At 37.5% G+C, this 57,671-nt stretch carries 49 protein-coding genes, 5 tRNA genes and 1 other RNA gene (1 of these 55 running past the window's edge); 28 read left to right on the plus strand and 27 right to left on the minus strand.

The annotated features are described in order from the left end of the window. Positions 1–100: 100 nt before the first annotated feature. The 6 genes from dnaA (at position 101) to SFB89_RS00030 (ending at position 8,004) form a co-directional block, all read left to right on the plus strand. Complete coding sequence (gene dnaA / locus SFB89_RS00005; RefSeq protein WP_331774912.1) at positions 101–1,429, plus strand: chromosomal replication initiator protein DnaA; 1,329 nt, start codon at positions 101–103, stop codon at positions 1,427–1,429. A 147-nt stretch (positions 1,430–1,576) separates the two neighbouring features. Continuing rightward, a complete protein-coding gene (dnaN, locus tag SFB89_RS00010) occupies positions 1,577–2,644 on the plus strand; it encodes a DNA polymerase III subunit beta (RefSeq protein WP_331774913.1) in 1,068 nt (355 codons plus the stop codon). A 35-nt stretch (positions 2,645–2,679) separates the two neighbouring features. Then, the gene (gyrB, locus tag SFB89_RS00015) at positions 2,680–4,989 is read left to right on the plus strand and encodes a DNA topoisomerase (ATP-hydrolyzing) subunit B (RefSeq protein ID WP_331774914.1); all 2,310 of its coding nucleotides are present in this window, start codon (positions 2,680–2,682) and stop codon (positions 4,987–4,989) included. Next, positions 4,989–6,422 (plus strand): bifunctional diguanylate cyclase/phosphodiesterase, encoded by a 1,434-nt coding sequence (locus tag SFB89_RS00020; protein WP_331774915.1) that lies wholly within the window; start codon positions 4,989–4,991, stop codon positions 6,420–6,422. Before gyrB ends, SFB89_RS00020 begins: the two co-directional genes overlap by 1 nt. After that, positions 6,406–6,795, plus strand: coding sequence for a preQ(1) synthase (queF, locus tag SFB89_RS00025; protein WP_331774916.1), 390 nt, complete (start codon positions 6,406–6,408; stop codon positions 6,793–6,795). The genes SFB89_RS00020 and queF overlap by 17 nt, the downstream gene beginning before the upstream one ends. A 3-nt stretch (positions 6,796–6,798) precedes the next feature. After that, positions 6,799–8,004: an HD domain-containing protein gene (locus SFB89_RS00030; protein WP_331774917.1), complete on the plus strand. Its 1,206-nt coding sequence runs from the start codon at positions 6,799–6,801 to the stop codon at positions 8,002–8,004. Between the two features lie 13 nt (positions 8,005–8,017). On the opposite strand, the gene ffs is transcribed toward SFB89_RS00030, so the two are convergent. Next, positions 8,018–8,115, minus strand: an RNA gene (gene ffs, locus SFB89_RS00035) — signal recognition particle sRNA small type. A gap of 87 nt (positions 8,116–8,202) precedes the next feature. On the opposite strand from ffs, the gene SFB89_RS00040 reads away from it, so the two are divergent. The 3 genes from SFB89_RS00040 to SFB89_RS00050 all read left to right on the plus strand — a co-directional run bounded on the left by SFB89_RS00040 (position 8,203) and on the right by SFB89_RS00050 (position 10,906). Continuing rightward, positions 8,203–9,789: an aspartate:alanine exchanger family transporter gene (locus tag SFB89_RS00040; protein ID WP_331774918.1), complete on the plus strand. Its 1,587-nt coding sequence runs from the start codon at positions 8,203–8,205 to the stop codon at positions 9,787–9,789. Positions 9,790–9,831: 42 nt separating this feature from the next. Further along, a complete protein-coding gene (locus SFB89_RS00045) occupies positions 9,832–10,308 on the plus strand; it encodes a cysteine permease (protein WP_331774919.1) in 477 nt (158 codons plus the stop codon). A 184-nt stretch (positions 10,309–10,492) separates the two neighbouring features. Next, positions 10,493–10,906: a Fur family transcriptional regulator gene (locus tag SFB89_RS00050; protein ID WP_331774920.1), complete on the plus strand. Its 414-nt coding sequence runs from the start codon at positions 10,493–10,495 to the stop codon at positions 10,904–10,906. A 27-nt stretch (positions 10,907–10,933) separates the two neighbouring features. Here SFB89_RS00050 and SFB89_RS00055 read toward each other — a convergent pair whose 3' ends face one another. From SFB89_RS00055 to SFB89_RS00065, 3 genes are all read right to left on the minus strand, one after another. Next, complete coding sequence (locus SFB89_RS00055) at positions 10,934–12,277, minus strand: anaerobic C4-dicarboxylate transporter (protein WP_331774921.1); 1,344 nt, start codon at positions 12,275–12,277, stop codon at positions 10,934–10,936. A 138-nt stretch (positions 12,278–12,415) separates the two neighbouring features. Next, positions 12,416–13,066 (minus strand): response regulator transcription factor, encoded by a 651-nt coding sequence (locus SFB89_RS00060; protein ID WP_331774922.1) that lies wholly within the window; start codon positions 13,064–13,066, stop codon positions 12,416–12,418. Continuing rightward, a complete protein-coding gene (locus tag SFB89_RS00065) occupies positions 13,063–15,246 on the minus strand; it encodes a sensor histidine kinase (RefSeq protein ID WP_331774923.1) in 2,184 nt (727 codons plus the stop codon). The genes SFB89_RS00060 and SFB89_RS00065 overlap by 4 nt, the downstream gene beginning before the upstream one ends. A gap of 101 nt (positions 15,247–15,347) precedes the next feature. Between SFB89_RS00065 and SFB89_RS00070 the strand changes: the two genes are divergently transcribed. From SFB89_RS00070 to SFB89_RS00085, 4 genes are all read left to right on the plus strand, one after another. Then, positions 15,348–15,435, plus strand: a tRNA-Ser gene (locus SFB89_RS00070). An 87-nt stretch (positions 15,436–15,522) separates the two neighbouring features. After that, the gene (locus tag SFB89_RS00075; protein ID WP_331774924.1) at positions 15,523–17,346 is read left to right on the plus strand and encodes a mechanosensitive ion channel family protein; all 1,824 of its coding nucleotides are present in this window, start codon (positions 15,523–15,525) and stop codon (positions 17,344–17,346) included. Positions 17,347–17,403: 57 nt separating this feature from the next. Continuing rightward, positions 17,404–18,027 carry a MarC family protein gene (locus SFB89_RS00080; protein ID WP_331774925.1) on the plus strand — a complete coding sequence of 208 codons (624 nt, stop codon included), beginning with the start codon at positions 17,404–17,406 and terminating at the stop codon, positions 18,025–18,027. A 106-nt stretch (positions 18,028–18,133) separates the two neighbouring features. Further along, on the plus strand, positions 18,134–18,385 hold the full coding sequence (locus tag SFB89_RS00085; protein ID WP_331774926.1) for a hypothetical protein: 252 nt from the start codon (positions 18,134–18,136) through the stop codon (positions 18,383–18,385). A gap of 76 nt (positions 18,386–18,461) precedes the next feature. Here SFB89_RS00085 and SFB89_RS00090 read toward each other — a convergent pair whose 3' ends face one another. Both SFB89_RS00090 and SFB89_RS00095 read right to left on the minus strand, forming a co-directional pair. Beyond that, the gene (locus tag SFB89_RS00090) at positions 18,462–19,130 is read right to left on the minus strand and encodes a lipid-binding SYLF domain-containing protein (protein WP_331774927.1); all 669 of its coding nucleotides are present in this window, start codon (positions 19,128–19,130) and stop codon (positions 18,462–18,464) included. 77 nt (positions 19,131–19,207) lie between these two features. Continuing rightward, entirely contained in the window at positions 19,208–20,047 is an 840-nt protein-coding gene (locus SFB89_RS00095) for a DUF4392 domain-containing protein (RefSeq protein WP_331774928.1), read from the minus strand. A gap of 96 nt (positions 20,048–20,143) precedes the next feature. Between SFB89_RS00095 and SFB89_RS00100 the strand changes: the two genes are divergently transcribed. Continuing rightward, complete coding sequence (locus SFB89_RS00100) at positions 20,144–20,911, plus strand: putative hydro-lyase (RefSeq protein ID WP_331774929.1); 768 nt, start codon at positions 20,144–20,146, stop codon at positions 20,909–20,911. A 40-nt stretch (positions 20,912–20,951) separates the two neighbouring features. On the opposite strand, the gene SFB89_RS00105 is transcribed toward SFB89_RS00100, so the two are convergent. Further along, positions 20,952–21,377 (minus strand): desulfoferrodoxin family protein, encoded by a 426-nt coding sequence (locus tag SFB89_RS00105; protein WP_331774930.1) that lies wholly within the window; start codon positions 21,375–21,377, stop codon positions 20,952–20,954. A gap of 141 nt (positions 21,378–21,518) precedes the next feature. Between SFB89_RS00105 and SFB89_RS00110 the strand changes: the two genes are divergently transcribed. The 8 genes from SFB89_RS00110 to SFB89_RS00145 all read left to right on the plus strand — a co-directional run bounded on the left by SFB89_RS00110 (position 21,519) and on the right by SFB89_RS00145 (position 31,502). Continuing rightward, on the plus strand, positions 21,519–22,307 hold the full coding sequence (locus tag SFB89_RS00110; RefSeq protein WP_331774931.1) for an HAD-IIB family hydrolase: 789 nt from the start codon (positions 21,519–21,521) through the stop codon (positions 22,305–22,307). Then, a complete protein-coding gene (locus SFB89_RS00115; protein ID WP_331774932.1) occupies positions 22,297–23,592 on the plus strand; it encodes a glycerate kinase type-2 family protein in 1,296 nt (431 codons plus the stop codon). The genes SFB89_RS00110 and SFB89_RS00115 overlap by 11 nt, the downstream gene beginning before the upstream one ends. A gap of 16 nt (positions 23,593–23,608) precedes the next feature. Next, positions 23,609–24,820, plus strand: coding sequence for a glycosyl transferase (locus SFB89_RS00120; protein WP_331774933.1), 1,212 nt, complete (start codon positions 23,609–23,611; stop codon positions 24,818–24,820). Next, entirely contained in the window at positions 24,817–26,541 is a 1,725-nt protein-coding gene (locus SFB89_RS00125; protein WP_331774934.1) for a sugar phosphorylase, read from the plus strand. Before SFB89_RS00120 ends, SFB89_RS00125 begins: the two co-directional genes overlap by 4 nt. A 34-nt stretch (positions 26,542–26,575) precedes the next feature. Then, positions 26,576–27,406 carry a UTP--glucose-1-phosphate uridylyltransferase GalU gene (galU, locus tag SFB89_RS00130; RefSeq protein WP_331774935.1) on the plus strand — a complete coding sequence of 277 codons (831 nt, stop codon included), beginning with the start codon at positions 26,576–26,578 and terminating at the stop codon, positions 27,404–27,406. Positions 27,407–27,536: 130 nt separating this feature from the next. Next, positions 27,537–28,229: a response regulator transcription factor gene (locus tag SFB89_RS00135; protein WP_331774936.1), complete on the plus strand. Its 693-nt coding sequence runs from the start codon at positions 27,537–27,539 to the stop codon at positions 28,227–28,229. Further along, positions 28,216–29,853, plus strand: coding sequence for an ABC transporter substrate-binding protein (locus SFB89_RS00140; RefSeq protein ID WP_331774937.1), 1,638 nt, complete (start codon positions 28,216–28,218; stop codon positions 29,851–29,853). Before SFB89_RS00135 ends, SFB89_RS00140 begins: the two co-directional genes overlap by 14 nt. Next, positions 29,850–31,502: an ATP-binding protein gene (locus SFB89_RS00145; RefSeq protein ID WP_331774938.1), complete on the plus strand. Its 1,653-nt coding sequence runs from the start codon at positions 29,850–29,852 to the stop codon at positions 31,500–31,502. The genes SFB89_RS00140 and SFB89_RS00145 overlap by 4 nt, the downstream gene beginning before the upstream one ends. A 29-nt stretch (positions 31,503–31,531) precedes the next feature. Here the strand turns inward: SFB89_RS00145 and torA are convergent, their stop codons facing one another. The 7 genes from torA to SFB89_RS00180 all read right to left on the minus strand — a co-directional run bounded on the left by torA (position 31,532) and on the right by SFB89_RS00180 (position 36,271). After that, positions 31,532–33,994, minus strand: a complete 2,463-nt coding sequence (gene torA, locus SFB89_RS00150; RefSeq protein ID WP_331774939.1) for a trimethylamine-N-oxide reductase TorA — start codon at positions 33,992–33,994, stop codon at positions 31,532–31,534. 10 nt (positions 33,995–34,004) lie between these two features. Then, the gene (locus SFB89_RS00155; protein ID WP_331774940.1) at positions 34,005–34,583 is read right to left on the minus strand and encodes a hypothetical protein; all 579 of its coding nucleotides are present in this window, start codon (positions 34,581–34,583) and stop codon (positions 34,005–34,007) included. 116 nt (positions 34,584–34,699) lie between these two features. After that, entirely contained in the window at positions 34,700–35,632 is a 933-nt protein-coding gene (locus tag SFB89_RS00160) for a GGDEF domain-containing protein (RefSeq protein ID WP_331774941.1), read from the minus strand. Between the two features lie 153 nt (positions 35,633–35,785). Continuing rightward, positions 35,786–35,875 (minus strand) — tRNA-Ser (locus SFB89_RS00165). A gap of 94 nt (positions 35,876–35,969) precedes the next feature. Further along, positions 35,970–36,044: transfer RNA gene (locus tag SFB89_RS00170), tRNA-Cys, on the minus strand. 31 nt (positions 36,045–36,075) lie between these two features. Then, positions 36,076–36,162: transfer RNA gene (locus SFB89_RS00175), tRNA-Leu, on the minus strand. Positions 36,163–36,196: 34 nt separating this feature from the next. Beyond that, positions 36,197–36,271: transfer RNA gene (locus SFB89_RS00180), tRNA-Gly, on the minus strand. 127 nt (positions 36,272–36,398) lie between these two features. Here SFB89_RS00180 and ilvD point away from each other — a divergent pair. Then, entirely contained in the window at positions 36,399–38,078 is a 1,680-nt protein-coding gene (ilvD, locus tag SFB89_RS00185; RefSeq protein ID WP_331774942.1) for a dihydroxy-acid dehydratase, read from the plus strand. Beyond that, the gene (locus tag SFB89_RS00190) at positions 38,078–38,719 is read left to right on the plus strand and encodes a MarC family protein (protein WP_331774943.1); all 642 of its coding nucleotides are present in this window, start codon (positions 38,078–38,080) and stop codon (positions 38,717–38,719) included. The genes ilvD and SFB89_RS00190 overlap by 1 nt, the downstream gene beginning before the upstream one ends. A gap of 419 nt (positions 38,720–39,138) precedes the next feature. Here the strand turns inward: SFB89_RS00190 and SFB89_RS00195 are convergent, their stop codons facing one another. Then, positions 39,139–40,428 (minus strand): L-cysteine desulfidase family protein, encoded by a 1,290-nt coding sequence (locus tag SFB89_RS00195; protein ID WP_331774944.1) that lies wholly within the window; start codon positions 40,426–40,428, stop codon positions 39,139–39,141. 121 nt (positions 40,429–40,549) lie between these two features. Here SFB89_RS00195 and SFB89_RS00200 point away from each other — a divergent pair, with 121 nt between their 5' ends. Next, positions 40,550–42,193 carry a CTP synthase gene (locus tag SFB89_RS00200; RefSeq protein WP_331774945.1) on the plus strand — a complete coding sequence of 548 codons (1,644 nt, stop codon included), beginning with the start codon at positions 40,550–40,552 and terminating at the stop codon, positions 42,191–42,193. Beyond that, entirely contained in the window at positions 42,186–43,757 is a 1,572-nt protein-coding gene (gene recJ, locus SFB89_RS00205) for a single-stranded-DNA-specific exonuclease RecJ (protein WP_443082179.1), read from the plus strand. Before SFB89_RS00200 ends, recJ begins: the two co-directional genes overlap by 8 nt. A gap of 5 nt (positions 43,758–43,762) precedes the next feature. On the opposite strand, the gene SFB89_RS00210 is transcribed toward recJ, so the two are convergent. From SFB89_RS00210 to purB, 8 genes are all read right to left on the minus strand, one after another. Then, positions 43,763–44,410 carry a protein-L-isoaspartate(D-aspartate) O-methyltransferase gene (locus SFB89_RS00210; protein WP_331774947.1) on the minus strand — a complete coding sequence of 216 codons (648 nt, stop codon included), beginning with the start codon at positions 44,408–44,410 and terminating at the stop codon, positions 43,763–43,765. Positions 44,411–44,412: 2 nt separating this feature from the next. Next, positions 44,413–45,144: a carbon-nitrogen hydrolase family protein gene (locus SFB89_RS00215; RefSeq protein ID WP_331776022.1), complete on the minus strand. Its 732-nt coding sequence runs from the start codon at positions 45,142–45,144 to the stop codon at positions 44,413–44,415. Beyond that, complete coding sequence (locus SFB89_RS00220) at positions 45,134–46,156, minus strand: ribonucleotide-diphosphate reductase subunit beta (RefSeq protein WP_331774948.1); 1,023 nt, start codon at positions 46,154–46,156, stop codon at positions 45,134–45,136. The genes SFB89_RS00215 and SFB89_RS00220 overlap by 11 nt, the downstream gene beginning before the upstream one ends. Positions 46,157–46,196: 40 nt before the next feature. Next, a complete protein-coding gene (locus tag SFB89_RS00225; RefSeq protein WP_331774949.1) occupies positions 46,197–46,889 on the minus strand; it encodes an anaerobic ribonucleoside-triphosphate reductase activating protein in 693 nt (230 codons plus the stop codon). Beyond that, positions 46,867–47,031 (minus strand): hypothetical protein, encoded by a 165-nt coding sequence (locus SFB89_RS00230; RefSeq protein ID WP_331774950.1) that lies wholly within the window; start codon positions 47,029–47,031, stop codon positions 46,867–46,869. The genes SFB89_RS00225 and SFB89_RS00230 overlap by 23 nt, the downstream gene beginning before the upstream one ends. After that, complete coding sequence (locus SFB89_RS00235) at positions 47,024–49,129, minus strand: ribonucleoside triphosphate reductase (RefSeq protein ID WP_331774951.1); 2,106 nt, start codon at positions 49,127–49,129, stop codon at positions 47,024–47,026. The genes SFB89_RS00230 and SFB89_RS00235 overlap by 8 nt, the downstream gene beginning before the upstream one ends. Before the next feature lie 382 nt (positions 49,130–49,511). Then, positions 49,512–51,878: a ribonucleoside-diphosphate reductase subunit alpha gene (locus SFB89_RS00240; protein WP_331774952.1), complete on the minus strand. Its 2,367-nt coding sequence runs from the start codon at positions 51,876–51,878 to the stop codon at positions 49,512–49,514. 17 nt (positions 51,879–51,895) lie between these two features. Continuing rightward, positions 51,896–53,224 (minus strand): adenylosuccinate lyase, encoded by a 1,329-nt coding sequence (gene purB, locus SFB89_RS00245; protein WP_331774953.1) that lies wholly within the window; start codon positions 53,222–53,224, stop codon positions 51,896–51,898. Positions 53,225–53,382: 158 nt separating this feature from the next. Between purB and SFB89_RS00250 the strand changes: the two genes are divergently transcribed. Both SFB89_RS00250 and SFB89_RS00255 read left to right on the plus strand, forming a co-directional pair. After that, the gene (locus tag SFB89_RS00250) at positions 53,383–54,279 is read left to right on the plus strand and encodes an RluA family pseudouridine synthase (protein WP_331774954.1); all 897 of its coding nucleotides are present in this window, start codon (positions 53,383–53,385) and stop codon (positions 54,277–54,279) included. Further along, positions 54,272–54,883 carry a fumarylacetoacetate hydrolase family protein gene (locus SFB89_RS00255; protein WP_331774955.1) on the plus strand — a complete coding sequence of 204 codons (612 nt, stop codon included), beginning with the start codon at positions 54,272–54,274 and terminating at the stop codon, positions 54,881–54,883. Before SFB89_RS00250 ends, SFB89_RS00255 begins: the two co-directional genes overlap by 8 nt. Before the next feature lie 125 nt (positions 54,884–55,008). Here SFB89_RS00255 and rlmN read toward each other — a convergent pair whose 3' ends face one another. The 4 genes in view from rlmN to SFB89_RS00275 are tightly spaced (at most 39 nt apart) and all read right to left on the minus strand, a layout consistent with a single transcriptional unit that may run on beyond the window. Further along, entirely contained in the window at positions 55,009–56,085 is a 1,077-nt protein-coding gene (gene rlmN, locus SFB89_RS00260) for a 23S rRNA (adenine(2503)-C(2))-methyltransferase RlmN (protein ID WP_331774956.1), read from the minus strand. Then, positions 56,078–56,638, minus strand: a complete 561-nt coding sequence (locus SFB89_RS00265) for a phosphorylase family protein (protein ID WP_331774957.1) — start codon at positions 56,636–56,638, stop codon at positions 56,078–56,080. Before SFB89_RS00265 ends, rlmN begins: the two co-directional genes overlap by 8 nt. Continuing rightward, entirely contained in the window at positions 56,635–57,429 is a 795-nt protein-coding gene (gene hisF, locus SFB89_RS00270; protein WP_331774958.1) for an imidazole glycerol phosphate synthase subunit HisF, read from the minus strand. The genes SFB89_RS00265 and hisF overlap by 4 nt, the downstream gene beginning before the upstream one ends. A 39-nt stretch (positions 57,430–57,468) precedes the next feature. Continuing rightward, on the minus strand, positions 57,469–57,671 hold the final stretch of the coding sequence (locus tag SFB89_RS00275; protein WP_331774959.1) for a methylated-DNA--[protein]-cysteine S-methyltransferase. It continues 289 nt past the right edge of the window; 203 of the gene's 492 nt are visible here — the last part of the coding sequence; the start codon falls outside the window, past its right edge; its stop codon occupies positions 57,469–57,471.

Here is a 57,671-nt window from a genome sequence, read left to right on the forward strand (position 1 = left end):
AAAATAACTATTTTATATCATGAACACGCTTAACATATAACTAATAAAATTTTAGATAAAATAGTAAGTATTTAAATGCAATTATGTATAAGGGGATTTTTTGTTAGCAGATAGTGTTATTAGACTTTTAAAAGATGAAATATCTGAACAAGAATACGAAAGATATATAAAACAACTCACTTTTAATGAAAAAGAATCCCATTCTGATCAAAAAATTTTTGAAGTACCCAATATTTTGTTACTCAATTGGATTAAGACCAAATATTCTCAAAAAATCGCACACTTATTTGAAGTCAAAACAGGCAAAAAGCCAGAAATCAAGATTATTGTTAAAAACAAAATTGAGCGTACTCCCAAATCCAAAAGCAAAAACATTTTGATTGAATCCAATAAACTCGTGACCAATACTATTTTGAACCCATCGTATACATTTGAGAGTTTTGTAGTGGGTAGCTCCAATCAATATGCTTATTCTATAGCAAAATCAGTAGCAAAAAAACCAGGAGTCATGTACAATCCGGTTTTTATTTATGGGCCGACAGGATTGGGTAAAACCCATCTTATTCACGCCATCGGAAATTATTCACAACTCAATGGCAAAAGTGTGATTTATGCCACCATTGAACAATTTATGAATGATTTTACTTATAATCTCAAAAATCAAACCATGGATCGCTTTCGTGAAAAATATCGAAGTTGTGATATATTGTTGATTGATGATACTCAATTTTTATCCAATAAAATTCAAACACAAGAAGAATTTTTTCATACCTTTAATGAATTGCATGCCTCTGGCAAACAAATTGTACTCACCTCAGATAAACCTCCTAAGATGATTAATGGCTTAGAAGAGCGCTTGAAAAGTCGATTTGAATGGGGTTCAATCGCTGATATTGGCTTGCCTGAGCTTGAAACAAAAATTGCTATTATTAAGAAAAAATGCGAATTAGACGGTATTGATCTTAATAATGAAATTGCCAATTATATTGCTGTCAATATGGGTGATAATATTCGAGAAATCGAAGGAGCAATTATCAATCTCAATGCGTATGCCACATTGATGCGCCAAGAGATTACATTAGAGTTTGCAAAAAATGTCATGAAAGCACAAATTAAAGAGAAAAAAAATAATATTACATTAGAAGACATTATTACAACCATAGCCAAAGAGCTCAATATCAAGCCTAGTGACATCAAATCTAAAAAAAGAAATAAAAATATTGTAGAAGCCAGAAGAATTGGAATCTATTTAGCAAGAACATTAACACCAAATTCCATGCCATCGCTGGCATCATACTTTGGTATGAAAGATCACACGGCTGTATCACATAATATGAAAAAGATTAATGAAATAATAGAAACGAACGAAACATTTAGACTAAGAGTAGAGGAATTAAAAAATAAAATTTTAGGAAAAAAAGTAGATTGATGATTTAAATGTGAAAATTTGTGAATAATCAAAATAAATTATTCACAGAGTAAATATCGAATTTTCGGTATTTGCTTTAACTTTTCACACTTTCAACCGAAGCTACTATTACTTCTATATTTATTTAATATAATAAAAGGAGATTGAATGAAAGTTTCAATAAATAAAGGCGTATTGGAAACAATACTTATCAATATTCAACCGTATTTAGAGAAAAAAGATTTAAGTCAAATTACATCCCATCTTCTTATTACAAATATAGAAGACGAGCTCATCATCAAATCAACAGATTTTGATATTGGTTTGAGTTACAATACTAAAAATGTAAAAATCATAGATTATGGTGATGCCACCGCCAATGGTAAAAAACTTCTTGATATCATTAAAATTTTAAAAGATGATGAAGTGACCTTAGAGACAATCAATGATTATCTCTATATTAAACAACGTAATTCTAAATTTAAACTCCCAATGTTTAATCCTAATGAATTTCCTTCATTTCCTGAAATTAGTAATAAACCAAAATTTAATATTGACAGTAGTTCGTTTGTTAGAGGTATTAAAAAAATCTCAGCAGCCATTGATAATAATAATCCAAAGTTAGAACTCAATGGAGCATTAATCAACATCAAAAATGGTTTTACCAATCTTGTTTCAACAGATACTAAAAGATTGGCCGTTGTGAAATTGGAAAATAATATAGAAGATGAATTTTCAATGATTATTCCTAAAAAAGCCATTGTAGAGATGCAAAAAGTCTTTTCAGAAGCCATTGAGATTTTTTATGATGAAAATACTTTAATTGCAAAATCATCGCATTTTCAATTTTTTACGAAACTCATCAATGGAAAATTTCCAGATTATGAGCGTATTATCCCAAAAGATAAAAAATTCAGACTGCTTTTGAGCCGATCTAAAATTATTGATTCAATCAAACAAGTTTCGATTATTTCTAATGAAGTTAAAATCACATTTAAAAAAGACAAAATTGTATTTGAGAGTTTAAATGATGAAAATATTGAAGCAAAAACAGAAATCGAATATGATACAGGATTGGATGAGGATATCTATCTGGCTATCAACAGTCGCTATCTATTAGATTTTTTATCCAATATTGAAAACAATGATTTTACCTTAGGATTTAATGACAGTTCTCTTCCGTTTACATTAGAAGATGAGAATTTTATAACCATTGTGATGCCTATCATCATTTAATAAAAAGTGTATCTGTTTAAAAAGGAGTTAATTGTATGAGTAATTATGGTGCAGATAATATAAAAGTTTTAAAAGGTCTCGAAGCTGTTCGAAAAAGACCAGGGATGTATATCGGTGATACGAATATCAATGGATTACATCACCTTATTTATGAAGTCGTTGATAACTCTATTGATGAATCCATGGCAGGATATTGTGATACGATTAATGTCGAGATTACCAATTATGGCTCAGCTATCATTTCTGATAATGGTAGGGGTATTCCTGTGGAGATGCATCCGACAGAAAAAATATCTGCCGCAACTGTTGTTTTAACCGTCTTGCATGCAGGGGGTAAATTTGACAAAGATACCTATAAAGTCAGTGGGGGACTTCATGGTGTGGGTGTTTCGGTTGTTAATGCACTCTCCTCAAAACTGATTGCAACCATTTGTAGAGATGGCAAAGAGTATCGACAAGAATTTGCTACGGGTATTCCTCAAAATAGTTTAGAAGTGGTTAAAAACACAAGAAAACGAGGAACAACCATAGAATTTTGGCCAGATCCTGATATCTTTGAAACGACCGATTTTGTTTATGAAACTTTGGCAAAACGATTTAAAGAGATTGCGTATCTTAATCCTAAAATAAAAATACAATTTAAAGACAATCGAGATGGTAAAAATGAAACCTTTCATTTTGAAGGGGGTATTAAACAATTTGTAGAAGATCTCAATAAAAAAGATCAAATATCTGCTCCATTTTATTTTAACAATACCACAGATGATGTTGAAGTCGATATCTCACTCTTATATAATACGGGTTATACTGAAACCCTACTCTCTTTTGTTAATAATATCAAAACTCCAGAAGGCGGAACTCATGAGAGTGGTTTTCGTGCGGGACTCACACGGGCGATTGTTAATTATATCAATGCCAATGCTAATGTGAGAGAAAAAGATATCAAAATTACCGGAGATGATGTTCGTGAGGGATTGATTGCTGTGGTGAGTGTCAAAGTACCAGAGCCTCAATTTGAAGGACAAACCAAAGGAAAATTAGGAAATACCTATGTGAAACCAATTGTTCAAAAAATGACTTTTGAAAATTTGGTGAAATATTTTGAAGAAAATCCAATTGAAGCCAAAGCTGTCATGGACAAAGCATTGTCAGCTGCTAGAGGAAGAGAAGCGGCTAAAAAAGCACGGGATTTAACGCGTCGAAAAGACTCTATGAATATCGGAACACTTCCGGGTAAATTGGCAGATTGTCAAAGTAAAGATGCGACGATTAGTGAATTGTATCTTGTCGAAGGGGATAGTGCTGGCGGTAGTGCTAAACAAGGACGAGATCGTGTTTTTCAAGCGATTTTACCACTCAAAGGTAAGATTTTAAATGTTGAAAAAAGTAGATTGGATAAAATTTTAAAATCAGATGAAATTAAGAACATGATTACCGCACTAGGATGTGGTATCGGTGAAGAATTCAATGAAGAAAAACTCCGCTATCACAAACTCATTATCATGACCGATGCGGATGTGGATGGTAGTCATATTCAAACGCTATTATTGACATTTTTATTCAGATTTTTAAAACCGGTTGTTGAAAAAGGTTATGTTTATTTAGCGCAACCACCATTGTATCGATATAAAAAAGGTAAAAAAGAGATTTATCTCAAAGATGATGCAGAACTCAATGCGCTGTTGATTTCAAGTGGAATCGAGAGTGTTCATTTTGAAGGTATTGGCACGAATGATTTGATTGATTATTTCAAAATTATTGCCGCATATCGAAACATACTCAAAGAGTTGGAAAAACGCTATTCTGTTATTGAAGTGATTCGATTTTTGATTGAAAATCCTGATATTATTTCATTAGACAATCAGGCCATGTATGTAAAAATAGAAGCATTTATTACGAGTATTGGTTATAATATTTTGAATAAAATCATTGATGAAGAGACCATCCATCTCTATATTCAAACCAAAGATGGATTGGAAGAGTTACTTTTAAATGATGATTTTTTTACAAATCCACTCTATGAAGAAGCGCTTTATATTCAAACAAAGATTAAAGAAAAAGAATTGAATCTTGAAGGACAAGATCCGGTTGATGTCTTAAATAATATTGAAAAATTTGCTAAAAAAGGTGCTTATATTCAACGTTACAAAGGTTTAGGTGAAATGAATCCTGAACAACTTTGGGAAACAACGATGAATCCAGAAAACCGAAGATTGTTGAAAGTAAATATTGAAGATATGGAACTTGCAAGCGACACTTTTACACTCTTTATGGGAGATGAAGTGGAACCTAGACGAAAATATATTCAAGATCATGCGAAAGATGTCAAACATCTGGATGTTTAATGTTATATTCTGAATCAAAAGAGAGAGGAAATCGATTTGCTATTGCTTTAAAAATCACATTTCCTTTCTTGATTTTGATTTTATATATTATCCTTACTTTACAATTTATAAATAATATCATGATGCTGGTATTATTGACATTTTTAGTGCCCATTTATACGTATTATATTTTTTATCTGATTTATAATGGATTTAAAACAACGCTTATCGATCAGACAACGAAGACCTTTAATCGAAAAGAGATTATCTCACTCATAGAAAAAGAGATTCATCGAAAAAAAAAATCGACGATTATTCTCATTTCTTTAGAAAATATTTTTGATATCAATGAGCGATACGGTGTGGCCAATACTGATAGTATTCTCTCAAATTTTGCAACACGACTGAACCAATTTTTAGAAAATTATAATTTTAAAAAGACACCAATCGGTCGATATGGCGGTGGAAATTTTTTATTGATTGTGAGACACAATAAAAAAGAGCTAAAACATTTTTTGATGATGTTTTCAAAAGAACTGAAGAATGTCGGTATTAAAGATATTGAAGTAAAAATTGTTTTTTCTTTGATTGATTCACATTATGATACAAAAATAGAAAATATTATTAAAAAACTTTTTTCTCTCATTGATGAAGAGAAAGAAGAGGATTTAAAAATACCCAATATTAAACCCAATGAGTTTGAAAATATTATATTTAATGCTATTAAAAGTGAAAAATTCTTTTTAAAATATCAACCGAGTATCAATCTTCAAAATCAAAAAATAGAAATTTATGAAGTTTCTGCCAAAATTTATTCAAAAGATTATGGATTATTGTCCACGCAACAAGCAAAGAAAGCAATCAGTTTTGGGGGATTTGAAAAAATATTTGATAAGAAGATTTTACACTATTTTGTTAATGAAATCAAAGATTTTCATGTCAAAGATGTCCTTTTTAGTTTAAATATTTCTCCTGTATCATTACGAGATAATGATTTTAGAATCTATCTTAAGGATTTATTATATGATCAAAAAATAGATCCCAAATCTATCATTTTAAATATTAATGAAAAAAATACTTATGAGGATATCAAACGATTTAATGAAATTTTGTTACAATATAAAAAATCAGGTTTTTTGATTGCACTTGATCATTTTGGTGGCAACAATTGTTCTATTGAATATCTCAAAAATTTACCGATTGATATCGTGAAGTTTGATATTGAGTATACTAAATATATAGACAATATAACCTACAAAATGATTTTAAAAAATTTGTTAGAATTGTGCGAACAATTAGATATAAAGACGATGATAAAATTCATAGATCGAGAAGATTTATATCATAATTTTGCAGCAATGAATCCAACATATATCGAGGGATTTTATGTTTCAAAACCTAAAAACCTGAATCAAATTATAGAAAAAAGAGGTATCAATGATGAAATACGGTGAAAAAGAGATTAAAGAGTTTGATGTTGAAAAAGATTTAGAAATATGGCCCAATAAAAACAAAAAAAATTATGTGATTAAATTAACATTACCAGAGTTTGTCTGTCTGTGCCCACGAAGTGGTTATCCAGATTTTGCGACGATTTATGTCGAATATATTCCACAAGATTATGTGGTGGAACTCAAAGCAATCAAGTTATATATTAACAGCTTCATGACACGAAATATTTCTCATGAAGACAGTGCCAATGAAATTTATGATACTTTGTATTCAAAACTCCAACCAAAATGGCTTAAAGTCTTTGCTGATTTTAATCCAAGAGGTAATGTCCATACGACGATTGAAATCGATTCGGACACTGTTAAAAAAGGATAGTTTATGATAAGTCCGGAACTGGTAGAGCACCTTTTCGCCGCCGCTTCAATACAACGATGGAATGATTATCCTAGGATGGTTAATTTAGTTGAGTTGGATAAACAAGCGCACAAATTTATTATCGCTTACATGATGGCCAATATCGAAGAAGATATTAACAAAGTCCATCTAATAGAAGCAGGAATTTTTGAATTTTTACGGCGTGTGGTGGTCACAGATATCAGACCGGATGTTTTTAGAAAAGCACTCCAACTCAAAGAAAAAGAGATCAACGCGTGGATCCTTTCAAAACTTTCAAATTCGCTTATTGATATTGAAAATGGTGAATTTCTCAAAAGATTTGAACGTTATCTTGATGACCCTATGATGTATAAAAAAGAGCGGTTTTTACTCAAGGCAGCGTCATATTTATCAACAAAATGGGAATTTTCTATCGTTTATCAAACCAGTCAATTTCTCAGTGGTATCGAAAAAGTCAAAGAAGCGGTGGAAGAAGAGATTGAGGATTATTATGAATTGGTAAGTGTGAGAAAAATCTCTTTGAATAAAAAAATTTCCAAAATTATCGATCTTAGCGGTCGACTCAGATTTCAAAAAAGATGGGCACAGACGCCTCGTGTTCCCGAAACTTCTGTCTTAGGGCATATGCTGATTGTCGCAACGCTGAGTTATTTTTATTCGTTGCATATTGGGGCCTGTGATAAAAGAATCGAAAACAATTTTTTCTGCGCACTCTTTCATGATCTCCCCGAAGCACTCACTCGCGATATTATCTCCCCGGTAAAATATTCTGTTAATGGCTTGGATGATATTATTAGTGAATACGAAATCAAAGTGATGGAAGATGAAATATTTCCGTATATTCCTTCAAAATTTTTAAAAGAGTTCCAATATGTATTGGGTTTGTATGATGGCAAAAAAAATGAATTTTTAGATAAAATCATACAAGAAGGAGAGATTCAAGTCGTTGAAGACCTCAAATCCTATAATGAAGATCAATATTCGCCTATCGATGGCAAAGCGCTTAAAAATTGTGATAGGATTTCTGCTTTTATAGAAGCAACGCTCTCAATATCACATGGGGTCAAGTCAAAAGAGTTGACACAAGGTAAAGAGTATATTGCCAAAAAACTACAAGAAAATCTTCGTGAAGGTGATGTTGATTTTTATCATTTAGCAAAAGAGATAGAAATATTTTTGGAGAGTTAATCAAAAGAAAAACCCTCTTTCAGATTACTGCGGCACACATCTAAAAAAAGTGCTCTGCTGCGTTCCCGCCCTGAAGCATTGCTCTTAGTAAATATTGCACAGGTCTAAAAGAGAGCGGATAGTATTATATCTAAACATACTTAAAATAATTTTTAAAGGTTTGAGAGTGTATAATTCGCAAAAAAAGGCAAAAACGGTATGATTGATAGTGAAATTTTTTATCTTTTTTCCATTATTTCTATCGGTTATATATTGGGAAATATCAAGATAAGAGGGTTTTCGCTTGATATTACCGCGATGCTCTTAGTTGCCTTGATTGCCGGTCATTTTGGGATGGTGATTTCTGATAATTTTAAATTATTTGGATTGGCTATCTTTATCTATGCCGTGGGACTTCAATCTGGTCCTGGATTTTTTGAAACCATCAAACAAGATGGTTTAAAATTAAATATTTTAGCGTTTTGTCTTCTTTTGTGTATCTTTTTGACGATTTTTGCCTTAGGCAACTATTTTCATCTTGACCGTGCGGTGATTGATGGAATTTTTACAGGTTCACTGACCAGTGTGCCATCTCTTGCTGCGGCTATTGAAGTGAAAAATGATCCGGTTATTTCAGTCATCTTTGGGCTTGTTTATCCTTTTGGGATTGTTGCTACCATACTTTTTATCAGAATTTTGCCTATTATTTTTCGTGTTAATTTAGCCAAAGAATTAGAAAATTACGAATCTTTACAAAAACAAAAATACCCACAAATCTTAACCAAAAATTTTAAAATCAATAATATCAATCTCAAAGAAAAACCAATCAAAAAGGCGCAAGTAGAGAGTTTAACGAAAACTTTGATTGAGCGTGTTGAAGCGGTTGATAAGTGTGATTTAGATGAAAAAAATAGCGTTTTTTTGCATTACAATGATATCATCAGAGTCTCAGGTACCCAAGAACAACTCGAAACGCTTAGTGTTATGTTAGGTACAGAAATGGGTGAGGCGTATAAATTTCATGATGATATGAAAGTGTACCGATTGTTACTCACGTCCAAAGATTTGGTTGGTAAAAAAATAGCGAGTATTAAAGAGTTAAAATCGCTGCGTGCGATTATCACCAAGGTAAGAAGAGCCGGCATTGATATTGCGCCACATCCGACATTATCGCTGATGTTAGGGGATAAACTCTATGTCGTTGCCCCTCAAAAGTATGGTGAGCGTGTGACTAAAATCGTGGGAAATGATCTTTTGACCTATCCTGCTGCTGATTTTTTGCCGATTTCCTTAGGTATCGTATTTGGCATTCTCTTGGGCAATATTCCTCTATCTTTGCCGATGATTGGCGATGTCAGACTCAGTTTTGTCGGGGGTATTTTAATTACGGCATTAATTTTAGGTAGATTTGGGCGCGTGGGACCCATTGTGTGGCAACTCTCTCCTCATTCTAATACGCTCATGAAGACGCTGGGACAGCTTATTTTTATGGCCTCAATTGGGACAAATGCAGGGCAATTTCTCACAAAATCTTTGTCTGAAAATGGATTATTACCAGTTTATATTGCAATCTTTGCATTAATATTTTCACTTTTTTTGATGGCGTTTATCTGTCGTATCTTTTTTAAGATGAATTTTTTAAATATTATGGGATTGCTCTCAGGCGGTATGACATCAACACCGACTTTGACGATGTCTAATAATATTACAAAATCAGATTATCCCTCTATCTCTTATGCCGCGGTTTATCCGATGGCTTTGGTTTTATCGATTGTATTGGCGCAACTTTTATTAAAATTCATATAGATAGATGGGTATCATGATAGACAATGAAAGGTTGTGTTTGAGATGAAAATGAGAAGAATTTCTTACAAGACAACACTTGAAAATTATATCCTCAATCTAGAATTATCAAAGTTGGCCAATATTTCATCAAATGCTTATCGGTTTTGGAAAAATGTTCGGGTGAGCAAGTATGATTCTTGTCGGATTGTTTTTATTGATAAACGCACCCTACCTGAAAAATACCAACCTTTTGTGAAGCAATGTACGAATTTAGATGGCTATGTTCAATCGCAAGCTTTTTGTAAATTTACCGGTCTGGCTCCCTCGCATCTGATTGAGAGTAATCACTCAAAAATCTATGATATTTTGGAAATCAAACAAATTGGAATCGTCAAATTGGTGAATCTTAGAAAATTTTACGATGATTTTGACTTGGATTATGATTATCATCTTTATATTGAAAAGTGTCAATATTTTGGTCCGGAGCCTTTTGAGAAAAAAATCCGATTGAGCGAAGACATTTGTCTGGGATATTATTGAAAAAATGCGTGATAAAGGCTACTGATGAGTAATGCCAATATAAAAGTCAGTCCAATCGCCAAGCGCATATAAAAGGTTCGATATTGTTTTTTCATGCTATAATTATACCAAAATAATATTAACTATTTGCAAAAAATTAGCAATTGTGATATAGTTCTAACAATAATATTAAAAAGGCTCTACTATGTCACATATAGAACTATTAAAAACACATGAACTAAAAGCAACACCACAGCGGTTATGTATTTTGAATACTTTAGAAGAGTGTGGTCATGCAACTCTTGAAGAAATACAGCAAATCATCAACGAAAAATTTCCAACACTATCACTCTCTACGATTTATAGAAATATCAATGATATGATTCAAAAAGAGATTGTGAGTGAAGTGAAAATTTCTAATAAAAAAGATTATTTTGAGATTGCAAAAGAAAATCACGTCCATCTTGTCTGTGATGAATGCGGACGGATTGAAGATTTTAAAATTGAAGCTGATGATTTAATCGACCAAGTTGAAAAACGCTCTCAAAGTAAAGTATTAAGTGAAATATTGACATTTCATGTCATTTGTAAAGATTGCTTAAAAAAAATGAGAAAGTAGTTCATACTTTCTCATTATATTCTTCATTTAAATAATACCGACAAGTTTTGCTACGATGTAACTCACAGTGAGTGAGGTACCCACACCGATGAAACCAGGGATTATAAAGCTATGATTGATGACAAATTTCCCGATTCTCGTCGTTCCAGATCTATCAAAATTGATAGCCGCAAGGTCACTTGGATAAGTTGGCAAGATAAAATAACCATAACAAGAGGCTGCAAATGCGACTACGAGTCCTGGTTGGACACCGATACTAAGCGCGATTGGAACCATGGCGGCTAGTGTTGCCCCTTGTGAATTGATGAGCTTGGAGACAAACATAAAGATGATAGCATAAGCCCAAGGATATATTTGTAAGATTGAACCCAATGTTGATTTGACCTCACCAATATGAGCACCAAACATTGTTTTCGTCATCCAAGCGATACCAAATACCGCGACTAATGCAACCATTCCTGATTTAAACACTTCATTGTTAGCGACTGCTTTGGCTTTAACACCCCCGACGATATAGATAATCGCACCGGCAAAGAGCATAAACATTTGTATCACCAGTACCATAGACAACGGTTTACCTTTGACGATAGGTCTGAGTTCAGGAATAGCACCTAGTAATGCGACCACTGCGATAGCACCCAAAAATAGCCACATAGATGCCCATTGTTTTGTTGGCAATGTCATACCTTGGAGTGTTTTGTTTTCGCCATAAACATATTTTTTCATTTCAGGATCTTTAATCATATCTTGAAATTCTGCATCATCTTTTAAATCTTTACCCCGATACATACTCCAAAGTCCCATAACCAATACCCCTACAAGTGTTCCTGGGATGGTGATAGAAAGCAGTCCAATCAAATCAACTTCTTGACCATTGAGCATGACATGACCTGAAAGCATCGCTATCAAAGAGACAACAGCAACAGATACCGGCGAGATGATAATCCCCATTTGTGCCGCAACCGTACTTGCCGCCAATGGTCGCTCAGGTCTAATTCCTGTTTTAATAGAAATATCATAGATAATAGGAAGCATCGTATAGACCACATGTCCCGTTCCACATAGAAAGGTCAATGTTGTGGTTGAAAGCGGTGCTAAAATTGTGATGTATTTTGGATGTTTTCTTAATATCTTCTCTGCAACCTGCAACATACAATCTAATCCACCTGAGGCTTGAAGGGTGGCTCCTGCAATGATAACAGATAGCATAACCAACATAACAGCAACAGGAGGGCTACCTGGTGTGAGACCAAATCCGAAGACTAACACGACAACGCCAAGGCCACCAAATAGACCCAAGGCGATGCCTCCCTTCCTTGCAGCATAAAATAATACTGCCAAAACAACTAAAAGCTGGATAAAAAATTCCATTTGATGCTCCTTAAATTTTTAATTCTTATGGTGACAGTATAGTATGAGCATCGGGATAAAAATGGGACTTTTTTTAAAAAGGACAATTATTTTTGTATAAATATGGAAAAAAGGAAAGCAAAGAGTGGTTTTTTTGTATTATTTTGTATGGACAATCTTATACCCCATGCCTCCTTGTGATAAGATAGTATTAGCAGGAAGTTTCTTTCTGAGTCTTTTGATGAGCGCTCTTATATTTTCAGTTGTGGTTAAATCACCCTCCCATACATGAAGTTCAATGGCCTCAAAGGTGACAATTTTATCGATATTTTTAGCAAAAAGATTCAGCAATAAAATCTCTTTTTTTGACAATTTTATCACGTTATCATGATGGTCTTTTAATTGCTCATGTTTGATATGAAAACAGTACCCCTCTGGTAAGTAAAGATGACACTCTTGGGCTTTGCAGAGTTTATCCAATTTGATTTCGAGTTCATAGATAAAAAAAGGTTTTTTGAGATATTCATCGCATCCTTTAGAATAGGCATCTTGTATCGTTTCTAGTTCAACATTGGCACTGATAATGATGGCAGGAGTCTCTTTATCCATGAGGCGGAGTTCTTTTAAAAAGGTCAATCCATTGATGCCGGGGACATTGATATCGAGGATAAAACAATCATACCCATTATCAATATTTTCTAAGGCGGTTTTTCCATTTTCAAATAATTCTACATGATAGTTTTTTTGTTCCAATGCCTCTGATACTAGCATCGAGAGTCTTTTATTGTCTTCCAAAAGTAAAATTTTCATTTTTTATCTTCCTTTATGGTACTTGGAGCCAATTGGATTAAAATATGCGCTCCCTCATTGCATGGTATTGCATCAATATGACCATGCATTTTCTCTTCGATGATTAATTTGGCCATGTACAATCCAAAACCATCACCATCTTCTTTGCTCGTGAAAAAAGGCTCAAATATGGAAGAGAGTAGCGATGTTTCGATGCCTCCACCGTTATCTTTAATACTGATGAATATCTGCTCTTTTTTATAAACTTCTATCATGATACGTGCATCAAAATCTTCATGAGTTTTTTTCTTCAAAATACTATCTTTGGCATTATTCAAAATATTTAAGATGGATTGTTTCAATTCATTGGGGTATCCATACGTGATATAATCATCATCGATAATCGTTTGTACTTCGATATAGTTATGGTCTAAATTGTTCTTGACAATATTAACAAGCTCATGGATGGCTTGTTTGATTTTAAAATGACTTTTCGAAGCTGAGGGCTTGATAAAGGCTCTAAAGTCATCAATGGTGCGTGACATATATTGTACTTGTCTCATGATGTCATCTACAAATTCTTTGGCACCCTCTGGTGTGATGGCTCTCTTTTTCCTGGTATAGAGTAATTCTTGGGCAATGGTTGAGATTTCCACAAGTGGGGCTTTCCATTGGTGTGCGATTGAGGTCATCATCTCACCAATTTCTGAGAGTTTTGATCGTTGGATGATGAATTGTTCCTCTTTTTTTCTTTTGAGTTGATTTTTCTTGATTTCGGTAATATCGCTGATGAGGGTGACCACACCTGCTTCATGATTGTTTTTATCTAGGTATTGCTTGCGTCTTATAACCACATCGATGGGTTCTTTTTTGATTTTTTTAAAGACCATTTCCATTTCATTGACAAAGGGGTTTGAATCATGGATTACGGTACACAATTCTGGTAAAATATCTTCGATTTGTTTGCCTATAATATCGCGCTTTTCCATACCGACTAAATGGCATAATGACTCATTGCATCCTAAAATTTTGTTATTTTTACTTTTCCAAAATATCGCACTTTTGATATTGTTTAATAGGACATTATCGAGCTCATTTTGCTCTATCAACTTGGTTTCAAGTTGGATTTTTTTTATGATATTAAACATCAGGATGATAATCAATAAAATGAGTAAGGGCATCATGGCAAAGGCACTGTCGATGAGTTTTCTGTGTTTTTCTGAAAATTTTTGGGGACCATTTTCAACCACTGCTGATGTCGGTAATTGTGCGACACTAAAGCCGTATTTTTTGAGCATTTTATAATCAAAATAATAGCGCGCCGCAGGAATACTCACAGAGATGGTACCAGGACTTTTGCCATCAATGATTTCAAATGCCTTGGCTCCAGCCATATAGCCTTGGTCATAGGGATTGATCATAACCCCTCCCACGATGCCTTCTCCAAGATGGATTTTATTGACTGCAAATATCGGATATTTTGAGGCATAAAAAAAGTTTCTCAAATCATTATAAGGGATATACTCTCCAAATTTATCCTTATACAAACTGGTCAATAAAACAGCACTATGTTCGGGCAAAGCATCGATTTTTTGATGGAGTGTTTTTAAGATGATATCATTATCAAAAACGATTTTAAAATCGTGTTCAAAGAGTTTGACGCTATCTAAAATCTGTTTTTTTATCGCCAAAGATGAAAAGGAGTTGTCGCTGATAATATACAAGGTATTTAAATGCGGCATGAGGGATTGGATGAGTTCGATATTTTTGATAATTTCTTTGTATTCAACAACGCCAGTGACACTGTTTTGCTGTGCGGGTGGAATATCTTTTTTATTGAAATCCTCAACCCCACAAAATACAATGGGAGCATTTTTGAACAATTTTTTTTGATTTGCCAGTACCAATTTAAACGCATAATTATCACTGGCGATGACGACTTTGTATTTTCTGTGTGCAAATTTGATTTTGTAGAGGTTCATTAAGGCATTAAAATATTGTTTTGAGTCAATTTTCTTGCTGTCCATGTATTCGGTTGTGAGTTCATAAGCTTTATGTTTGGCAATCACATCTTCCAAACCTTTTGAGATGCCATCGGTCCATTTTAAGCCTTTGTTATATGAATGAATGAGTAAAATTTCATTATCCTCAATAGCACAAAGAGGAACATAAAATAATAAAAAGAATAATAACAATTTCATATAACGACCTTATTAAAAAAACCAAAAATTTATGGCTTTAGTACTTTAGCATAATCTCAAGCTAAGTGCAAAAAAGGTATAATTTTTTCTTTTTATTGTGTAGAGAGGTGTCCGAGTGGCTTAAGGAGCACGCTTGGAAAGCGTGTGTAGGGTAACTTACCGTGGGTTCGAATCCCATCCTCTCTGCCATTTCATAAAATAAAACTCACAATCAACCAACATTCGCTATAATATAAATATCAGCATTTCTTTCAAAAGTGTTTGAAGGAGGAATTTATGATGGCGAGTTTTATAAGACACTGTTTCATCTTTTTATTTGTGTGCATCGCCTTGTATGGTGCTGATACCAATGACACACTCATCAATGCAAATCCACACATCTACAAAAATTTACTCAAAACCCTTCCAAAAGAAGACTCTACCAGTGATGAAATCGCTTTACAAAAAGCGCTCATATACAAGCTTATGGGCATTGACCTCAATGCAACTGAGAAGATACCTGCGATAAAGATGCCAAAGGATACCCACGCTTATGGGCTTTTATTTGATACTTATATGAAGCATGCCTTGAGGAAAAACACACTGAGCAACAGAATCATACAAATCAAAGAGAAACTTAAAATCTTGAAAAACGATATTGGAAAGATTAAAAATACAAGTCCTTCGTTATTGACATTACAACTGCAAGATGCTTTTTATAGTAAAAGTATGTTGCAATATCAAAAACAAATTAGCGCCATAGTCAGTAAAATGAAAGCAATCGAAAATAGCTTGGATACGTCAGTGAAAAATCTTGATTTTGATATAGACAATCTCTCTGTGAAAATCGAAACTTCTTCTCATGATAGTGATAAATTTAAAAATGAAATCGATAGGCAAGAGATTGAAAAAGAGAGATTTGAGCTGATTAATAAGACGAGTTTTAGAATTAAAAAAATCAATGAGACCATTGAACAAGAAAAAAAACATTACAATGCGTCGGTCTTGAAAACGGTCGTCTATCTCTTTTTACAATTTTCAAATGAACTCAAACATAAAGATAAAAAAGTTTTTGATACCGCAGATAAAATCACGGCACAAATATCAAAATTAGAATTCTCAGAATCGCTCAAAGTTGATGTCATTCCTTTGATGAGTGCCATGGAAAAACACTATCTTGGCACTATCAAAGTGATTACTGGCTCCACGATGCAAGAGTTCAAAAGCCTGGTCTCCTCATTTTGGCGAGTGATGAGGGACCCTATGTTTAAAATCAACGGTACACCGATAAGCATTTTCAAAATGGTCGTGGCGGTTTTCATTTTTATTATTGGATTTATTATTGGGAGGTTTTATCGGGCCAATATCAAAAATATTATGCCAAAGAGTATCTCAATCAATGACTCCACTCAAATGATTTTCTCTAATATCGGGTATTATATCATCCTCATTATCTCATTTTTTGTGGCTCTTAATGTCTTAGGTATCAATCTCTCTTCTATCGCATTAGTAGCAGGAGCGCTGTCTGTGGGTATTGGTTTTGGCTTACAAAATATCGTATCGAATTTTATCTCCGGTATCATTATCATGTTTGAGCGTAGCATCAAAGTGGGGGATTATATCGAACTCTCCGATAGTCTCAAAGGCCATGTTAGCGGTATTCACATGCGCGCGACCACAATCAATACAAACTCTAATATTGATGTCATCGTACCCAACCAAAATTTTGTACAAAACAATGTGATTAACTGGACGATGAATGATAATATTCGCTGTTTTCAAGTCCCCTTTGGCGTGGCCTATGGTACCAAGCCTGAGAAGGTCATCGCAGTCGTAAAAGAGGCGGTAGAAAAATGCCAATTTAAAGATCTCATCAATACCAAAGATAGAGGCATTAATATTATCATGACAAACATGAACAACAGTAGCGTGGATTATGAACTGTTTGTCTGGATTAAAGGGCGTGAAATTTTAAGTCCAAAAAGTACCATCTCACGCTTTTTGATTGTGATTTACAACGCCCTTTATGAAAATAACATCGAAATCCCCTTCCCACAACAAGACCTTCACATCCGAAGCATCGACAAAGATGTGAAATTTCCTTTTGTTTTAGAACAATGACAAGCTACGTCATGGGCTCAATTATGTTAAAATACGAAAAAATTTAGGATAGCTACCATGGAATCTACCACTTTGATGCACATGTTTGTCACACTTGTCTCCATACTCAACCCAATAGGAGCGATTCCAATCTTTCTGGCTGTGACGGTGGATGAAGATAAAGAACAAAAAAAAGCCACCATAAAAAAGACTATTATTGCGATGATTACCATCCTCTTAATCGGCGCTTTTGGTGGTACTTATATGTTGAGCTTTTTTGCTATTGATATTGATTCTTTTAGAATTGCTGGGGGGATATTGCTGCTTTTGATGTCCATTCACATGTTGCAGGCTAAAGTTTCTAGTGTCAAAACCAGTGCGGCTGAACGCAATGAAGCGCTGGGCAAGGAGGATGTCGCGGTGGTTCCTCTTGCCATTCCGTTGCTTGCTGGACCGGGTGCAATTAGTACGGTGATTTTGTTTTCGACATCGACGCATCATATCGTGGAAAAATTATCTTTAGGATTGATTGTGATTTTTGTCTGCTTGTTAATCTGGCCGGTTTTATTACTCTCTGAACCACTGGGTAAGCGATTGGGACATTCGGGTTTGAATATTGTGACTCGAATCATGGGATTGATTCTCGCCTCAATTGCGGTACGCTTTATCTTAGAAGGCCTCAAGCATTTCTTTGCCCAATGATGCGCTCCTGGGTGTAAAATTATAATAAAATATTAATATTTATTTAAGCTAATTCCTCTCAAAAGTAGTTTATAATATCATAATATATTATTTTTAGAGGACGATCATGACCTATAAAGATGTGGCAAACGAAATGCGTGCAAATGGTGTGAGTGAAGAGGATATCGCAACCCTTATCGATCAGGCAAAAAAGACAAAGTTCAATCCAAAAGCGATGGATGATGCGCTTGTCACGTTGGGTTATGATAAAATATTTACGATTGATTATGATGATATATATGAAGAGGATGATTTCGACGAAGTCGATGATTTTCCTAGTTCGGAGAAGATTTTTCGCAGAACCAATAAAGAATCATGATACGATACAGTAATCTGTTAATCTAATCGTCGATTATCCATGATAATACACCCAAAAGGGAGGCCAAGATTTTGGCCTATAAACTACGAAGGACTCTTTTGAATTCTTCTGATTCTGGTTTGTTTTTTATTTTATCATGAGTTAAAATATCATTGACATAGATGATGGTATCATAGTAGTTAAAATCTGCTGTGTCATTGACTGTGAGGGTTGAACCGCTCAAAGATACACCGATAAACAAACCGCTACTCTTACCAAAAGTTTTGATGTCTGCTGCTAGTTTTTCATCGGTTTTATCACCAGCTTTGACACCTTTTGCGGCCGCGACAACTCCGGCATCAACACCTAGGGTTAATTTACCAGTAGAGAGGCCATCAATACTGCGTTCGGTTTTGAATATCATGATAATATCTGTGGATTGCACACCGATTTGAAATCCGACACTTACTCCTTTGAGGCTCACAAAAATAGGCTCACTCCAAGCGCCATCCATGTCTTTGACACTCATGACACCATCGCCTACTCTGCCCCCTATTAAAAAGGCACCTTTGACTGTGTTGGGAAAGACAGCAATTGCTTTTGCATTATGTAATAATGCTTTGGTGATTCCTGTTTTTGGTGCAAATAGAGCTTCTTGTAAAATCTTTGAGGCCGTTAATACGCGCCTTTCTTGTTCCATATTTGCATTCAAAATACTAGCAAAAAATGCACATGACAGTAAAAGCAACACTAATAATTTTCTCATAACACGCTCCTTTTATAGAGTTCTTAAAACTCATGTGAATATTATATCTATTTTTTTCGGTTTTTAAAACTGTATGACTACAAATCAGAAAATCGTGCGGCTTTTTTTAGCTCTTCTAAGATGTTTTGTTCTAAAGTCCACGCTTTACCATCGACGGTTTTTTCATTTTTTTTAGTGACGCCATCGATAGAACCCAAAGAAACAATATGTCTAAGATAATCATCCACCGCATCAAATGTGGGTAATAACTCTTTTTGCGTCAGTTTTTCAAGATGGGCGATGAAACCATACGCACCCCAGTTAGAAACTGATGCAATGATGGGAAAATCTGACTTTACAACGCAAGGGACCAAGGAGAGGGATTCTTGGATAAAGGTTTTAAAATTTCCCATGCCGACTTCATTGCCCCCATCTCCTATGGCAAACGTCGGTGCAAAACGGCGTCCCAGCTCAAAGAGTTCATCCACCGGTGCCGTAAAGGGACTGATATCATCTCCACGCATATTAGCATAGATACCATTGGCATTTTTTCCACAACGTTCAATAGAAATATGGCAAATAGGCTGGTGCTGATGGATCATCGTGAGATAGTGTTCTTCATCATGACCGTCTAAAGGTATGTGAATGACCTCTATTTCTTTAAAAAATCCATCGCAGTATTCGTCTGTGATGATGATGGGCGTATAGCCTAGTGTACGCAGTGCTCGTGCCAAGAAATAGGTGCCAAGCGGACCATCGGTCTCTGCGAAGGAGGATACATAAAATCCGGTATACAAAAATACGACACCTTTGGGAAGGGTCACAAAGTGCTCGACGGCTACTTGTGAGTGTAAAACCGGATAGGCTTCTTGTATCAAATCCATTTTTCTTGTTGAGTGTTGTAAGATGATTTCATCTATCGTTTTAGAGTTTTTCATTTGATAATTTTATAATTTGTTAACTTAATTTTAGGACTTCCTAATTAAATAAATGTGATAATCCTCACAAAATAATGAAATACAAGGTATGAGAATATGGAAGCAAAAGAATTTAGAAAACAGATTGCTAGTGGTGAATTTGCCAAACCGACTGCGGGATATTGCGAGGGATACGTACAAGCTAATATGTTTGTAATCCCAAAAGAGTATGCCGATGATTTTGAAAAATTTGCCAAAGCTAACTCAAAAGCGATGCCAGTATTGGAAATCATCAAAGACTCTTATCAATCCAAAATTTTAGCCCCAGGGGCTAATCTTTTAAATGAATTGCCCCTTTATAATATCGTTGAAAATGGTGTGGTGACACAAACGCTCACTAATATTGAAGAATTTTATACCCAAGATTTGGTATTTTTTCTGATTGGTTGTAGTTTTACCTTTGAAACATCACTGGTAAAAAACAATATCCCATTGCGTCATGTCGATATGGGTGTCAATGTCCCGATGTACAGTACCAACATCAAACTAAAACCTGTGGGTATTTTCCATGGTGATATGGTGGTTTCCATGCGTCCGATCAAAAAAGAGCGCGTAGCAGATGCGTGTGTGGTCACCAGCCACTATCCTAATATGCATGGTACTCCCATTCAAGTGGGTTACCCTGAGATGATTGGGATTCGCGATATTCATCATCCCGATTATGGTGATGCCGTGAGGATTGAAGCAGATGAGATTCCGCTTTTTTGGCCTTGTGGCGTGACCCCTCAAAATGTGCTAAAAGATGTCAAACTTCCTTTTGCCATCACGCATGCACCTGGGCATATGTTTGTCTCTGATAAAAAAGATTCCGATTATTATGTGTAAGAAAGTAGCAGCTTAGAGAAATAATCTCTAAGCTAATGTGTTATACTTTATGTGTATTTTCCCACGTACCGTGCAGGTTACAGTAACTCACAGCACGAAGTTCTTTGAGGCCTTTATAGAGGACTTTGGCACCGAGATACCCTCGTGAGGTTACCGGTTCAAGATCAAGAGAACCTACTTTTTTGCCATCGGCATAGAGTTCAAGTTTATAAATCCAGTGATCTTCAGTACTTGGATGAATGATTCCTTTTTCACCAACAGTAACATCAACGGTGATATATCCCTTTTCATCTAGCGCTGAGAGCGTGATTTGAGGGGTGTGTTTGAGTTCAAAGTCGGTTGGATGTGCGGGGTCTTTTATCTTCATTTTCATCGTATTGACGATTTTGCTATTATCATAAGCAGATGAATAGGTTGTCGCAAGAGCTAAAACAGCGGCAGCTTTTAAAACAGATCTTCTTTCCATGGTTAACTCCTTATAAATTTATTTTCATTATAATTGTATCACAAATATGACATTTTTATATTATCCAAAGTATTTTCATATTTGATTATATTATAAACAAAAAAGATTTGCATTATTTTTATATTTCAATATAATGTAAGTATGAAAACAAACAAAGAGACCTATAATACGATAATTTTTACTGATTTAGATGGCACACTTTTAGATCATGATACCTACAGTTTTGCGCCTGCAAAAGAGATGTTAAATTTTGTGAGAACGCACAATATTCCTTTGATTATTGTGAGCAGTAAAACAAAAAATGAGATTTTAGAACTTCAAAAATCACTCAAAATTTTCAATACCTTTGTCTTTGAAAATGGAGCGGGTATCTATATCTGTGATCAAGGCGTGACAAAAACATTAGCATTAGGCTTTGATATTCACATGATACGTAAATCTTTTGCGAAATACAAAAAAAAGATAGCCATGCAGGGATTTTCAGATATGAGTCTTGAAGAGATTGTGACATTGACAGGATTAAATCCTAAAAAAGCACAAGCCGCAAGAGAGCGACTGTTTACCGAACCTTTTGTATTGGAAGATGAAGACCAACTTGAGACGTTACAGCAAATGGCACATACGGATGGATTGAATGTGGTAGCAGGAGGGAGATTTTATCACCTCATCACCGAAGGACAGGACAAAGCCAAAGCCATTGAAGTGGTGAAAGACTTTTATGAACAAAAGTATCAGCAAAATTTCACGACTATCGCACTCGGAGATAGTCCTAATGATTTGAGCATGCTCCAAAGTGTGGATAATCCTATCTTGATACCGCATCCAGATGGGAGTTATATGTCCGGTGCTATCAAAAATCTCACCAAAGCAAAATTTCCAGGACCATCGGGTTGGAATCAAGCGTTGAGGGCGCATTTTGATGTCTTATAAAGTGTTATTGAAATCACTTTTTGAGTCGGTGCTTCAAGAGGTGAGACCACAAAAACTGATTTCACAAGCGTGTTTTATAAAAGATGAGCGATTTTATATTCATGATGCTTGCTATGATTTGAGACACTATCGCAAGATTCATCTGCTAGGTTCCGGCAAGGCGGTATTGCCTATGATGCATGCGATGCAAGCACTTTTAGGAACGCGCCTTCACCAATGCGTTATGGTTGGGGCTTATCATGATCAAATACCAACACAAACATGCCGTTATATTCAGAGTTCGCACCCTGTGCCTACAGAAAAAAGTCTTGAAGCGGCACGCTGTTTTAAATCCCTTTTTGAAAATTTTCATGAAGAAGATTTGTTTATCTATCTCCTCTCAGGCGGTAGTTCTGCGATGTTGGAATTGCCAGAAGCAGGTATCAGTCTAGAAGCACTTCAGCAAGCAACGACTTTGATGCTAGAAGGGGGTTTGGCGATTGAAGAAATCAATAGCGTACGCAAACACCTCTCCGCCATCAAAGGGGGAAAATTGGGCGCTTCTACAAAAGCGACGGGTATTGTTTTGGTGCTCTCTGATGTGGTAGGCGATGATCTTCATGCCATTGGTTCTGCCCCGCTTTATTGTGACACGACAACATTTGCCGATGCCATCGCCTCTTTGAAATCTCACAATATTTTCAATCAGATGCCAGAGTGTATCACACAGTATCTCACTCAGGGGATGCAAGGGCGCCATCATGAGACACCCAAAAACAAACCTCAACATATCGCACATTATATCATCGGGTCCAATGATGTGGTCTTGCAAAAAACAAAAGCATTATTGATACAACACCAGATTCCTACTACTATTTTAAAAGATAAAATTGAAGGCGATGCTAAGGTAGTCGCGAAACATTTATATCAATTTGCCCAAGAGCATGTGGGGACATTTCATGCCTACCTCTTTGGAGGTGAGCCTACTGTCATTGTCAAAAAAGGGGGCAAAGGAGGTCGCAATCAACACCTGTGTTTGCATTTCTTGCAGCTTCTTGATACCCACTCTCAGGTGACATTCCTCAGTGCGGCAACCGATGGTATTGATGGTAATTCTGATGCTGCAGGTGCGGTGATTGATACTAATAGTAGCAACATAGCAGCCGAAAAAGAGATAGATATCCAGAGTTATTTGTCACACTTTGATTCGCATACGTATTTTACCAAAACCGGTGAGGCGATTGTGACAGGAGCGACGCACAATAATTTATTGGATATCATGATACTATTAATCGAACCAAATTAAAATACAAGGAGATAAAATGTCAGATTTTTTTCAAAATGGAGTCATCACAACCCTTCAAAACCACGGGGATCGATCTTTGGAAGATATTGAAAATGAATTGATGTCGTTTGCAAAAAGACACAATATGGTGTTGCTTTTACCTGCTTTGTATTCTGAATTTGAAACACCGGCGATGAAGAAAATCATCGAAGAGTTAAAACATGTGAAATACCTCCATAAAATCATTTTAGGATTAGATCGTGCCAATGAGAGTCAGTTTGAAGAGGTCAAGCAGATTATGTCCGTCTTGCCTTGTGAGGTGGATATCCTCTGGAATGATGGCCCTCGTATCAAAAAGCTTTATGCTGAATTGACCGATGCAGGCTTTCCTGGGCTCAATACTCCCGGAAAAGGTCGCAATGTTTGGACGATGTTAGGCTATGGTTTGACCTTGAGTGATACCTATGCCTTTGCGCTTCATGATTGTGATATTGTCAATTACAACCGTGAAATACCTGCGCGTCTTTTCTTTCCTATCATGCATCCGGCTTTGGATTTTGAATTTAACAAAGGCTACTATTCCCGCGTGAGCAGCAAACTTCACGGACGTGCGACACGGCTTTTTTATACCCCTTTTATCCATTCCCTGCGCAAGATTTATGGCAGTAGCGAGTATTTAGATTATATGAACAGTTTCCGCTATGCCTTATCGGGAGAATTTTCTTTTATTCGCACGCTTGGACGTGGTATTGCGATTTCGCCGACTTGGGGATTGGAGGTTTCTACATTGAGTGAAGTTTATAATAACACCTCAAATCGTCGTATCTGTCAAACAGAAATTATCGAAAATTATGAGCATAAACATCAAAATTTGGGTTCCAGTGATGAAGGAAGTGGCATCTATAAAATGGCCGTCGATATTGCTATTACAATTTTTCGCGTGATGGCACAGCAAGGGGTTGTTTTTTCATCAGCGGCATTTAAAACCTTGCAAACCACCTACTTTCAAGAATCACGCTTTGAGATTTCAAAATACAATGCCCTCTCCAAACTCAGTGCCATTGAATTTAATCGAGAGAAAGAGATTGCTGCTGTGAATCTTTTCGAAGAAGCGATCAAAGAAGCGGCTGAAAAGTTTTATGAAAATCCTATGGGTACACCCCTACTCTCTCCATGGATTACGGTGCGGTCGGTATTGCCAGATTTTTCTGATAAATTTGCAGCATTTGTAAAGGAAGATAACCAATGATGCATATTTCAAATCCTGAGCACAGTATCAACAAACGTATTCACCAACTCTATCCCCCTGAGACGGCTGAGAGAGCCTTGGATGCCATTATTGATTTGATTTTTAAGTACAAAGAGCGCATCATCTCAACCCCGTACCGTCTCAATGAAAAAGATGTCATTTTAATCACCTATGGTGATCAAATCAGCCGACCTCATGAACCCTCTTTGAGTGTGTTGAAAGAGTTTGTGGATAAACATTTAGATGGCATTATCAACTCGATTCATATCTTACCCTTTTACCAATCCTCTTCTGATGATGGGTTTTCTGTTGTTAATTACAGTGCGGTCGATCCCAATATGGGCTCATGGCGGGAGATTTATGCTATTAGTTCAAAGTATCGTTTAATGGTCGATGGCGTGATTAATCATGTCTCCCAATTTTCAGATTGGTTCAAAGCCTTCATGAGCGGGGATAGCTATTTCAAAGATTTTTTTATTGAACTAGACCCTGCGGTAGATTTAACTCAAGTCGTACGCCCTCGTACTAGCCCGCTTTTGAGTGAATATACGGATAATGAAGGTAAAATTCATAATATTTGGACGACCTTTAGTAAAGACCAAGTGGATTTAAATTACAAAAATTATCGTGTGCTTCGAAGTGTTTTGGATGCGCTTTTTTATTACATCGAAAAAGGTGCCGTGCTCATCCGTCTGGATGCGATTGCGTTTATTTGGAAAGAGATTGGCACGCCTTGTGTGCATCTGCCACAAACACACGAATTAGTGCAACTCATCAGGGAAGTTTTACATGAGGTGGCTCCTGAGGTGATTATCATCACCGAAACCAATGTCCCACACAAAGAGAATATCTCTTACTTTGGCTCAAAGGATGATGAAGCCCAGATGGTTTATAATTTTGCTTTGCCTCCTTTGGTGATGCATGCTATCTTGACATCAAACACCAAAACATTGACATCATGGGCGCAAACATTAAGCCTGCCTAGCGATAAAGTTTGTTTTTTTAATTTTACAGCCAGTCATGATGGCATTGGCCTGCGTCCGGTTAAAGGAATATTGAGTGATGAAGCGATTGATTTTCTTGTTCAAAGCGTACAAGAAAATGGCGGTTTGGTCTCTTATCGCCAAGAGAGTGATGGAACCCAGAGTCCTTATGAGCTCAATTGCAGCTATATTGATGCGCTTACCCCTTTGGATGCCCCTGATAGTGTGCGGATTAAAAGAATGTTGCTCTCTCAAGGTACCGCACTGGTGATGCCGGGGGTTCCGGGGATCTATTTTCACTCCCTAGTAGGGTCTCGAAATTATTTAGATGGTGTCAAACACAGTGGTAAAAATCGCTCCATTAATCGAGAAAAATACCATTGTGATTGGCTTGAAGATGAACTTTTAAAAGTCGGAGGTTTGGGTAAAACCATACTCGATAGCTACAAACGTTTAATCTCAATCCGCACTCATGAAGCGGCATTTAATCCTTTTGGCGCCTTTACTTTTTATGACCTTGATGAGAGGTTGTTTGTGGTGCGTCTGATGAGTTTGGACCAAACGGAGATGGTTTTGGCGATTCATAATTTTGCTGATGAGACCGTGACGTGTTTACTTCCTGATGATATGGGGTATGAATTACATGACTTGCTATCGCCTTTTGTTGTAGATAGTAGTAGAAACGTGACGTTAGCCCCTTATCAAATGATGTGGTTAAAGCAGAGTTTGCCCAATTAAAATATATAATATCTTATCAAAAAAAGGAGACAATATGATCAATAGATGTTTATTCCCCGCTGCTGGTTATGGTACAAGATTTTTGCCTGCGACTAAAGCGATGCCCAAAGAGATGCTCCCCATACTCACAAAGCCCTTGATTCAGTATGGTGTTGAAGAGGCGATGGAGGCTGGTTGCGATATCATGTCTATCATCACCGGTCGTGGAAAGCGTGCGATTACAGACCATTTTGATATCTCTTATGAACTTGAACACCAAATCCAAGGCTCATCCAAAGAAGCACTTTTGGATAAAATTCGTGAAATCATAGAAAAATGCACCTTTACCTATACGAGACAAAATGAGATGAAAGGTCTGGGTGATGCCATCTATAAGGGAAAAGTGCTGATGGGCGAGAAAGATCCGTTTGCGGTAATCTTGGCGGATGATCTTTGTATCAATCCCAAAGGGGATGGTATCTTGACCCAAATGGTCAAACTCTACAATAAATATCGATGTTGTATCGTAGCGATTATGGAAGTACCAAAGGATGAGGTTTACAAGTATGGTGTCATCGAAGGTAACGCGATTGAAGATGGTGTTTTCATGGTCTCCAATATGGTGGAAAAACCTGAAATTGATAAGGCGCCTTCGAACTTAGCCGTGATTGGTCGCTACATCCTCACTCCTGATATCTTTGATATGATTAAAAATACCAAACCGGGTAAAAATGGTGAGATTCAAATCACTGATGCCCTGTGTGAACAAGCCAAAAAAGGGATGGTGATTGCTTATAAATTCAAAGGGAAACGCTTTGACTGCGGGAGTGTTGAGGGATTTGTTGAAGCCACAAATTATTTCTATAATCTGGAGAAAACGAAGTAATCCTTTGACGGTTTATCTGTGTGGATTTTATAATTTCATTGTAAGTTTGATAAAGATATGATGTACCCAAAGAATTATTTGCAAATCAAATACTTAATGAGGCGCAAAAGACGTTTTTTGGGGAGATAATATGAATAGGCTTATTGCTCAGAAATTAAAGACCATTACACTTTTATATGCAGAAGATGAGGATAATATCCGCGAAAATATCGTCAGTACCCTGCGTTATTATGTTAAAGAAGTGATTGAAGCAAAAGATGGTAAAGAGGCGTGGAGACTCTATACAGAGAAAAAACCCGATATTATCATGAGCGATATTTTAATGCCATTGATGAGCGGACTTGAGCTGGTCGAAAAGATTCGAAAAATAGATCATGATACCCCCATTGTCTTGATTACCGCACATACAGAGAAGCACTATCTTCTTAGTGCGGTGACACTGCATCTTGAGCAATATCTCGTGAAACCCGTCACTTTGCCTGATATTATGGCCGCACTTGCGACATGTGTCAAAAAAATCTCATTGCACCATGCGATGCGCTATGATTTACCCAAAGAGTACTCTTATGATATTGATCACAAATTGTTGAGTTATAACGGTAAGGCAATCAAAATGAATAAAAAAGAGATTAGCTTTTTTGAATTGCTCCTTTGTAATACCCAGCGTGTTGTGACTTATGAAGAGTTGCAAGAATTTGTCTGGGGCGATAGTGTCATGACCGATAATGCCTTGCGTTCGGTTGTGGCAAGTCTGAGAAAAAAACTACCCAAAGATATCATCGTTAATTTATCCGGAATTGGATATAAGCTTGAAAATATTTAACCTCTTTTTACCCTTTTTTTGTATCTCAATGCTCTTTGCAGATTCCCTCTATCGCAACGATGATGCGCACCAATTGGCAATGAACAAAAGAGTGCCCAGCTCTCATATTGTCGTCTTTATGCCTACGATGCCTTATTTGTATGTTTCCAAACTGATCAATGGAACACTAGTACGCTCCAGCGATAATGCCCAAGGTTGGGAATACATGATGGCGACACACTATAAAAAAATCTCTCCCCTTGTGTATGAATTTCATCTCAGAGAAGGGGTGAAATTTCAAGATAATACCCCCTTTGATGCAGATTCCGTGGTTGAGAATTTTAAGTACATGATGCAAACGCCTTTTAACTACTCTGATCTCTTCGGGCGACTCAAAGGTGTGAAAAAAGTATCCCAATATGTTGTGCGGTTTTATTTTAACAAGCCGTATGAGCTTTTTTTATTTGATTTGACTCTGATCAATCTCTACTCGCATCGCTACCTCAAACATTTTGGCTGGGGATTTAAAAACGCATCAACAGCCAACAGTATGAAAAGCCCGGGTCCTTATGGCTTGGGCCCTTATATCTTAGAACAAGGCTATGCCACAGGACGGGCTCAAACGCCAAAGATTGAGCTAATCGCCAATCCAAATTACTATGAAAAACCTCAGCCTTATATCGAAAGAATCACAATTTACACCGAGCTCAAGACGCAACAAGCTCTAGATGATATTCTAAAATATGAAGGACGGCTTGATATCAGCCCGATTCCTTTTGACAAAAAAGTCGAGACCGTACTCTCCTTGTATGCAAAGTTGATGACCCATCCCTCGACTCATAATATCTCAATCTATTTTAATATGCTCAAGCCCAATGGCGTGCTGAAAAACAAAGCCATCCGCATCGCGCTCAATGAAGCGATTAATCAAGAAAATCTACTGAAATTTGTCTATAAAGAAGAAGGCATCTTAGCCCCTAGTGCGGTGAGTCCTAATTATAAGTCGGTCAAAATTGCAACCCAGGGGATGCAGACCTATCATCAAAAAGCAGATAAAAAAGAGATCAAAAAACTGCTCAATGGTTTGGTGCTGCGGGTGTGTACGATGGAGCGGTTTATGTTTTTATGGAAGGGCATCGAATACCAACTGCAACAATATGGCGTCACCTTAAAATATCAAATTATCACCAGTGAAAAAGGTATCTATGAACAATTGTTGACAAATCGTCAAAAGCCAAAAGAGTGGGATATTTTAACGTGGGGAAATGATGATTGGTCTAGCAATAATCCCTGGACGGTATTTTTTAATTACCGTACCAGCGATGTTTGGTCCACTATCGACAAAGATGATGTGATGCAAGGCTACATTCAAAAATATTTTGAATTAAAGTATAATAGCCCAGAATTCATTGCGATGGTGAAAAAGATTATTAAAAGAGCCTATGATGAGGCTTATATGCTTTTTGTGCCCTCTCCAAATATTGTTTTGGCAGTGAATAAAGAGGTGGATTATACCCCCTCTTCTGTGCTCATGATGCCGCTTTGGAAAGCTAAAATCACACCCTATCACTGGTCTGTGAGAAGTGGCCACTATCCTGATTATAGAAAAATATCAGTAATACCACGGGATGATACAAAGCAATGAAACACTTAAGTATTAAAATAAAATTTATAATATTAGGCACGATTGGTTTTATCGCGTTGAGTTGTATTGTCTTCTTAGCGTTAAATATGGGTAAATTAGGACAGGGGAGTCTGGATAATGTCTATACCGATTCAAGAAATGTTCAAACCTTGCAACAAAATTATATCGCACCAATCTTTCAGCTGCGAGAACTCTCACTCTCGTTGGTTGTCGCGCCAAATAAGAATTTCAGAGAGGGAATTAAGCAAAAACTTTTCCCGCTCATGAAGACGCTAGATCACAAATTTATGACATTAAACAAAGAGACACAAGCACAGTGGAATCATTACAAAACAAGCCTCGAAAAGACGCTATATTTTATCAATCAAGGGTTTGAAGAAGGTGCTTTTATCAACGTCAATCAAAAAGAGAGAGAACGGTTTGATATTTTGGTCACTTCGCTAAAAAAATTACAAGCAAAAGAGTTAAGCAAATCCCAAACATCCTACGACAATGCGAAAAAAACGATTAATAATTATATCATGCTGATTATCATCGTCTCATTGATATTGGTTCTTTTTAATCTTTTCCTAGGTACTTATATTATCATGAGAATTTCACGAAGCATCCAAGAAGTCCAAGAAGGACTGGGTAGATTTTTCACCTTTTTACGCAATCGCAAAGATGTCGAGGGTGTCGTGGGCATCACATTGGATACCCATGATGAACTAGGGGCCATGGCCAAAGCAATCAATGCTGAGATTAAAAAAACGCAAGTGGCGCTAAGAGCGGATATCAAACTGATTGAATCTGCAACTCTCATGGTGCAAGAGATTAAAAATGGCAATCTTTACAAGCGTTTGGATGTGAGTGCTAAAACCAAAGAATTGAACCTGTTGCGCTCGATGATTAATGATATGATTGATGTTTTAGAGATGCGAATCCAGCAAGAAATCAACAGAAGAGCCGATCAAGAAAAACTTTTGATTCAACAATCAAAGCTCGCAGCCATGGGAAATATGATTGGAAATATTGCCCACCAATGGCGTCAGCCTCTCAGTGAACTCAATGCGATATTGATGAATATCGAGACGAAATATCGATTCAATGATTTTGATATCAATTTTATTGAAGAGAGCGTTGCAAAGTGCAATAAAATTACGGCTTATATGTCCAATACTATTAGTGATTTTCAAAATTTCTTCAAACCCTCCAAACAAAAAGAGAAGTTCTTGGTCGTTGAGGCGTGTAAGCGTGCGAGTTCCATCCTCAAATCTTCACTGGCTAATAACAACATCCGTTTTGAGTGCTCTTTTGATGGTGAAAAAGAGGTGTTTGGCTATCCCAATGAATTCTCCCAGGCGCTTTTAAATATTCTCTCCAATGCCAAAGATGTTTTGATACAAAGAAAATCCGAAGACCCCTGTATCAAAGTCACGATTAAATCGGGCAAGCAGTTTGTACTGATCAGTATCCAAGATAATGGCGGTGGGATTGAAGAGAAAAATATTGATAGAATTTTTGAGCCCTATTTTACAACCAAACACGCCAAACAAGGTACGGGTATCGGACTGTACATGAGCAAAACAATTATCGAGGGCAATATGGATGGATTTTTAGTAGCTAAAAATATCGATGGAGGCGCGCGTTTTACTATAAAGATAAAGTAGCAGGAGGATTAAGCCCCCTGCTTTGAGATTTAAACGATGCTTGGTTTTTCAAAAACCGTTACTTTTGGTGCCGCTTCTGTGTATTTTTCAACATCAGCTAAGACCGTATTGGAGATATTGCCTTGTGCTAATTTTGAGGTTCCTTTATCGATAGTGAGAAGATTCACATTGCCGTGTTTGCACATCGTATCTTTTTTGCTCGGATCTAGTGGATCATACCACGCCCCCTCATCAATTTTGATAACATTTGGCATAATCGCATCGGTGACGATAGCCCCCGCAAGTGTGGCGCCACGCTCATTAAAGACGCGTACGATATCACCGTTTTTGATACCACGTTTTTTGGCATCGATTGGATTCATCCAAACCGGTTCTCTGCCTTGTACTTCATAGAGATCTCGCAACCACGTGTTGGAGAGTTGTGAATGAAGTCGATATTTTGGGTGTGGGGAGAGCACATGGAGTGGATATTTCTTGGCCTCTTTTGCTCCCAACCACTCAGCCGGTTCAATCCATGAAGGATAAGGAAGACAATCATCGTATTTGAATTTGGCGATGGTTCTGGAGTAGATCTCAATTTTTCCTGATGGCGTACCGAGTGGATTGAGCATCGGATTTTTTCTAAAGGATTCAAATTTCGTGTATTGTTTTGATTTCTCAGGTGTTTCAAACTTGACATAGCCTTGTTCCCAAAATTTCTCAAAAGAAGGCATTTTGATATTTCTTTGTTCTGCTTGCATTTTTGCATTTTCATAAAACTCTTTGATCCAATCCATCTCAGAGGTTTTGCCCTCGGTAAACTCTTTTTCATAGCCAAGGCGCTTACTGATTTGGCGACAAATCTCATAATCGTTTTTAGACTCTTTATACGGCTCGATTCCCTTTTTCATCGCGATAAAATGGCTGGAACTATAATCACCCATAGAGTCAATATCGTTATTTTCTATCTCTGTTGTTACCGGAAGGACAATATCTGCCATACGTGCTGTTGGGGTCCAAAATGGCTCATGAACGATAAATGTCTCTAGTTTTTTCCATGCTTCAATCATTAAATTTCGATCTTGATGGTGAACAAATGGATTTCCCCCGACCCAATAGGCCATCTTGATTTCAGGGTAGGTGATTTTTTTGCCATTGAAATCGATGGTTTTACCCGGGTTCATAATCAAATCAGTGACTCTGGCCACCGGGATACTCAGCTCAGCCCCTGCTGACATCCAGTCGATTTTGTTTTTACCGCCAATCACTGTGGAAATACCGCTGAGTCCTGGTGCTGCAGCTGATGGGGTGCCGCCATTTGAGTAGTGATAACTAAATCCAAAACCGCATCCTGGCATTCCGATTTGACCCAACATACATGAAAGGGTGACGAGCATCCAGTGAAATTGTTCGCCATGATCGGCTCTTTGGACACCCCAACCGGCCATCAGCATGGTTTTTTTGTTTTTAAGTGTTTCTGCAAAACTTTTGATAGTTTTTTCATCAACGCCACAAATTTCAGAAGCCCAAGCAGGAGTCTTTGGTGTTTTATCTATCTCTCCTAAAAGGTAAGCTTTGAATTTTTTAAATCCGACGGTATATTTTTTGATAAATTTTTCATCATACTGTTTGGTCGTATAAAGGTGATACATCATCCCAAGCATCATGGCCGTGTCGGTGTTTGGTTTGGGTCTAATCATGATAGGGTCAAGATACATGGCCGTATCATCGGTGAGCGGATTCACGGCATAAATTTTCATTTTGCCTGCTTTGGTAGCTTTTTTGAGACCTTCTAGATAAGGATAAGCACCATGTTCTGATATCGTCCAGTCGATTTGACAACAACGCATCGGATCTGCTCCCCAAAAGACAACATTCTCTGCCTCTTTGACAACAAGTGGCCAAGACGTTTGTTGTTCATAAACCTCAATCCCTCCTAAGACATGAGGCATAATCACTTGTGCTGCTGCTGTGGAATAATCTCCCGTACTCCCTACATAGCCACCCGATAGTTTCATCATACGATTCATCAAAACACGGGCATTGTGCAGTTTACCTGGGCTTTTCCAGCCGTAACTTCCCGCGAAGATTCCTTTTGGTCCATACGTTTTTTGAACCCGTTTGATTTCAGATGCTACCAAATCCAATGCTTCGTCCCAACTGACGCGCACAAATTTTTCTGCACCTCTTTTTGATGTATCACTGTTGTGACCGTGTTTCAAAAATCCCTCTCGGACCATGGGGTATTCGACACGTGTTTTTGAGTACGTTCTACTGGGCAAGGCGTTAATCATAGGGCTGGGTTGATAGTCATCTTTAAAAGCAGTGACACCGGTGAATTGTCCGCCTTTGATATGCGCTCTAAAAGCACCAAAGTGTGAACCATTCATCGGGGCAGATTGATCTTCAATCGGGCCACTAATCAATGGGTTGGCACTAAGTTTTTGTGTGAGTGCAACTGAGGCTAATGCTCCGGTTCCCTTTAGGAAATTTCTACGGCTTGAATTTTTCAAAATGTACTCCTTAGTTTTTATGGTTTTGTAAATATTTTACGATGAGTTGAACTTCATCTGGCATCAATCCGGCACGATCTTTCATCGAGCGAATCATCCCAGGCCATTGATTTGCGGTAAATTGGTCAAATTTTGGTGCGGCGTGACACGAATTACATCGGCTTTGAAATAGCTCTGAAGCACTGCTCCAAAGGGTATTGATATCAGCGGTGACATTGTCTTTTTTGATCCACACGGTGATGGCAGCGTCATTCCATTGTGTCTCATAATCATCCATCGCAGTTTTCACAACTTTGATATGTTTTGTTGCATCATCATTTAAAACTGCATAAATAATTCTTTGACCTACTTTTTGAAACATCACAGTTGGTGAACCATCAGCGCTCCATCCGGATACTTCGACTAAAAGAAAGTCTTTGTTTTTTTTGATGACTTTCATCGGTGTTGCCGTTTGTACGATACCAATGGATTGTCCATCTGATGAATTCAAAAAAATGGGTGAAGATTTTTTTGCAAAAACCACATCTCCTTTTGCATAGGCTACAACTGACATTAGCAAAATCAATACTAATGTAATTCCTTTTTTCATAATGACTCCTTTTCGATTTGAAAAATTGTAACGGAAAAAAATTGGAAAAAAATTGGAAAAAGTTATATTATGAAAGTTTTTTGATAGCGAAAATAGTGATGTGAGGTAGGAGCTTTTTAGGGTTCAATGAGTTTGTTAAAGAGTTTTGCATGAACTGCTACTTTGTTTTTGCCGTTTTGTTTTGCCTTATAAAGAGCATGATCGGCTCGCTTGAGCGCATCTTCATAGGAATGATCTACCATGAGCATGGTGCTGACGCCGATACTTGCTGTTGCATACAAACCGGTTAATGAGAGTTTTCTTTGCTCATGATAAAAACATTCACGCATTCGTGTTGCAAAATGAGTGGCTTCTTCGAGTGTCGTATTGGGGAGGGCTACCACAAATTCATCTCCTCCAAAACGATACGCTGTATCCGTGGAGCGCAGTTGTTTTCTGCACGTATCTGCAATCGCCAATATGGCTTTATCTCCAGCATGGTGTCCTAGGGTGTCGTTGATTTGTTTTAAATTATCCAAATCAAAAATCAAAAGGGAGATAGGTGTATCATAGCGCAACATTGTATCATGATGGTGTTTGAGGTCTCGCTCGAGTCTTCGACGATTGAAAAACCCTGTCAGTTGATCGGTATCACTTTGTTGTCGCAATTGTTCTTCAAGTTCGTGTCGTTTTGATATATTGCTAGCCACCCAAAGGACCACCTCTTCTCCTTCAATCTGAAAATCAAGGGCTTGGATACGTCCTTCAAACCAAATGGTTGACGTGGGGCCATTTAGAGGTAATCCTTTGATATCCGTTCCTCTTAATGCGTATGTTTCTATAATCAATTGTTTGGTATCTAAGGCAAGATTGATTTTTTCAAGAAACCAATCAGCTTTTTCTTTTTTAACCACATCAGAAATTTTTGTACCAATGAGTGCGGCACTATCATGATAGTAGCGATTATCGCGACCACCATAGATTGCGATATATTTTCCACTGCGAGATAAGATAAAGGCAGGGTCTGGGAGCGTTTTTAAAATGGTGTGCATATGTTCGATACTAATCATGTGAGTATTCCAATGGATTAATTTTACTTCGTGTTTGTTGCTTTTTATTATAGCACTAAAATGTTTTTAATGATATAGAAAGGATTCTTTTTATGTTAAATGGGGGTAAAAAAAAGAAAAAAAGTAATTTTTATCTCGATTTGAAGTAAAAAGTGGCCGGGAGAGAGGGATTCGAACCCCCGGAGGTGTTACCCTCAACGGTTTTCAAGACCGCCGCATTAAACCAAGCTCTGCCATCTCCCGACAATAATAAATGTAAACTAAATCTCGACAAAGTCGAAGCTTTAGTGACTGAATACTTATGCAGCTTTGCCTTATAAGTATGAGAAATAAGAATTGGAGGCGACACCCGGATTTGAACCGGGGATCAGAGCTTTGCAGGCTCCTGCCTTAGCCACTTGGCTATATCGCCACCGAACAAAGCAAATCCAAATTACGCAAGGTGGTGCCCGGAGCCGGACTTGAACCGGCACGCTCAAAATGAGCGAGGGATTTTAAGTCCCTTGCGTCTACCATTCCGCCACCCGGGCAAACGCTTTTCTATTATCAATTCTCTGTTTCTAATGGAGCGGGAAACGAGGTTCGAACTCGCGACCCCGACCTTGGCAAGGTCGTGCTCTACCACTGAGCTATTCCCGCAGTCAAAAATGAGACGAAATTATAGCAATTATTTTACAAAATGTAAAGGGGTTATGGCTAATAATCTCAACATATTACATAATAGCCTACTTTTTGATATAATTATTCAAAAATTTAAAGGAATATCATGCGCAGTGATCAGGTAAAAAAAGGTTATGATAGAGCACCTCATAGAAGTTTGTTTCGTGCTACGGGAGTGAAAGAAGAAGATTTTGATAAACCCTTTATTGGAGTAGCCAACTCTTTTATTGAGATTATTCCGGGACATTTTTTCTTAAATAAATATGGTGAGATTATTAAAGACGAAATACGCAAGAACGGATGCATCCCATTTGAATTTAATACAATCGGTGTCGATGATGGCATTGCGATGGGTCATGATGGAATGTTGTACTCTCTTCCGAGTCGTGAGTTGATTGCCAATTCTATTGAAACGGTGATGAATGCCCACAAGTTAGATGCCATGATTTGTATTCCAAATTGTGACAAAATTGTACCTGGGATGATTATGGGGGCACTTAGAGTCAATGTGCCGACTGTGTTTGTGAGTGGAGGACCTATGAAAAAGGGTCATACAAAAGAGGGACAGCCCATCGATTTAGCGACAGCTTTTGAAGCCGTCGGTAAATTTGAAAATGGCGATATGGATGAGGCAGAACTCAAAGATATCGAATGCAACGCCTGTCCGACGGGAGGAAGTTGTTCGGGTATGTTCACCGCTAACAGCATGAATACTCTCATGGAAGCAATGGGGATTGCATTGCCTGGAAATGGTACGATACCAGCCCTCACACCAGAGCGTGAAGTCCTCATAAGAGCAGCGGCAAAGCGCGTGTGTGAAATAGCGTTGGATACGACATTTAATTTTAGAAATATCCTTAATGAAAAAGCAGTCAGAAATGCTTTTGCTATCGATATGGCGATGGGTGGTAGCACTAACACCGTGCTTCATATGTTAGCCATTGCTAAAGAAGCCGGCGTGGATTTTAATATCGCCGATATTAATGCTATTAGCAAGAAAGTCTCTCACATTGCTAAGATTTCTCCATCATTGCCGAGTGTTCATATGGAAGATATCGATAAAGCCGGTGGCGTGAGTGCGGTGATGCATGAAATTGCCAAGATGAATACAGGCGCTTTGTACTTGGATAATCTTACCGTGACAGGTGAGAGTATTGGTGAACGTGTGGGAAATTCTGAGATTTTAGATAACACGGTGATTCATAATCTAGATAACTCCTACTCTAAAGTGGGGGGATTGGCAATTCTTTTTGGTAATTTGGCTACTGAAGGGTGTGTGATTAAAACAGCGGGTATCACGGGTGAGCGAAAATTTAGAGGTAGCGCCGTTTGTTTTAACTCTCAACAAGAAGCGATTGAGGGAATTATCAAGAAAAAAGTTAAAAAAGGTGATGTTGTCGTGATTCGCTATGAAGGGCCACGTGGCGGTCCGGGCATGCAAGAGATGCTCTCACCAACGAGTTTGATTATGGGGATGGGATTGGGTGCAGATGTCGCACTGATCACAGATGGAAGATTTAGTGGAGCAACACGAGGTTTGAGTATCGGTCATGTGAGTCCTGAAGCGGCTGAGGGCGGTATGATTGGTTTATTGAAAGATGGTGATATGATTGCGATTGATGTGGATAAATATACCATAGAAGTCGAATTAAGCGATGAAGAGATTGCCACACGTCGTGCGGCCTTTAAGCCCGTACAAAAAGAGATCAAAGGGAGTTGGTTGAAACAATATCGACTCTTAGTGACCAATGCAACCAATGGTGCTGTATTAAAGACGGAGCTTTGATGCCCCATTTTTTTGATTTACTCTTACAAAACACCATCACGATGATGGCGATTGTTGATCCTTTGGGCGTGAGTGCGATTATGCTCTCACTCTTGCCTGAGGGGACTACCAAAGAGACCATCTCCAAGATTGCTTTTAAATCTACCTTGACAATTATTGTGGCATTTTTTATCGTTTTGATTAGTGGAAATTTTTTGCTGCAACTCTTTGGCATCGAGATTGATTCTCTCAAAGTGATGGGTGGGATTATCTTACTTTTGATGGCCATTAAGATGGTCAATGGCTCAAGCGAATCCAAAAATCAAACCAAAGAAGAGCGCGTTGAGACGCTGCGTCATGATGAATTTTCTATCATTCCTTTAGGTATTCCCATTACCTTTGGTCCGGGAATTTTTGCTACGGTTGTGATTATTAGAAATCAAAGTGAGAGTTTTGCAGCCATTAGTGCTTTTATACTCGCTTATTTATTAGTGGCATTGACGGTTTATCTGGCCTTTAAAAACAGTATTTATATTCGCCAATATCTTGGTATTACGGGGTCAAAAATCATTACACGGTTGATGGGCTTGATTGTTGGCGCGATTGCCATACAATTTATTGTTGCGGGTATTAGTGTGTTGGTAAAAGAATATTATACGTAAATAGCAATCAGGAAAGTATAAAGAGAGAAGAATATGGACGTATTCTTCTCTCAAAGGAGATTAAACTTTTTCAAATTCAACGAAAATACCAATATAAGGTACCTTCGTTGAATTGACTTATGTCTTACATTAACACTGCGTAAGCAAATGCGACTAAACTAACTACAGCTAGAAAATCAACGATCCCTAAAACATTAATAGGGTTTAATTTTGTAAACATTTTTTATCCTTTTAAAAGAATTTCGGAATTATACACTCATAAAACTTAAAAACAAATTATAAAATATGAACAATTGCTCAAAAAAATAAAAAAGTAACAAAATTACACTTAAAAATTATTGATTTTGGAAATAGTCGATATATTTTTAATCTAGAATAAAGGTTGCTAATGAAGCGTGAAAAAATGTTTTTTGATGAGGTTAAAGAGGTTTTTTCTTTTCCATAATCTCCAAGATGATATTGTCGGTCTCTTTCATCCCATTTTGCGCGAGAATACCAATGTTACTAATGGTATCTTCTATATCCACACCAATGATGCCATCGCCACTATGCAAAGCTTTTTTGGCCAGTGCGAGCATGGATGAATCAAATGCGGTATACACTCCTGTGGCAATTTTCATGGCACAAGATGCTTTTGCTCCATCACAAATGACGCCTGAGATATTGCCCAAAGAGTTGGTGATGGCCATGGAAATCGATTCATAATCACCTCCTTGTACAAAGACTAATGCTCCGCTAACGGCACTAGTCGCACAGATAACGCCACAAAATGCCGATAATCTTCCGATACTAGATTTTAGATGAATGGTAGTCAGATGTGAAAAAAAGAGTGTGCGTATGAGCATCTCTTTGGAGATATTTTGATCTTGACAATATTGGATGATAGGCAAAGAGGCCGCCATGCCTTGGTTTCCGCTACCGCTAGTGGTCATCACCGGCAAGGAGCATCCGCTCATCCGCGCATCCCCACCGGCAGATGCAAAACTAGCACAGCGATTTCTTTGGTCATCACCATAAAGTCCTAGTTCGATATTTTTTTGAATCATACAGCCAATATTGACGCCGTACTCACCATCTAAGCCCGCTTGCGCAATGGTGCTATTTCTGGTGATAACCAAATCAAAAATATCTTGGATTAGGGACAAATCAATACTCAAAGCCAACTCATAAATCTCTCGAACACTCAATGTCTCACGTTCTTCTTGGGTGGTGTGAAATTGCACATCATGACAGATTTGATTGATGAGTTCTTTGCCGTTTTTTTCTATTTTTGTGATATTGGTATGAAGGTGTTTGATTTCAACACAGACGGATTCATCTTGTGCATATACCGTCGCTTTGGCGTAGAGGGGGATGTCTGTTTTGGCATGAACGACTTCGATAGTGTTTTGGGCAAGAAAGGCTTTGATATTCTTTAAATCTTCAGCGCTTACTTGACTGATGACCATTAACTCTTTTGAGGCAATTCCTGCGATGGCTCCCATCGCGCAGGCTGCTTCAATCCCGACAAGTCCATTTGAATTGGGAATATTGACCGATTTGACATTTTTAATCATATTGCCTGAAACTTCTATCATGATACGCTCAGGTTTGTGCCCTAATAGTTCCGTTGCTTTAGCACAAACATAAGCGAGGGCGATGGGTTCTGTACACCCTTGTGCAGGGACGATTTCTTCTCTTAAAATTCTTAGTATGTTTTCAGTATTCATGACATCCCTTCAAATCGACTTTTTTGTGAATCAACACAGTGTTTCATAGATGGTTATATTTTATCATAATGTTCTTTCAGATATAATAGCTCTCAATTATAGACTACAAGGTTGGATTTTAATGAGTAAAAAAGAAACGAAATATATTTTTGTGACAGGTGGGGTTTTAAGTTCTCTTGGTAAAGGCATCTCTGCTGCAAGTATTGCAACATTATTGAAACATGCAGGACTTCGTGTGAGTATCCTAAAAGCTGACCCTTATATCAATGTCGATCCAGGTACCATGAGTCCTTTGGAACATGGTGAAGTATTTGTGACTGATGATGGAGCTGAGACGGATTTGGATTTGGGACATTATGAGCGATTTTTGGATGAAGATTTGCATCAAGCGAACAACTTTACCACCGGGCGCGTGTACTCCTCTGTGATTGAGCGTGAACGCAAAGGGGATTATCTGGGACAAACCATCCAAGTGATTCCACATATCGTCGATGAAATTATCCGCAGAATTAAAAAAGCAGGCGAAGGTCAAGATATTTTGTTGGTAGAGATTGGTGGTACGGTTGGGGATATCGAAGGGTTACCATTTTTAGAAGCCATACGATCATTGCGATCTGAAGTTGGCAAGAAACGTGCGATGAATATCCACTTGACCTTGATTCCTTATATCAAAGTGGCCGGTGAGCTCAAAACAAAACCGACACAACACTCCGTACAAGAGCTACGCCGTATCGGGATTACCCCAGATATGTTGATTTGTCGAAGTGAGATGCCATTGACCAAAGATTTAAAAAATAAACTGGCATTTTCTTGTGGCGTTGAAAAAAATTCTGTTATTGAAGCGTTAGATGCCTCGACAATTTACAAAATGCCGTTGAATTTCTTAAAAGAAGATATTCTGACACCAATCGCGGATATTTTAGAATTAGGCGCATTGAAGTTGGATATGGAAAATTGGGATACCTTAGTAAAAAGAGTGGTTGACCCAAGTGGCGAAGTGTTGATTGCATTTGTCGGGAAATATTTAGATTTAAAAGAATCATACAAATCATTAACCGAGTCTCTTATCCATGCAGGTGCTCATCTCAATACGAAAATTAACCTCAAATGGGTAGATTCTGAAGCGCTAGAAGAGCAAGGTGGTATTGAATTGCTGAATGATGTTGATGGCGTACTCGTGGCCGGTGGTTTTGGTGAACGTGGCGTCAAGGGCAAAATGGAAGCTATAAAATATGCACGAGAGCACAACGTGCCTTTCTTAGGCATTTGTCTTGGCATGCAACTTGCATTGATTGAATTTGCCAATAATGTTCTAAAAGTTGAAGATGCTAATTCTATAGAATTTGATAAAAGTTGTAAAAATCCAATCGTCTATTTAATTGACTCATTTATGGATGCAAGTGGTAAAAAACAACTCCGTACGTTTACAAGCCCACTCGGCGGTACGATGCGTTTGGGAGGTTATCATTGTGATACGAAAGCAGGATCGATGTTGCGTGAGATTTATCAGGGTGAAAAAACAATCCGAGAGCGTCATCGCCATCGTTATGAGGTGAATCCTGCATATCGAGCGCAATTTGAAAAATCTGGCTTGATTGTGAGTGGTGAATCAGATGGCTTGATTGAAGCAGTGGAGCTCAAAAAACATCCATTTTTCTTAGGGGTACAGTTTCACCCAGAATTTACATCACGATTGACAAGTCCAAATAAAGTTTTGGTAGCTTTTGCGAATGCTTCGATAGAAAAAAGAAAAGATGATAAATAAACTCACCAAGGTTGACATTCAAAATATCTTATCTAAGCGGTTTGAAAAAGATGAATGTACCAAACTAGAGGAGTTGCCAAAACCTAACTGTTTTAAAGATATGGATAAAGCATCTTCACGGATTGTTAGCGCAATCAAAAATGATGAGAAGATTGCCATTGTGGGAGATTATGACGTCGATGGCGTCGTCTCCTCGGTTATTTTAAGCACATTTTTTGATGATATTGGTGTGGAATATGAAGCGATTATTCCTAACCGATTTCAAGACGGTTATGGACTCAGCCTCAATATCATTAAAAAGCTTGATGCCACGGTGATTATCACCGTAGATAATGGTATTTCTGCTGTGGATTCTGCTCAATATTGCAAAGAACATGGTATTGATTTGATTATTACTGACCATCACAGTATCCCTAGTATTGTGCCAGATGCGTATGCGATTGTGAATCCAAAGCAAACAGATTGCCAGTTTCCAAATTGTGAAATTTGTGGTGCGCAAGTGGCCTGGTATTTGACGGCTTCTATCAAAGGGAAACTAAAAATAAAATACGATTTATCATCTTTTTTAGATATCTTATGTATTGCCATTATGGCCGATATGATGGAACTCAAAGATATGAATCGGGTGATGGTGAAAAAAGGAATTCTTGCCCTTAATCGCTCCAAAAGACCCGCTTTTGAGGCTGTCAAAAAATTCTTTTCTAAAAAAACATTAGAGAGTGATGAGATATCTTTTTTGATTGCCCCTCTCATCAACAGTTCGGGTAGAATGGAAGATGCAAAATTTTCTTATAACTTCTTAAAATCTCAAAATATTGATGATGCAATGGATCGCTTAGAATACATTGTCAGCCTCAATAACAGTAGAAAAGATGAAGAAAAACAACTCTTTGAAGCCTCTTTATCTTATGTGAAAGAAGATGAAAATATCATCATTGCATGGGGTGAAGATTGGCATGAAGGTGTTTTGGGTATCGTGGCCTCACGTCTCTCAAAACGATTCAAAAAACCAGCTATTGTTTTTTCTATTACAGATGATAAAGCCAAAGGAAGTGCTCGAGGTATCGGCGAACTTGATATCCTTGCCTTAATTACATTACAACAAGATATTTTATTGGGTTTTGGTGGGCATAAAGGGGCTGCTGGCGTCTCCTTGATGGCGGATAAGCTCGAAGAGTTTCGTGACCGAATGTATGCCTCTACGCGTGATATTGAAGCTTCTACGCTCAATGCAAATCATGATGTTCTTGGCGAGATAGAACCCTCTGAGATAGATTTTGAGTTGCTTGAAATTTTAGAAGAGTTTGAACCTTACGGACAAAAGAATCCCAAACCAAATTTTATTTTGAAAGATATTGCGGTGAAGATCAACAAGAAAATAGGCAAAGATCAAAACCATCTCAAATTAATACTTCATGATGGTGTCAATACGCTAGAATCTATATTTTTTAATTTTGACAAAGATGCAAAAGTTGGTGAAAAGATTGATATACTTTTCACACTCTCAAGAAATGATTACCGAGGTTTAGTGACGCCACAACTCATTATAAAAGAGATTCTTTAATACATTTAGTGGCTTTTCCCATCAACGATGGGGACAAAGAGGCAATCATCAAACTCACGTTTTTCGATACCATGCTCCGTTTTGGTGAATTGTGTGATGATTTGTTTCCCCTCTTTCTCAATAGGGGCTACGGCGATACCACCGACTTTTAATTGTGCAAATAAAGAGGCAGGAATTTGTTTGATTGAGGCTGAAAAGAGTATGCGATCATACGGGGCATAATTACGCCATCCATTTTGACCATCATCATAGCGCACATTGACATTATGGATTCCTAAATGTTTGAATTTTTCTTTGGCTTCCTTTGCCAAACGCTCCACGCGTTCGATACTGAAAACCCTGCGGGCTAACTTGCTCAAAATGAGAGCTTGATATCCACTTCCACAACCAATTTCTAAGATATTATCAATGCCCTTAGCATACAGCGCTTGTGTCATTTTTGCGACTGTGAGGGGTGAACTAATCCATTGATCTGCGACCAGTGGTAAAGCATCTAACTTATAGGCATGAGCGCCAAACCCTTTGGGGACAAACATTTCTCGGTCACAGTGTGCCATCACGTCAAGAATATCTTGATTGATATGGCAAATATTTTTGATTTCCTCCGTCATTCTTTTAGATTTTTGTAATTTAATTCTTGTTTCTAAGTCCATTGTTAATCTAATCCTATATTAATATATCGTCTCATTTTTTTTATTAATGCCCTATCAAATGATGTCATGATACGCTCTTGTGTGTCATCTTTGGTAATGTCTCCAAAAGGGTCGATGATGCAAGCATTGGATGCCATATTTTCATCGCTACTATTGGCGACTAATACATAGCATTGGTTCATAATTGCTAACCCATTAGCTAATGTTTGTAATTGGTATTTTCTCTTTTTTGACCAATAAGCTGGAACAAATATAATATCCGCGCCCTTGGCACGTTCCCATAGCTCTAAGAAACGCAGCTCAAAACATAGCAGTATGGCGATTTTAATCCCTGCTACTTCTATGATATGAATCGTCTCATCGGTGCCTTCTGTAAAGTACTTTTCTTCATCTCCTAGATGAAATAATCGTGCTTTTGGTCTTGAATAAATCTCTCTTCCATCAAAGAAGATTTTGACATTGTTATAATATTTTCCTTCTTGTTTTTCTGCTATTGTCAGGGCAAGAAGGCGTGCTTTTGAGAGTTCACAAATCTGAGGAAGAAAGTGTTGTGCTCGTTTTGTGTTAGCATCTAAGTGTTCATAATCGTAGCCACTCAAACAAAGTTCAGGAGCTAATATAATGGAGCCTTCTTGAGTGTTTTTGACTAAGCGGCTAAGAGTTTCAAAGTTTTCTTCAAAACTCTTAGTGGCATATTGAAATTGTAATGCAACTAACTGGTGATTAGAAGTCATCAAATGATAAACTTCCTTTGCTATAATTTGTGACATTACCTTCGAAAAAGTTTGTTTTTTGATCGTTGAATTTTGAAAAATCATCAACCCATTTGATAGGGTGATGGGCATTGTAAATTTTCTTAAAGCCTACAGCATTGAGACGATCATCGATGAGATAATGGATGTATTCTTCAATAATTTCATCGGTGAATCCCATAATTTGATTTTGAGTAATGTATTTGCCCCATTCTATCTCTAGCGCTCCTGCGGCTTTGAACATTTCAATCACTCTCTCTTCCAAAGCTTGCGTAAATAGGTCAGGTCGCTCTTTTCTTGTTGAGTTTATCATATTTTGAAAGAGTAGCAGGTGGGTGATCTCATCACGTTGGATGAATCGTATCATTTGTGCACTTCCTAGCATCTTGCCGGCTCTCGCTAAGGCATAAATGGCGGTAAAGCCTGCATAGAAGTAAAGTCCCTCTAAAATTTGATTTGCAAACATCGCTAAGAGAATTTTTTCATCAGTCACTTCTCCGGCTAACTCTTCATAAACGCTTGAAATATAGGCATTTTTACGTCTGAGTATTTCATCATGTTTTTCCATCTCATAGATGAGATCTGTGTTATCACATATCGCTTCTACCATAACGGCATAAGATTTTGAGTGATTGGCCTCTTCGTATGCTTGTCGTACTAAAATTGCATTGATTTCAGGGGCCGTAATATAGGGATTAATATTGTCAGCAAGATTGTTGGTTTGAAAACTATCCATACTGATAAGCTGAGACCAGACAAGGTCATACATGCGCTTTTCGGGATCGGTTAAATTTCTATTATAATCTACGACATCTTTCGTCGTGTCGACCTCTTTGGGAAACCAAGTATTGGCCTCCATCATATCCCATAATTTAAGGGCCCATTGATATTTGGCTTGTGTAAAATTCAAAATCCCATGAGGATTTCCACCAAATATTCTTCTTTCACTCAAGGTCTCGTTAGACCCTGGATTGTATATGTGTTTTCTGTTCATGCGTTGTTCCTGATTTTTTCTTATTTTATCCTAAAAAATCTTAAAACTCTCGCAGTTGTATGTCAATCTTTTGATTTAGTTTTGTGGTATCAAGCGGAAGGGTTTGTGGCTCAATATCGCCGACTGTGTCGCCGGTATGGAAGTAGTTTTGTAGAAAATAACTGTTGTGATAGCCTTTGGCTGTCAAATCATCAATAATATGATTTATATCTTGTATTGTTAGCAGTCCTGAGTGTACGGTCGTCCTGGCTTCAAAAGGAAAATCTTCATCGATTAAGAACTGCAAAGTTTCTTTAAAATCATGAAAATTTTTATGGTGTGTTATGGATTCAAATTTATATGATGGTGCTTTATAATCTAATGCAATATAATCTACCAAATTTTTTTGGACCATGGTTTTGATGCGCTTTGGATTGGTGCCATTGGTATCTATTTTGATTTTAAAGCCCAATGCCTTAATCGCTTGAGCAAAGCGTTCCAGTTGTGAATAGAGTGTGCATTCTCCTCCGCTGAGGACTACTCCGGTTAATTTTCCAACACGAGAATTTAAAAAATCCAATGCCTTTTGTACGCTAATGCTCCCCTCTCCTAATACAATATCAGGATTATAACAATAAGGGCAACGCATATTGCATTTTGCAAACCAAAAGATAGATGCTAGATTCTTTGGGAAATCTAGCATCGTAAATGGTGTGATGTCAAAGATTGGACTATCTTCGAGGAGATCGCTCAACAAATTGTTCTCTCTCTTTGTGTTCTCCAATCTTGCCAATATTAAAACTCTCAACGGGTCTGTGATAACCCATAACTCTTGTGTAAACGATACATCGTGTTCGTTCATCTTGTACTTTGTTCAGTAACTCTTCTCTACTCATGTAGTTCTCCTTTATATTTTTCTATCAATTCTTTATCGCACATAGGACAAAATTCATGTTCTCCACTGATATAGCCATGTTTTTCACATACTGAAAACACTGGAGTAATCGTGATATAAGGCATCCTGTAATTTGAAATAACATTTTTGACCATTTGTCTGCATGCCTCAATACTGCTGATACGTTCTTTCATATATAGATGCAATACCGTGCCTCCCGTATAAGCACACTGTAAATCATCTTGCAAATCAAGCGCTTCAAATGGATCATCTGTATAGCTAGCAGGGAGTTGTGATGAGTTTGTATAATATATATTTTTGCCACTTCCTGCTTGGATGATATCGGGATATCTTTTTTTATCCTCTTTGGCAAAACGGTACGTCGTGCCTTCTGCTGGGGTTGCCTCTAAATTATAGAGATTACCCGTTTCTTCTTGATATGCTACCATCTTATGACGCATGAATTCTAATATTTCTTGAGCAAATTTCGTTCCATATTCATCGGCAATGGTGTGTTTGTTGTCTGTAAAGTTTTCAATCATCTCATTGATGCCATTGACACCGATGGTAGAAAAATGATTATTGAATCCAGGAAGATAGCGTGCGGTATAAGGGTATAATCCGCGTTCAAACATCTCTTGCACAAACACACGTTTTTTCTCTAATGTTGATTTTGCCAAATCCATTAAATACGCAATTTGCTCATAAAGCGCCTCTTTATCCCCTTTTTTGAGGTATCCAATTCGTGCCATATTGAGGGTGACGACACCGATACTTCCGGTCATCTCCGCACTGCCAAATAATCCACCTCCACGCTTTAGGAGTTCTCTTAAATCCAATTGCAATCTGCAACACATGCTACGCACATTACCCGGTTTATAGGCTTTTGGATTTTCTACCAAGTTGCCATTTTCATCACGAATGTATTGGCTACCGATAAAGTTTTGAAAATAAGAAGAACCGATTTTTGCCGTATTTTCAAAAAGTACATCGGTATTTTCACCATACCAATCAAAATCTTCTGTGATATTGACCGTAGGAATCGGAAAGGTAAAAGGCTGTTCTGTTCTATCCCCCTCTGTCATGACTTCATAATAGGCTTTATTGATGAGATTCATCTCTTTTTGAAAGTTTTTGTATGTCAGTTCTTCAAGCTTATTGACCCCGCGTTTTTTGGCTTCTGTGAGCAATTGCTCATCTTGAAGTCCTTTAAAAAGGTGCAAATCTTGACATGTTGGGGTTTGATCAGCTAAATCGGTAGGCACGGTCCAATCTATCGTGATATTGGTAAATGGACTCTGCCCCCAACGAGCAGGGACATTGAGATTGTATACAAAACTCAAAATGGCTTTTTTAATCTCGCTAAAGGGGAGTTGATCCTTAAAAACATAAGGAGCAAGGTAGGTATCAAAAGAGCTAAAAGCTTGTGCTCCTGCCCATTCACTTTGCAAGATTCCCAAGAAGTTTGCCATCTGTCCTAATGCTTCTCTAAAGTGTTTGGGTGGGCGTGATTCTACTCTGCCTCTTACGCCATTAAACCCTTCATTTAACAGCGCCCTTAAACTCCATCCGGCACAATATGCAGTCAGACAATCAAGATCATGAATATGATAGTCTCCATTTCTGTGAGCAAACCCCTCTTCTTTTGAATAAATTTTATCGAGCCAATAATTTGCAATGACTTTTCCGGCTGTGTTATTGACCAATCCGGCATTGGAATATCCGGTATTTGAATTGGCTTTGATGCGCCAATCGCTTTTATTGATATACTCTTCTATGGTTTGTGTGGAGTTGACAAAGGTGGTATCTTCGTTCAATCCATCAACATGCTCTCTTTGCATTTTGTGCGTGTGACGGTAGATCATAAACGATCTCATGACATCAAAATATCTGGCTTTGTATAATTCCTGTTCGATTAAGTCTTGTATGTCCTCAACCGCAGCGACTCTTTTTTTCTCAAGTGTCGCTATGAGTCGATTGTACACACTCTGATCGTAGGTGACGCCTTCACTTTTAAATGCTTTTTTTATTGCATCTTGAATTTTGAATGTTTTAAACTCTTCTGTGGTACCATCGCGTTTTAAGACTTTTTCTAACATGTTTTATCCATAGTGTTTTATTTATATCGCGATTATATAATATGAATATTGAACTGAAACTTAAAAACTAAAGTGTTTCTCTTTTGTCACTCTCTAAAAATGTACATAAAAACTGATTTTTACTTAACTTATAATATGTCTATATTAAGGGAATTTATGAAATTATATTGGTTATAAACTTAATTATATAAATTAAATAATATATTAAGATTATTACCTTCTGAGGTCTTATTTCTCCGTCAATTTTTCGTCAGTATTGCTATGGGTATTTTTGCTTAATTTTGTGAGTGAAGATGAGAAATTTGTATCATGATAATACAAAAAAGGGATGATATAAGTGAGTATATCTCACTTATATCATGATAAAAACGGTGGGAAATGGTTATTGGCACCCTTCGCATTCGATACTTCTATCGGCAACATCAAGTTGACTTTCTGGAGATTGACTTCTGAGATAATATGTCGATTTTATACCCAGTTCCCATCCTAGCATATAGATGTCGTTTAGGTATTTTCCGCTCGCTTTATCTAAAGTAATAAAGATATTGAGACTTTGTCCTTGATCAATCCACTTTTGACGAATGGCTCCGGCTTTGATGAGTAGCCGTTGGTCCAACTCATATGCTGGAGTATAGTAATTCCACGTTTCTGGATTGAGTTTCGGCACGACGACGGGAATCATACCGGAGAGATTTTCTTCAAACCATTTTCTTTTGTACACGGGTTCGATGGTTTGTGTGGTACCCACAAGAATCGAAATAGAGCTGGTTGGCGCAATTGCCATGAGGTATCCATTTCTCATACCCGATTTCATGACTTGTGCGCGTAAACTTTCCCAATCACAGCTGTAGCCAAACAATCCTCCCCGATCTACTAATTTTTTAGCTTTTTCGTTGGCGGTATCTATAGGGAAAATTCCTCTGCTCCATTTTGAGCCTTCAAAATCTGGATACGCTCCTTTTTCGATAGCAAGATTGGATGAGGCTTTGATGACATTGTAGCTGATGAGCTCCATCACTTCATCAATCTTGGCAAAGTGGTCGTAACTTCCCCATTCTATTTGTTGTTCTGCTAACATTTGTGCTTCTCCCATGACGCCAAGACCGATGGAGCGGGATTGAAGGTTGGTGTGTTTTACCTTAGCATGAGGATAGAAATTGAGGTCTATCACGTTATCTAACATTCTGGTCGCAATTGGGATGACACGTTCAATATCTTCTTGGGTATTAATTTTGGAGAGATTGACGCTCGCAAGATTACATACGGCGGTCTTGCCTTCATTCATCTCTTTTTCTACAATAAAGACATTTTTCCCATCGATATTATCGAGGGCGGTGATTTTTTTGGCTTTCTTTTCAATATTGCCATTGATGATGACGGTATCCTCTTCTTCAAACGTCTCAAAGCTTCCATCATCAAAAACTACTTTGATTTTATAATGATTGGGCTCTGTATTTTGAAATATTTCCGTACATAGGTTTGAACTTCTGATAATTCCGGCGTGGTCATTTGGATTTGCTTTGTTTGCGTTATCTTTAAAGCATAAAAATGGACTACCACTTTCAAAATAGTTTAGAATGATTTTTTTCCATAACTCTTTGGCTCGAATGTGCTCTTTTGGGATGCTGTCATCCTGTTCGTACTCTAAATATTTTTTTTCAAATTCAGCGCCATAAAGTGATGGCAGGTCGCTAACGTTTGCGGGATCAAAAAGAGTCCATATCTCATCATTTTGGGCACGTTTCATAAACAAGTCATTGATCCAGAGTGCTGGAAAGAGATCATGAGCACGTCGTCGCTCTTCTCCTGAATTCTTTTTGAGATCCAAAAAGTCAGATATATCCATATGCCACGGTTCAATATATACAGCAATAGCTCCTTTTCTCGTTCCTAGCTGATCGACGGCAATAGCAATATCATTGGTGATTTTCAAAAATGGGATAATCCCTCCGGCTGCATTTTTATGCCCATCAATCATACCTCCCATAGAGCGTACAATATTCCAATCCCAGCCGATTCCACCACCAAATTTACTCAAAAGTGCCATCTCTTTATAGGAATCAAAAATACCTTCGATATTATCAGGGGTACTTCCGATATAGCAAGAGCTTAGTTGGTGTCTTGGTGTCCGTGCATTTGAAAGTGTTGGTGTGGCTAACATAACTTCGAATTTAGATATTAAGTCGTAGAATTTTTTAGCCCAATCTTGACAGTTTAGTTCATTTTGTGCCAAGAACATTGCGATAGCCATGAACATATGCTGTGGCAATTCTATTGGAGCACCTTTGGAATTTTTGATAAGATAACGATCATAAAGTGTTTTGATTCCCAGATAAGTAAATTGAAAATCGCGCTCTGGTTTAATATATTGGTCTAAATCATCTAAATCATATTTCTCTTTGAGGCCCAATAAAATACGCCCCTCTTTTTCGCCTCTTGCAAAGTAGTCTGCCAATTTACCATATCCTGTAAATTGATTGACCTTGTGATACAAGTCGTACAAAAACAGACGCGCGGCTACAAACGTCCAATTGGGTCTATCGATGTCAATTTTATCGACGGCCGTTTTGATGAGTGTTTTTTGTATCTCTTCGGTTGTAATCTTATCTCTAAATTGTATTTTTGCATCGACTTCTAGCTCACTTTGGCTCACGTTTTCTAAGCCTTCTATTGCGGAGAATGTGTATTTTTGTATTTTAGATATATCAAGGGGTTCAATTCTACCATTTCTTTTTTGTACTGTTAACATAAAGATTTCCTAATTTTTTATTTGAAAACTCGATCAAAAATTTTATCAACATTTTTGATGTAGTATGTGTAGTCAAAGCAGTCTCTAATCTCTGCTGGACTTAGTTTTTTCCTCAAATCCTCATCTGCCAAGAGATTTTGCATAAAGAGACTTTCGTCATGCTCATTGATGGCAGGTTTTCCTACTTGAAGATCTGCCCAAACCTTCATGGCGTTACGTTGTACAATTTTGTAAGCATCTTCGCGGCTGACGCCTTTTGCGGGAAGTTCTAATAAAACGCGTTGTGAAAACACCAATCCTCCGGTTAAATTTAGATTTTTCATCATATTTTGAGGATAAACGAGTAGTTTTTCAATCAAACCACTAAGGCGGTTGAGCATGAAATCAGTCGTAATAAATGCATCAGGAAGGGTAAATCTCTCAACAGAACTGTGGCTGATATCACGCTCATGCCAAAGGGCTACGTTTTCCATCGATGGCATGGCAAAGCTTCGGATTACCCTACACAATCCAGTGACATTTTCACTCAAGACTGGATTTCTTTTGTGCGGCATCGCGGAGCTTCCTTTTTGACCGGCACTAAAAAATTCTTCTGCTTCATAAACTTCTGTTCTTTGATAGTGTCGTATCGCTACGGCAATTTTTTCGCAGCTTGATGCTAAAAGAGCTAACGCATTCATGAGGTTTGCATAGCGGTCTCTTTGTATGACTTGATTGGATACCGGTGCGGGAGTTAGTCCAAGTTCTTTGCATACTATTTCTTCAAGCTCTATTGGAGAGTGTGCCATATTGCCCATCGCACCACTGATTTGCCCAACACTGATGACTTTGAGGCTATGTTGTAAGTTTTCCAAATTACGTTTGATCTCATCATGCCAAATCGCTAACACTAACCCAAAAGTAATAGGTTCTCCATGAATCCCATGACTTCGCCCTACCATGAGGGTTGTTTTGTGTTCTAACGCTCTTTTTTTAATGTTTGTCATGAGGACTTTAACATCTTCTATGATGAGTTCTAGTGAATCTTTCATCTGAAGTGCTACGGCAGTATCAATACAATCTGAACTGGTCATGCCATAATGCACCCACCTACTCTCTTCGCCCAGGCTGTTAGCGACACTAGTTAGAAAGGCAATGACATCATGCTTGGTTTTCTTTTCAATCTCATCAATTTCTTCCACTTTAAACTGTGCGTTATCAAGGATTTTCTTGCAATCTTCATCGTTGATTAGGCCCAGTTGATTCCAGCCTTTTACCGCTGCTTTTTCTACTCTCAGCCAAGCATCGTATTTTGCTTGAACTGTCCATTTTGTTTTCATCACGTCTCTGGAGTAACGCTCTACCATTGTGGCAATCCTTAATATAAATTTTGCTATTGTTTCATCTTTGATATGGCGTAATACGGTAGATACAGTTACTTTACAAGAAAGTAAAAATCTATCATAATTGCTTAATATTTATATATCTATTCTAACTAAAAGTTAGTTAAAAAAGGATAAATTTAGTGGGATTTGTCAGAAAGAAATTTTTTGTAGACGAAAAGATAAAGGCGTATCAGTTTTTGATTAATACGTTTCATTGTACAATGCGACAAGCTCAAAAGTGGATTGATAAAAAGAGAGTTTTTCTAAACAATGAGATCATGATGACAAAAAGCGCTGAAATTGCTGGCATGGTTGAAGTGATTGTCTTCGTGCCTAAGCCTAGAGGGTTGTTGCCAGTTTTTGAAACAGAAGATTTCGCCATTTTTGAAAAACCTAGTGGCGTGTTAATCCACCCCAATGGTTTTTCAGATGAATATAGTTTGAATGATGAGATTAAATATCTCTATGGTGAGAATGCCAATGTCGCACATCGGATTGATAAAGAGACAAGCGGATTAGTGTTGGTTTCAAAGCACAAAGAAGCCGAAGTCATTTTAAAGATGATGTTTGAGGCGCGGGAAATACAAAAAGAGTATGTCGCGATTGTTGAGGGGAAATTAGAACAAAATCTCATCATAGATGCGGATTTAAAGTCAAATCTTGATAGCTCCCCCATACGATTGAAATCTTTTGTTGTTTCATCAGGTCATCGCGCGATTACTCACGTATTCCCCTACTCTTATGATGCAAAGACAAATAGGACCTTAGTCAAGGTGAGACCTCTGACTGGTAGAACCCATCAAATCCGCGTGCATATGTTTCATGTGAAACACAGAATTGTTGGCGATCCGATATATGGTGTCGATGATGAGTTCGTGGAAGAGTATTTGTGTGGGACGCTAGACAAAAATGAGCGCAGAATACACAGTGGGGCTGAGAGATTGATGCTACATGCGCATCGATTAAGTTTTTACTATAAAGAGATTGAATACAATGTTAGTAGTAAAATAAAATTAGGAGGTTTTTTATATGAATAGTGTCATGTTGGAAGGCGTTTCTGTCTCCCCAAGTAAGGTTGTCTGTGTGGGTAGAAATTATGTTGCACATATTAAAGAATTAAACAATGAAATGCCAACATCTATGGTCTTGTTCATGAAGCCAAATAGCGCGATAAGCCATGAGTTGAATACTTTTGGTCGAGTTTTACATTATGAAGGAGAAATCTCATTTTTGATGGAATCTTCCAAAGTAAAAGCTGTTGGTTTTGGGTTGGATTTGACAGATAGAAAATTGCAAGGGGAATTAAAAAGCAAAGGACTTCCTTGGGAGCGTGCGAAAGCTTTTGATGGCGCTGGAGTTTTTAGTGATTTTGTGCCGATTCATGAAGAAGATATTGATAAATTGAGCTTAAAATTATATATAAATGATGGTTTAGTGCAAGAAGGAGGTGTGCCATTGATGATTTATCCACCTAAGGTTATCATTGAAGAGATTCGTTCTTTCTCCTCACTTGAAGATGGGGATATTGTGATGAGTGGGACGCCTAAAGGAGTCGGTGTAATCGGACAAGGAGATACATTTGTGGGTGAAATTTATCTTGGAGATGAGAAGATACTACGCAGTGCGTGGATTGCTAAATAAAATCTTGAATGACAACAAGTGAAGTCACTTGTTGTCCCATCGTCTAGTCGCTTAAAAATACTACTTTTATGATGCCAAATATAGCAGCAGCTACAAATACTAATAAAAATATTGCTTCACCTTTATCAACAATGCTCATTTTTTTCCTTTCTATCTTTTAATTGACCGCATGCCGCACTAATATCGAGTCCTTTTGACTCTCTAATGGTACAGAGTAAATTGTGTGCCAAGAGATACTCTTGGAAACGTTTTACTTTTTGAGGTTCAGGTCTTTGAAATTCACTGCCCTCATGGGGATTAAAAAATATGAGATTTACCTTTGATTTGATACCATTGAGTAATTTGACCAGTTTTTTGGCACTTTGAATATCATCATTGAGGTCTTTTATGACGAGGTATTCAAACATCACTCTTTTTCTTGCATCAATCGGAAAATTTTTAACCGCATTGATGATGGATTCGATGTTATAAGCTTTGTTGATTGGCATGAGCTGCTCTCGCAGGACATCATCTACCGCATGCAAAGAGATAGCCAGTAGGATGCCAAGGTCCATTTCTCCTAGTTTTTTTATTTGAGAACTGAGTCCACTTGTGGAGATGGTTTGTCTTCTAGGTGAAATAGAGAGTCCATCAGGGTCTGCAAATATAGTAACAGCTTTTTTAACATTAGTGAGGTTATCAAGGGGCTCACCCATGCCCATAAAGACAATGTTAACCCGTCTATTTTCTGCTATATTGTTATCTTTTTTTATCATGAGGACTTGTGATGTTATCTCTCCTGGTGTTAGATTTCTCAAAAATCCACTCTTCCCTGTCAGACAAAACGCACACCCTATTTTGCATCCTACTTGCGATGAGATACAGATGGTATATCGTGTATGTTGGGCTAAGGTACCATCTTCATGATGTTGTTCTTTTTTCATTGGTAACAAAACAGCTTCGACGGTTTTCCCATCTTTTAACGAAAACAGATATTTTTTGCTACCATCGGCACTCTCTTCTATTGCTGCTATTTGCAAAGGATGAAAATCATACGCTTCTGCTAGGTCTGCTCGCAAACTTTTGGGTATATTTTGCATCTCTTCAAAGCTATTGACATATTTTTTGTATATCCATTCATAGATTTGTTTGGCTCTAAAAGCGGGTTTTATCAACTCGCTGAGCTCACTCTTGGTGTAATCAAGTATATTGGTTTTATTCATATTGGCTCACTATTTTTTTGGTGTTTTCAATCAGTATTGATTTGGCTTTTTCGTGGTTTTTGATAAAATCTGTATGGGCATTGTTATCACAATAGTTTGTCACAACAAAAATACCCATCGCGGGAATATTGAACTTTTTTGCTACTGTTAGTATGGCATAAAACTCCATATTTTCAGCTTTTATGCCTAAATTTTCATATTTTATTCCTAATGGTTTGTTAGTGGTAATGTAGTTGCTCGAATTTATGATACAAGAAACACTGTTAGTTGTTTCACATGAAACATTTAAAGGAATTGATGCTATTTTATTTTGTATTGGTGTATAACAAGTGTTAGAAAAAAAACCGGTTTCGATATTGGTGGCCGTGTGAGATATGAGCAAATCAAAGGGTTTGCATGAGCCATAACTGCCGGCCGTACCAATAAAAATTAGGGATTTGGGTTTTTGTTCTAAAATGAGCTGAGTTAATGTGATACTGCTTTGTATGAGACCAATTCCTACAGGAGTAGCAATATCAAATAATTCATTGTGTCCCGCACTTAATATTTTCATATTCTAACAGGAATCTTTTCATGTTGAAGATAATTTTTGAGATCCATAATCTCAATTTCTTTGTAGTGAAAAATCGAAGCCGCTAAAGCGGCATCAGCACCATTTAAAAAGGCATCTTTAATGTGTTGCATCGTCCCTGCCCCTCCGCTTGCAATAATCGGAATATCGACCAAGTCATTCATTTTCTTTGTGAGTTCAAGATCATATCCATCTTTGGAACCATCGCAATCCATTGAGGTTAAGAGAATCTCTCCGGCCCCTCTTCTCTCTACTTCTTTAGCCCATTGCAGTGCATCAATACCTGTATTGATACGACCCCCATTGATATAAACATTCCATGAATCTTTGTCTCTTTTAGCATCTATGGCGACAACAATGCATTGAGAACCAAATCGCTTGGATGCTGCATCAATAAAATCAGGGTTGTGAATAGCATGAGAATTGACACTGACTTTATCACATCCTACTTTTAGTAATTTGTAGATATCATTGAGTGTTCGGATACCCCCACCTACGGTGAGTGGAATAAAAACTTCTTTGGCAACCTTTTCTACGATATCAACGATAGTATCGCGCTCTTCATGACTGGCTGTAATATCTAAAAAGGTGATTTCATCAGCCCCTTCTTCATTGTAGCGTTTGGCGACTTCCACAGGGTCTCCAGCATCTTGTAGTCCGACAAAATTGACCCCTTTTACCACTCTACCATCTTTGACATCGAGACAAGGGATAATACGCTTTGCAAATGTTGAAAGGGGAGCTTCTATATTATTTTCCTGAAAATTTTCCATTCTTTTCTCCTGGACAAATTTTATCTAAAAGTAGAAAAATTATCGCTGAATTGTTTGATTTTCTAAATCTAAGAGATATTTTTTTATTTCTAAACCACTGGCATAGCCTGTGAGTTTACCCCCCGTCCCAATGACACGATGGCATGGAATGATAATGGGAATCGGATTGGCGCCATTTGCCCCACCAATAGCTCTGATAGCTTTAGGCTTACCGATGGATAAGGCTTGCGTCTTATAGCTGA

The sequence above is a fragment of the Sulfurospirillum sp. 1612 genome (assembly GCF_036556685.1).
Classification (GTDB): domain Bacteria; phylum Campylobacterota; class Campylobacteria; order Campylobacterales; family Sulfurospirillaceae; genus JAADIZ01.

What these genes read in the sequence shown, in the direction of transcription:
- SFB89_RS00160 (WP_331774941.1), bottom strand. Translation starts at nt 35,632, where the DNA reads ATGATTAGTATCGAACATATGCACACCATTTTAAAAACGCTCCCAGAC.
- SFB89_RS00200 (WP_331774945.1), top strand. Translation starts at nt 40,550, where the DNA reads ATGAGTAAAAAAGAAACGAAATATATTTTTGTGACAGGTGGGGTTTTA.
- ilvD (WP_331774942.1), top strand. Translation starts at nt 36,399, where the DNA reads ATGCGCAGTGATCAGGTAAAAAAAGGTTATGATAGAGCACCTCATAGA.
- SFB89_RS00265 (WP_331774957.1), bottom strand. Translation starts at nt 56,638, where the DNA reads ATGAAAATATTAAGTGCGGGACACAATGAATTATTTGATATTGCTACT.
- SFB89_RS00075 (WP_331774924.1), top strand. Translation starts at nt 15,523, where the DNA reads ATGATGGCGAGTTTTATAAGACACTGTTTCATCTTTTTATTTGTGTGC.
- SFB89_RS00155 (WP_331774940.1), bottom strand. Translation starts at nt 34,583, where the DNA reads ATGAAAAAAGGAATTACATTAGTATTGATTTTGCTAATGTCAGTTGTA.
- SFB89_RS00085 (WP_331774926.1), top strand. Translation starts at nt 18,134, where the DNA reads ATGACCTATAAAGATGTGGCAAACGAAATGCGTGCAAATGGTGTGAGT.
- SFB89_RS00050 (WP_331774920.1), top strand. Translation starts at nt 10,493, where the DNA reads ATGTCACATATAGAACTATTAAAAACACATGAACTAAAAGCAACACCA.
- SFB89_RS00240 (WP_331774952.1), bottom strand. Translation starts at nt 51,878, where the DNA reads ATGTTAACAGTACAAAAAAGAAATGGTAGAATTGAACCCCTTGATATA.
- SFB89_RS00065 (WP_331774923.1), bottom strand. Translation starts at nt 15,246, where the DNA reads ATGAAATTGTTATTATTCTTTTTATTATTTTATGTTCCTCTTTGTGCT.
- SFB89_RS00120 (WP_331774933.1), top strand. Translation starts at nt 23,609, where the DNA reads ATGTCAGATTTTTTTCAAAATGGAGTCATCACAACCCTTCAAAACCAC.
- SFB89_RS00030 (WP_331774917.1), top strand. Translation starts at nt 6,799, where the DNA reads ATGATAAGTCCGGAACTGGTAGAGCACCTTTTCGCCGCCGCTTCAATA.
- gyrB (WP_331774914.1), top strand. Translation starts at nt 2,680, where the DNA reads ATGAGTAATTATGGTGCAGATAATATAAAAGTTTTAAAAGGTCTCGAA.
- SFB89_RS00045 (WP_331774919.1), top strand. Translation starts at nt 9,832, where the DNA reads ATGAAAATGAGAAGAATTTCTTACAAGACAACACTTGAAAATTATATC.
- SFB89_RS00020 (WP_331774915.1), top strand. Translation starts at nt 4,989, where the DNA reads ATGTTATATTCTGAATCAAAAGAGAGAGGAAATCGATTTGCTATTGCT.
- hisF (WP_331774958.1), bottom strand. Translation starts at nt 57,429, where the DNA reads ATGGAAAATTTTCAGGAAAATAATATAGAAGCTCCCCTTTCAACATTT.
- SFB89_RS00125 (WP_331774934.1), top strand. Translation starts at nt 24,817, where the DNA reads ATGATGCATATTTCAAATCCTGAGCACAGTATCAACAAACGTATTCAC.
- SFB89_RS00190 (WP_331774943.1), top strand. Translation starts at nt 38,078, where the DNA reads ATGCCCCATTTTTTTGATTTACTCTTACAAAACACCATCACGATGATG.
- SFB89_RS00095 (WP_331774928.1), bottom strand. Translation starts at nt 20,047, where the DNA reads ATGAAAAACTCTAAAACGATAGATGAAATCATCTTACAACACTCAACA.
- SFB89_RS00215 (WP_331776022.1), bottom strand. Translation starts at nt 45,144, where the DNA reads ATGACTTCTAATCACCAGTTAGTTGCATTACAATTTCAATATGCCACT.
- SFB89_RS00210 (WP_331774947.1), bottom strand. Translation starts at nt 44,410, where the DNA reads ATGGACTTAGAAACAAGAATTAAATTACAAAAATCTAAAAGAATGACG.
- rlmN (WP_331774956.1), bottom strand. Translation starts at nt 56,085, where the DNA reads ATGAATAAAACCAATATACTTGATTACACCAAGAGTGAGCTCAGCGAG.
- SFB89_RS00080 (WP_331774925.1), top strand. Translation starts at nt 17,404, where the DNA reads ATGGAATCTACCACTTTGATGCACATGTTTGTCACACTTGTCTCCATA.
- SFB89_RS00055 (WP_331774921.1), bottom strand. Translation starts at nt 12,277, where the DNA reads ATGGAATTTTTTATCCAGCTTTTAGTTGTTTTGGCAGTATTATTTTAT.
- SFB89_RS00135 (WP_331774936.1), top strand. Translation starts at nt 27,537, where the DNA reads ATGAATAGGCTTATTGCTCAGAAATTAAAGACCATTACACTTTTATAT.
- SFB89_RS00145 (WP_331774938.1), top strand. Translation starts at nt 29,850, where the DNA reads ATGAAACACTTAAGTATTAAAATAAAATTTATAATATTAGGCACGATT.
- SFB89_RS00115 (WP_331774932.1), top strand. Translation starts at nt 22,297, where the DNA reads ATGTCTTATAAAGTGTTATTGAAATCACTTTTTGAGTCGGTGCTTCAA.
- SFB89_RS00105 (WP_331774930.1), bottom strand. Translation starts at nt 21,377, where the DNA reads ATGGAAAGAAGATCTGTTTTAAAAGCTGCCGCTGTTTTAGCTCTTGCG.
- dnaN (WP_331774913.1), top strand. Translation starts at nt 1,577, where the DNA reads ATGAAAGTTTCAATAAATAAAGGCGTATTGGAAACAATACTTATCAAT.
- SFB89_RS00255 (WP_331774955.1), top strand. Translation starts at nt 54,272, where the DNA reads ATGAATAGTGTCATGTTGGAAGGCGTTTCTGTCTCCCCAAGTAAGGTT.
- SFB89_RS00100 (WP_331774929.1), top strand. Translation starts at nt 20,144, where the DNA reads ATGGAAGCAAAAGAATTTAGAAAACAGATTGCTAGTGGTGAATTTGCC.
- SFB89_RS00220 (WP_331774948.1), bottom strand. Translation starts at nt 46,156, where the DNA reads ATGAACAGAAAACACATATACAATCCAGGGTCTAACGAGACCTTGAGT.
- SFB89_RS00235 (WP_331774951.1), bottom strand. Translation starts at nt 49,129, where the DNA reads ATGTTAGAAAAAGTCTTAAAACGCGATGGTACCACAGAAGAGTTTAAA.
- SFB89_RS00230 (WP_331774950.1), bottom strand. Translation starts at nt 47,031, where the DNA reads ATGAGTAGAGAAGAGTTACTGAACAAAGTACAAGATGAACGAACACGA.
- SFB89_RS00110 (WP_331774931.1), top strand. Translation starts at nt 21,519, where the DNA reads ATGAAAACAAACAAAGAGACCTATAATACGATAATTTTTACTGATTTA.
- purB (WP_331774953.1), bottom strand. Translation starts at nt 53,224, where the DNA reads ATGGTAGAGCGTTACTCCAGAGACGTGATGAAAACAAAATGGACAGTT.
- SFB89_RS00040 (WP_331774918.1), top strand. Translation starts at nt 8,203, where the DNA reads ATGATTGATAGTGAAATTTTTTATCTTTTTTCCATTATTTCTATCGGT.
- galU (WP_331774935.1), top strand. Translation starts at nt 26,576, where the DNA reads ATGATCAATAGATGTTTATTCCCCGCTGCTGGTTATGGTACAAGATTT.
- queF (WP_331774916.1), top strand. Translation starts at nt 6,406, where the DNA reads ATGATGAAATACGGTGAAAAAGAGATTAAAGAGTTTGATGTTGAAAAA.
- SFB89_RS00090 (WP_331774927.1), bottom strand. Translation starts at nt 19,130, where the DNA reads ATGAGAAAATTATTAGTGTTGCTTTTACTGTCATGTGCATTTTTTGCT.
- SFB89_RS00195 (WP_331774944.1), bottom strand. Translation starts at nt 40,428, where the DNA reads ATGAATACTGAAAACATACTAAGAATTTTAAGAGAAGAAATCGTCCCT.
- SFB89_RS00060 (WP_331774922.1), bottom strand. Translation starts at nt 13,066, where the DNA reads ATGAAAATTTTACTTTTGGAAGACAATAAAAGACTCTCGATGCTAGTA.